The sequence below is a fragment of the Candidatus Bathyanammoxibius amoris genome (assembly GCA_024451685.1).
Lineage (GTDB): Bacteria > Planctomycetota > Brocadiia > Brocadiales > Bathyanammoxibiaceae > Bathyanammoxibius > Bathyanammoxibius amoris.
This window is the reverse complement of sequence record JAMXCW010000002.1, coordinates 172,133-229,803: the sequence shown is the minus strand read 5'-3', so window position 1 is coordinate 229,803 and position 57,671 is coordinate 172,133. Positions and strand designations below refer to the sequence as shown.

At 52.6% G+C, this 57,671-nt stretch carries 53 protein-coding genes (2 of these 53 running past the window's edge); 31 read left to right on the top strand and 22 right to left on the bottom strand.

The window, feature by feature from the left end:
• A protein-coding gene (locus NOU37_02500) for an ABC transporter permease (GenBank protein ID MCQ4574104.1) crosses the window boundary here: on the top strand, positions 1-341 show its 3' portion. The gene continues 628 nt to the left of window position 1, outside the view; 341 of the gene's 969 nt are visible here — the last part of the coding sequence; its start codon lies beyond the left edge, outside the window; the stop codon is at positions 339-341.
• Positions 342-696: 355 nt separating this feature from the next.
• Here NOU37_02500 and NOU37_02495 read toward each other — a convergent pair whose 3' ends face one another.
• From NOU37_02495 to ligA, 3 genes are read right to left on the bottom strand one after another with little or no spacing between them, the layout of a single operon-like run.
• The gene (locus tag NOU37_02495; protein ID MCQ4574103.1) at positions 697-2,007 is read right to left on the bottom strand and encodes a TldD/PmbA family protein; all 1,311 of its coding nucleotides are present in this window, start codon (positions 2,005-2,007) and stop codon (positions 697-699) included.
• A gap of 4 nt (positions 2,008-2,011) precedes the next feature.
• Positions 2,012-3,379 (bottom strand): TldD/PmbA family protein, encoded by a 1,368-nt coding sequence (locus NOU37_02490; protein ID MCQ4574102.1) that lies wholly within the window; start codon positions 3,377-3,379, stop codon positions 2,012-2,014.
• A 45-nt stretch (positions 3,380-3,424) separates the two neighbouring features.
• On the bottom strand, positions 3,425-5,452 hold the full coding sequence (ligA, locus tag NOU37_02485) for an NAD-dependent DNA ligase LigA (GenBank protein MCQ4574101.1): 2,028 nt from the start codon (positions 5,450-5,452) through the stop codon (positions 3,425-3,427).
• A 196-nt stretch (positions 5,453-5,648) separates the two neighbouring features.
• On the opposite strand from ligA, the gene NOU37_02480 reads away from it, so the two are divergent.
• From NOU37_02480 to NOU37_02470, 3 genes are all read left to right on the top strand, one after another.
• Positions 5,649-6,365 (top strand): hypothetical protein, encoded by a 717-nt coding sequence (locus NOU37_02480; GenBank protein MCQ4574100.1) that lies wholly within the window; start codon positions 5,649-5,651, stop codon positions 6,363-6,365.
• A 14-nt stretch (positions 6,366-6,379) separates the two neighbouring features.
• Positions 6,380-6,616, top strand: a complete 237-nt coding sequence (locus NOU37_02475; GenBank protein ID MCQ4574099.1) for a small basic protein — start codon at positions 6,380-6,382, stop codon at positions 6,614-6,616.
• A gap of 97 nt (positions 6,617-6,713) precedes the next feature.
• Positions 6,714-7,460, top strand: a complete 747-nt coding sequence (locus tag NOU37_02470; GenBank protein MCQ4574098.1) for a DUF1571 domain-containing protein — start codon at positions 6,714-6,716, stop codon at positions 7,458-7,460.
• Here NOU37_02470 and selB read toward each other — a convergent pair.
• From selB to NOU37_02455, 3 genes are read right to left on the bottom strand one after another with little or no spacing between them, the layout of a single operon-like run.
• Positions 7,457-9,373, bottom strand: a complete 1,917-nt coding sequence (selB, locus tag NOU37_02465) for a selenocysteine-specific translation elongation factor (protein ID MCQ4574097.1) — start codon at positions 9,371-9,373, stop codon at positions 7,457-7,459. The two genes, NOU37_02470 and selB, sit on opposite strands and share 4 nt — an antisense overlap.
• A complete protein-coding gene (selA, locus tag NOU37_02460) occupies positions 9,373-10,785 on the bottom strand; it encodes an L-seryl-tRNA(Sec) selenium transferase (GenBank protein ID MCQ4574096.1) in 1,413 nt (470 codons plus the stop codon). Before selA ends, selB begins: the two co-directional genes overlap by 1 nt.
• Before the next feature lie 9 nt (positions 10,786-10,794).
• Positions 10,795-11,421 (bottom strand): hypothetical protein, encoded by a 627-nt coding sequence (locus NOU37_02455; GenBank protein MCQ4574095.1) that lies wholly within the window; start codon positions 11,419-11,421, stop codon positions 10,795-10,797.
• Between the two features lie 329 nt (positions 11,422-11,750).
• Here NOU37_02455 and NOU37_02450 point away from each other — a divergent pair, with 329 nt between their 5' ends.
• Complete coding sequence (locus tag NOU37_02450) at positions 11,751-13,220, top strand: thioredoxin family protein (GenBank protein MCQ4574094.1); 1,470 nt, start codon at positions 11,751-11,753, stop codon at positions 13,218-13,220.
• An 11-nt stretch (positions 13,221-13,231) separates the two neighbouring features.
• A complete protein-coding gene (trxA, locus tag NOU37_02445; protein MCQ4574093.1) occupies positions 13,232-13,555 on the top strand; it encodes a thioredoxin in 324 nt (107 codons plus the stop codon).
• 101 nt (positions 13,556-13,656) lie between these two features.
• Here the strand turns inward: trxA and NOU37_02440 are convergent, their stop codons facing one another.
• The 9 genes from NOU37_02440 to NOU37_02400 all read right to left on the bottom strand — a co-directional run bounded on the left by NOU37_02440 (position 13,657) and on the right by NOU37_02400 (position 24,747).
• Positions 13,657-14,037 (bottom strand): YHS domain-containing protein, encoded by a 381-nt coding sequence (locus NOU37_02440; GenBank protein MCQ4574092.1) that lies wholly within the window; start codon positions 14,035-14,037, stop codon positions 13,657-13,659.
• A gap of 29 nt (positions 14,038-14,066) precedes the next feature.
• Positions 14,067-17,282 (bottom strand): CusA/CzcA family heavy metal efflux RND transporter, encoded by a 3,216-nt coding sequence (locus NOU37_02435; protein MCQ4574091.1) that lies wholly within the window; start codon positions 17,280-17,282, stop codon positions 14,067-14,069.
• A gap of 18 nt (positions 17,283-17,300) precedes the next feature.
• A complete protein-coding gene (locus tag NOU37_02430) occupies positions 17,301-19,103 on the bottom strand; it encodes an efflux RND transporter periplasmic adaptor subunit (GenBank protein MCQ4574090.1) in 1,803 nt (600 codons plus the stop codon).
• Between the two features lie 143 nt (positions 19,104-19,246).
• The gene (locus NOU37_02425; GenBank protein MCQ4574089.1) at positions 19,247-20,545 is read right to left on the bottom strand and encodes a TolC family protein; all 1,299 of its coding nucleotides are present in this window, start codon (positions 20,543-20,545) and stop codon (positions 19,247-19,249) included.
• 167 nt (positions 20,546-20,712) lie between these two features.
• The gene (locus NOU37_02420) at positions 20,713-21,177 is read right to left on the bottom strand and encodes a hypothetical protein (GenBank protein MCQ4574088.1); all 465 of its coding nucleotides are present in this window, start codon (positions 21,175-21,177) and stop codon (positions 20,713-20,715) included.
• Positions 21,178-21,252: 75 nt separating this feature from the next.
• On the bottom strand, positions 21,253-23,472 hold the full coding sequence (locus NOU37_02415) for a heavy metal translocating P-type ATPase (GenBank protein MCQ4574087.1): 2,220 nt from the start codon (positions 23,470-23,472) through the stop codon (positions 21,253-21,255).
• The gene (locus NOU37_02410; GenBank protein MCQ4574086.1) at positions 23,469-23,702 is read right to left on the bottom strand and encodes a heavy-metal-associated domain-containing protein; all 234 of its coding nucleotides are present in this window, start codon (positions 23,700-23,702) and stop codon (positions 23,469-23,471) included. Before NOU37_02410 ends, NOU37_02415 begins: the two co-directional genes overlap by 4 nt.
• 12 nt (positions 23,703-23,714) lie before the next feature.
• Positions 23,715-24,011 carry a metal-sensitive transcriptional regulator gene (locus NOU37_02405; GenBank protein MCQ4574085.1) on the bottom strand — a complete coding sequence of 99 codons (297 nt, stop codon included), beginning with the start codon at positions 24,009-24,011 and terminating at the stop codon, positions 23,715-23,717.
• 169 nt (positions 24,012-24,180) lie between these two features.
• A complete protein-coding gene (locus NOU37_02400; GenBank protein ID MCQ4574084.1) occupies positions 24,181-24,747 on the bottom strand; it encodes a ubiquinol-cytochrome c reductase iron-sulfur subunit in 567 nt (188 codons plus the stop codon).
• A gap of 241 nt (positions 24,748-24,988) precedes the next feature.
• On the opposite strand from NOU37_02400, the gene NOU37_02395 reads away from it, so the two are divergent.
• The 3 genes from NOU37_02395 (at position 24,989) to lspA (ending at position 28,784) form a co-directional block, all read left to right on the top strand.
• Positions 24,989-27,526 (top strand): heavy metal translocating P-type ATPase, encoded by a 2,538-nt coding sequence (locus tag NOU37_02395; GenBank protein ID MCQ4574083.1) that lies wholly within the window; start codon positions 24,989-24,991, stop codon positions 27,524-27,526.
• Positions 27,527-27,904: 378 nt separating this feature from the next.
• Complete coding sequence (locus tag NOU37_02390) at positions 27,905-28,288, top strand: TraR/DksA C4-type zinc finger protein (GenBank protein ID MCQ4574082.1); 384 nt, start codon at positions 27,905-27,907, stop codon at positions 28,286-28,288.
• Positions 28,278-28,784: a signal peptidase II gene (gene lspA / locus NOU37_02385; GenBank protein ID MCQ4574081.1), complete on the top strand. Its 507-nt coding sequence runs from the start codon at positions 28,278-28,280 to the stop codon at positions 28,782-28,784. Before NOU37_02390 ends, lspA begins: the two co-directional genes overlap by 11 nt.
• Here lspA and ilvE read toward each other — a convergent pair.
• From ilvE to NOU37_02365, 4 genes are all read right to left on the bottom strand, one after another.
• Entirely contained in the window at positions 28,726-29,634 is a 909-nt protein-coding gene (gene ilvE, locus NOU37_02380) for a branched-chain-amino-acid transaminase (GenBank protein MCQ4574080.1), read from the bottom strand. The genes lspA and ilvE overlap by 59 nt on opposite strands.
• Positions 29,635-30,369, bottom strand: a complete 735-nt coding sequence (locus NOU37_02375; GenBank protein ID MCQ4574079.1) for an ABC transporter ATP-binding protein — start codon at positions 30,367-30,369, stop codon at positions 29,635-29,637.
• Positions 30,370-31,833, bottom strand: coding sequence for a lysine--tRNA ligase (gene lysS / locus NOU37_02370; protein ID MCQ4574078.1), 1,464 nt, complete (start codon positions 31,831-31,833; stop codon positions 30,370-30,372).
• A 266-nt stretch (positions 31,834-32,099) separates the two neighbouring features.
• On the bottom strand, positions 32,100-32,387 hold the full coding sequence (locus tag NOU37_02365) for a zinc ribbon domain-containing protein (protein MCQ4574077.1): 288 nt from the start codon (positions 32,385-32,387) through the stop codon (positions 32,100-32,102).
• Positions 32,388-32,633: 246 nt separating this feature from the next.
• On the opposite strand from NOU37_02365, the gene NOU37_02360 reads away from it, so the two are divergent.
• Both NOU37_02360 and NOU37_02355 read left to right on the top strand, forming a co-directional pair.
• Positions 32,634-33,383 carry an FxLYD domain-containing protein gene (locus NOU37_02360; protein MCQ4574076.1) on the top strand — a complete coding sequence of 250 codons (750 nt, stop codon included), beginning with the start codon at positions 32,634-32,636 and terminating at the stop codon, positions 33,381-33,383.
• Positions 33,384-33,480: 97 nt separating this feature from the next.
• Positions 33,481-34,008, top strand: coding sequence for an FxLYD domain-containing protein (locus NOU37_02355; protein MCQ4574075.1), 528 nt, complete (start codon positions 33,481-33,483; stop codon positions 34,006-34,008).
• Positions 34,009-34,032: 24 nt separating this feature from the next.
• On the opposite strand, the gene NOU37_02350 is transcribed toward NOU37_02355, so the two are convergent.
• Both NOU37_02350 and NOU37_02345 read right to left on the bottom strand, forming a co-directional pair.
• Positions 34,033-34,701, bottom strand: coding sequence for a phosphopantothenoylcysteine decarboxylase (locus tag NOU37_02350; protein ID MCQ4574074.1), 669 nt, complete (start codon positions 34,699-34,701; stop codon positions 34,033-34,035).
• A gap of 242 nt (positions 34,702-34,943) precedes the next feature.
• Positions 34,944-35,474 (bottom strand): DUF2148 domain-containing protein, encoded by a 531-nt coding sequence (locus tag NOU37_02345; protein ID MCQ4574073.1) that lies wholly within the window; start codon positions 35,472-35,474, stop codon positions 34,944-34,946.
• Positions 35,475-35,676: 202 nt separating this feature from the next.
• Here NOU37_02345 and NOU37_02340 point away from each other — a divergent pair, with 202 nt between their 5' ends.
• From NOU37_02340 to NOU37_02250, 19 genes are all read left to right on the top strand, one after another.
• On the top strand, positions 35,677-37,080 hold the full coding sequence (locus NOU37_02340; GenBank protein ID MCQ4574072.1) for a nicotinate phosphoribosyltransferase: 1,404 nt from the start codon (positions 35,677-35,679) through the stop codon (positions 37,078-37,080).
• A 4-nt stretch (positions 37,081-37,084) separates the two neighbouring features.
• Positions 37,085-38,704, top strand: a complete 1,620-nt coding sequence (locus NOU37_02335) for an NAD+ synthase (protein MCQ4574071.1) — start codon at positions 37,085-37,087, stop codon at positions 38,702-38,704.
• Between the two features lie 295 nt (positions 38,705-38,999).
• Complete coding sequence (locus NOU37_02330) at positions 39,000-39,740, top strand: MBL fold metallo-hydrolase (protein MCQ4574070.1); 741 nt, start codon at positions 39,000-39,002, stop codon at positions 39,738-39,740.
• A 1-nt stretch (position 39,741) separates the two neighbouring features.
• The gene (gene amrS, locus NOU37_02325; GenBank protein MCQ4574069.1) at positions 39,742-40,779 is read left to right on the top strand and encodes an AmmeMemoRadiSam system radical SAM enzyme; all 1,038 of its coding nucleotides are present in this window, start codon (positions 39,742-39,744) and stop codon (positions 40,777-40,779) included.
• A gap of 79 nt (positions 40,780-40,858) precedes the next feature.
• Positions 40,859-41,662 (top strand): SAM-dependent chlorinase/fluorinase, encoded by an 804-nt coding sequence (locus NOU37_02320; protein ID MCQ4574068.1) that lies wholly within the window; start codon positions 40,859-40,861, stop codon positions 41,660-41,662.
• A 275-nt stretch (positions 41,663-41,937) separates the two neighbouring features.
• On the top strand, positions 41,938-42,279 hold the full coding sequence (locus NOU37_02315) for a hypothetical protein (GenBank protein MCQ4574067.1): 342 nt from the start codon (positions 41,938-41,940) through the stop codon (positions 42,277-42,279).
• Positions 42,280-42,312: 33 nt separating this feature from the next.
• Positions 42,313-43,686: an adenosylmethionine--8-amino-7-oxononanoate transaminase gene (bioA, locus tag NOU37_02310; protein ID MCQ4574066.1), complete on the top strand. Its 1,374-nt coding sequence runs from the start codon at positions 42,313-42,315 to the stop codon at positions 43,684-43,686.
• Positions 43,687-43,880: 194 nt separating this feature from the next.
• Positions 43,881-44,564, top strand: coding sequence for a response regulator (locus NOU37_02305; GenBank protein MCQ4574065.1), 684 nt, complete (start codon positions 43,881-43,883; stop codon positions 44,562-44,564).
• Positions 44,565-44,566: 2 nt separating this feature from the next.
• The gene (locus NOU37_02300; GenBank protein ID MCQ4574064.1) at positions 44,567-45,640 is read left to right on the top strand and encodes an ATP-binding protein; all 1,074 of its coding nucleotides are present in this window, start codon (positions 44,567-44,569) and stop codon (positions 45,638-45,640) included.
• 264 nt (positions 45,641-45,904) lie between these two features.
• Positions 45,905-47,329, top strand: a complete 1,425-nt coding sequence (locus tag NOU37_02295) for an OprO/OprP family phosphate-selective porin (GenBank protein MCQ4574063.1) — start codon at positions 45,905-45,907, stop codon at positions 47,327-47,329.
• Positions 47,330-47,514: 185 nt separating this feature from the next.
• Positions 47,515-48,546, top strand: coding sequence for a PstS family phosphate ABC transporter substrate-binding protein (locus tag NOU37_02290; GenBank protein ID MCQ4574062.1), 1,032 nt, complete (start codon positions 47,515-47,517; stop codon positions 48,544-48,546).
• A gap of 2 nt (positions 48,547-48,548) precedes the next feature.
• Positions 48,549-49,496 carry a phosphate ABC transporter permease subunit PstC gene (gene pstC, locus NOU37_02285; protein MCQ4574061.1) on the top strand — a complete coding sequence of 316 codons (948 nt, stop codon included), beginning with the start codon at positions 48,549-48,551 and terminating at the stop codon, positions 49,494-49,496.
• Entirely contained in the window at positions 49,496-50,401 is a 906-nt protein-coding gene (gene pstA, locus NOU37_02280; protein ID MCQ4574060.1) for a phosphate ABC transporter permease PstA, read from the top strand. The genes pstC and pstA overlap by 1 nt, the downstream gene beginning before the upstream one ends.
• Positions 50,402-50,582: 181 nt before the next feature.
• A complete protein-coding gene (pstB, locus tag NOU37_02275) occupies positions 50,583-51,353 on the top strand; it encodes a phosphate ABC transporter ATP-binding protein PstB (GenBank protein ID MCQ4574059.1) in 771 nt (256 codons plus the stop codon).
• A gap of 8 nt (positions 51,354-51,361) precedes the next feature.
• Positions 51,362-52,060: a phosphate signaling complex protein PhoU gene (phoU, locus tag NOU37_02270; GenBank protein ID MCQ4574058.1), complete on the top strand. Its 699-nt coding sequence runs from the start codon at positions 51,362-51,364 to the stop codon at positions 52,058-52,060.
• Between the two features lie 56 nt (positions 52,061-52,116).
• A complete protein-coding gene (bioD, locus tag NOU37_02265) occupies positions 52,117-52,830 on the top strand; it encodes a dethiobiotin synthase (protein ID MCQ4574057.1) in 714 nt (237 codons plus the stop codon).
• 152 nt (positions 52,831-52,982) lie between these two features.
• A complete protein-coding gene (locus NOU37_02260; protein MCQ4574056.1) occupies positions 52,983-54,080 on the top strand; it encodes a 2-hydroxyacyl-CoA dehydratase family protein in 1,098 nt (365 codons plus the stop codon).
• A 79-nt stretch (positions 54,081-54,159) separates the two neighbouring features.
• Positions 54,160-55,416, top strand: coding sequence for a 2-hydroxyacyl-CoA dehydratase family protein (locus NOU37_02255; GenBank protein MCQ4574055.1), 1,257 nt, complete (start codon positions 54,160-54,162; stop codon positions 55,414-55,416).
• Between the two features lie 71 nt (positions 55,417-55,487).
• On the top strand, positions 55,488-56,288 hold the full coding sequence (locus NOU37_02250; protein MCQ4574054.1) for an acyl-CoA dehydratase activase: 801 nt from the start codon (positions 55,488-55,490) through the stop codon (positions 56,286-56,288).
• Positions 56,289-56,352: 64 nt separating this feature from the next.
• On the opposite strand, the gene NOU37_02245 is transcribed toward NOU37_02250, so the two are convergent.
• Positions 56,353-56,922 (bottom strand): flavin reductase family protein, encoded by a 570-nt coding sequence (locus tag NOU37_02245; GenBank protein MCQ4574053.1) that lies wholly within the window; start codon positions 56,920-56,922, stop codon positions 56,353-56,355.
• 219 nt (positions 56,923-57,141) lie between these two features.
• Here NOU37_02245 and NOU37_02240 point away from each other — a divergent pair, with 219 nt between their 5' ends.
• Positions 57,142-57,671, top strand: partial view of a DUF2194 domain-containing protein gene (locus tag NOU37_02240; GenBank protein MCQ4574052.1) — the 5' portion only. 379 nt of this gene lie beyond the right edge of the window; 530 of the gene's 909 nt are visible here — the first part of the coding sequence; the start codon lies at positions 57,142-57,144; its stop codon lies off the right edge, out of view.

Below are 57,671 nucleotides of genomic sequence, written 5' to 3'. Positions count from 1 at the left end.
GGCTCTCGGGGGTTAACGTCGCGTACACAAAGTTCTGGGTCTACGTGATAAGCGGTATGTGCGCGGGCGTCTGCGGGTTGATACTCGCCGCAAGACTCGGCTCAGGCGACCCCAAGCTGGGGTATATGTACGAACTCATATCAATCGCGGCCGTGGTGCTTGGCGGCACCAGTTTATTCGGCGGCAGGGGTTCGGTGATAGGCACCATTTACGGCGCCCTATTTATGGGCGTGCTTGAGAACGGACTTTTACTCAAGGGCGTCTCCACGTTCTACCAGTGGGTCATAAAGGGCATCGTCATCCTGATAGCAGTCATAATGGACGAGCTGAAACGGCGGTAAATATTTGTTTGTCGTGGTCGAGCCTTCGGCCTGGAGGGCCTCAGGCCGAAGGCTTGCTCGACTATTATTGGTAGACGTAGGCAATGATATTTACGGTCGTTGAAGCAGAGTAAACTCTGCCGCCACAATAATATTTCTGTAGCTGCCTGATTTATCAGGCAATTTATACGCGCCCCATAAATGGGGCAGCTACAATCGAATTGTAGGGGCGACTCCCTGTGGTCGCCCTTTGTTTTTTTCGTGGCAGCAAGCTGCCACGCTACATTATGATGTACAGGCAGAATGATGTACAGGCGGAGTAAACTCTGCCGCTACAGTGTTGGCGGGGTAATCTTTGCCGCTACTATATGGGGAATCAGCCCTCCTGGCCTATGATGCGGAGGTCCTTGAAGTAGAACGGGGGGATGAGGTCGGAGCCGTGCCACTCGGCCTCGGAGCCGATGGCGATTATGTTGTTAAAGGTGTCGAAGACGTTACCGGCTATCATACAGTCCTTTACCCTGCCCACGAACTCGCCGTTTTCGATGAGGAAGCCGAGGTCGATGTTTACGGAGAATTCGCCGGCCAGCATGTTCGACTGGCCGCCGCCGAGCACCTGGTCGACCAGCACGCCGTAGCGGATGTCCTTAATCATGTCCTCCAGTTTCATGTCGCCCGTCTCGACAATCACGTTTGTGCAGCCCGGTGAGGGCTGCGACGTAAACCCGCGGCTGCCGCTGCCGGTCGTCTTTGTTGACATAATTCCGGCCGTCTGCAGGTCAAAGAGGAAGTTCTTGAGCACTCCTTTTTCAAATAACGGTGTGCGCTGGGACGGGGTGCCCTCACCGTCCAGGGGGTAGCTGCCCGTGGCAAAGTCTATAGTCGCGTCGTCATAGATTGACACCCTTTCATCCAGGAGCTTTTCTCCGAGTTTGCCTGCAAGAGGCGAGATGCCTTTTTGCACCAGCTTGCCGCTGCAGCCCATCTCGAACGTGGCAAGGAGGAGACTCATGTTTTTTGCCGCGAAGATGACCGGGTATTTCCCCGGCGGGACACGGACCTCCTTCTCTGAGAGGCGCATCTTCTCCAGGGACTTCGCCACATGGCCCATGAGACCGGTCGTTATCTTCCTTGAACCCTCACCCTCGGATATCGCGATGAGCCCCTTGTCTTTCATCAGCATGACGTTGTAGCCCGTGCCGAACGACGTTGACGCCTTGGAGACGTCCAGCCCGTTGGAGTTCAACAGCCTTCTCTTCCACACGGTAGTGCCTATGTCCACACCGCAGAGGTACTCGGGGCACACGGCCAGGGATTTCTCTATGGCCTCTTTTCCCCCGGAGATCGCGTCCTCGGTGGGGTAGTCCACCACGGCTTTATCGAATATCTTTATCTCGGAAAAGGCGCTCTGGCAGGGAAACTCAAACTGGGCCTCCTGGCCGAACTTAGCAGACCGGACGGCCTTGCCCACAAGACGCTCCGGGTCTCCTAGGTCCGTGGTGGTGGTGAAGCCTATCCTTCCTTCCTTTATCACCCGCAGGCCGATACCTTTTACGGAGTTGCTGGTTATGTATTTCAGCTTGTTATTCTCGAAGCTGACGGATTTCGATTCGCCCTGCTCGAATATTACCTCTGCGGAGTCGGCCTTCTTTTTGGCGAGTTCCAGTACCTGTTCTTCTATCGTCATGTGATTATGTTCCACCGATTACCACGTTTCGAATCCTTATGTGCGGCCCGCCGTCGGAGACCCTGAGGGGCGACTGTCCGCCCTTGCCGCAGCCTCCCAGCCCGCCGAAGAGGGCCATGTCGTCGCCTATGGCGTCGATGTCCATAAGGGTCTGGAACACGTTCCCCGTGAGCACCACGTCGCGGAGTCTTTCCGCGAGTTTACCGTCCTTGATACGGAATGCCTCGGCGGCGCTGAAGGTGAACATCTCCGTGTTGGTCATGCCGCCCACCGAGCCTATGCAGTATATGCCGTCCGGCGTGTCTTCGAGCATCTTTTCAAACGTCCAGTTCCTCGGCTCTATGTATGTATTGGTCATCCTGACGATCGGTTCGTTCGCGTAGCTAATGGCCCTGGCGTTGCCGGTGGGTTTTTCGTCCATCTTTATGGCCGTCTCCCTGGAGTGGAGGCGGCTGGTAAGTATGCCGTCCTTTATGAGGTAGGTCTTCTGTGTCGGGGTGCCTTCGCTGTCGTATTTGTTGTAGCCGGCCTCTCCCGCCAGTGAACCATCGTCTACTATGGAGAGGTCGTCACGGCCGAAGCGCTTGCCAATCTGCATTGTCTCCTTCAACTTCTCGTTTTCGTAGATAAAATCTCCCTCGCTAAGGTGGCCGAATGCTTCATGCGCAAAGACCCCGGAGAGTCTGGGGTCTGCGATGACGGTATATATACCCGCTTCCACCGGTTTTGCCGCCAGTTGTTCAATAGCCTTGCGGGCCACCTCTTCGCACTTTTCCTCAAGACCCAGGACGTTCCGGTATCCCCTGAGATCGCCGACCGATTCCCACGCGCGCTGAACGTTCATCCCGTCTTTGGCCATGGCGAGCACCATGGCCCCGCAGAAGATTGTCTCCTGTACTATTAGACTGCCTTCCGAATTGCCGAAGCAGGTTGTGCCGTGACCGTCCGCATAGCGGACGCTAGTGGTTTGAATGTCTTTGTGTGAGAGTATGATGTCATTATATTTCTTGCAGAGGTCGTGTTTGTCGTCGAGTGATACGTCTTTCGGGTCTAACTCGACCTGTGGTCTCACGTGGTCTGTGGTTGGAGGTACGGGCACCAGAGACTCGTCTCCACCACCCAGGAGTCTGGCCTGCTCCACGGCGGAGTGGACGTAATCCGTGAGATTCTCTATATCGTTAAATGCGGTGAAGCCCCACCCGCCGTTGACCAGCGCCCTGACGGAACCGCCGATAACGTTGCCCTCCGATATAGTCTCCAACTCCTTGCCGACATAGTTTATGCCGGTGGCGTATCCTTCCTGGAGCCGTATCTCAATGTAATCGTAATCGGCCTTCGCCGATTTTAGTGCACTTTTTATCGCTTGTTCCATAGTTACGCCTCGTCCGGTATGGGTAACATCTTGTGCGCACAGGGTTTAGGTGGGGGGCGCGAGTTTCTCAAGCTCCGCCTCACTGAGCACTTTTATGCCCAGTTCTCTGGCATTATCGAGCTTCGAACCGGGTGACTCCCCCGCTACAACGAAATCCGTCTTCTTGCTTACGCTGGAGGAGACACGGCCTCCCATACGTTTTATCAAATCTTCCGCCTCGCTGCGAGTGTATTTTTCCAGTGTGCCGGTGATGACGACTGTCATGCCGGCAATCTTAGACTCCTCCGCCCGCCTCTTTTTCTTGCGCCTTTTTGTGTTTACCCCGGCATCTTTTAGTTTTTTTATTATAGCTCCGGTGTGGTGGTCAGAGAAGAATTTGACTATACTCGCGGCCATAACGGGTCCTATCTCTTGTATTTCTTCCAGTGCCTCGGGTCTTGCATGAGCCAGTTCGTCTATGGAACCAAAGTGTTCGGCCAGCACCTCTGCGGAGTGTGTTCCAACGTGCTGTATGCCCAGAGCGCATATCAGCCGGTCGAGGTCTCCGGTCTTACTCTTTCCTATCGCCTCTATCAGGTTTTGGGAGGACTTTTCGGCCATCCTCTCAAGGCCTGTCAGGTCGCTGAGTTTAAGGTGGTATATGTTTGCGTAATCTTTTAATAGCCCCCTGTCTACCAGTTGGTCTATTATCGCGGGGCCGAGACCCTCGATGTCCATTGCGCCACGACTTGCAAAGTATCTTATACGTCTCTTGGCCTGTGCGGGGCAGAGCGGGTTATGGCATCGCAGATAGACCCCTTCACCTTCCTTGCTTGCCTCTCCGCCGCATTCGGGGCAGGTCCCCGGTGGTTTAAAGACCCGTTCCCTGCCGGTGCGCTTTTCCTTTATGACCTTTACCACCTGCGGAATGATCTCTCCGGCCTTCTGCACGGCTACGTAGTCGTTTATCCGGATGTCCTTTCTTTCCATCTCCTCGAAGTTGTGCAGGGTAGCCCGGCTCACGGTCGTGCCCGCCAGATGGACGGGTTCCAGATGGGCCACGGGTGTGATTACCCCTGTCTTTCCTACCTGGAGGGCCACGTCCTTTATCCGTGTTATGGCCTGTTCCGGGGGATATTTGTACGCTACCATCCACCTCGGCGCCTTACTGGTCGCCCCCAGCTTCTTCCACTGGTCGAAAGAATTTACCTTTATGACTATTCCGTCTGCCTCGTACGGCAGTTCCGCTTTCCTCGTTCTCCACTCCTCGCAGTACCTGTAGACGTCATCAAGGTCATTGCAGGTCCTGTTGTACGGGCTTACCGGCAGACCGAGTTTTTTGAAGGTCTTCAGGCAGTCCATCTGGGAGTTGATTGTGGTGCCTTCGTGGTATCCGATACTGTGGGCGATGAATTTGAGGCGCCTCTTTGCGGTGAGCTTCGGGTTGAGGAGTTTAAGGGAACCTGCTGCGGCATTTCGTGGATTCGCGAACTGGGGCTCTCCATTCTCTTCTCTCTCCTCGTTCAGGGCCTGAAGGTCCTTATTTTCAAGATGAACCTCACCCCGCACCTCTAAGGAGGGAATGTGCTCTCCGGGAGACTCCAGTCTTAGAGGTATGTTCCTTATGGTTTTGAGATTTGTGGTTACGTCGTCTCCTTTGTAGCCATCTCCCCTGGTAGCACCCCGCACAAAGACACCCTTTTCATACATAAGGGTCACAGCCACGCCGTCTATCTTGAGCTCTGTGACGTAACTTATTTTGCGTGCCTCGTCCTCGCCCAGGAGCCGGTGGAGGCGTACTGTAAATTCTTTAAGTTCTTCACTGGTACACACGTTGCCTATACTGAGCATCGGCACCCGGTGTTCGATAGTGGCAAATCCTTCCAGTGGTTCTCCACCCACCCTTTGGGTAGGTGAATCGGGGGTGATGAATTGTGGATGGGCCTTCTCCTGCCTCTGGAGTTCCCTCACCAGCTGGTCGTATTCGTAGTCTGTTATCTCGGGCTGGGTCTCTACGTAGTACTTACGGTCGTGATAACGTATCTGGCGACGTAACTCTTCTATCTTTCCCCGGATATGTTTTTCCTTGACCATAGTGCTAAAAACAGGGGGGCATTTTCGCAGGACTTAGAATATCGATAGAGTATATCATTTTTCGGGGTACTGTCAATAAAGGCTTGACTTTGATGTGTATTTTGCTATAAATCACGGTTAAGCCTAGTCTTGGGAACAAGGGTGGTGCTTTTCTAAGTTGAGGGGCGTAGGGTACTTATACATAAGGAGCTTGTGAATGGCGAAGGGCAAGCCAGGTAAGACCTTTTTCGAGGTATATGGCTCACAATCACACAAGGGCAGTGAGGTACCGGTCAGCGGCAAGGCCGGCAAGGAAAAGATAATCGAAGACTTCCCTGTTTTTGAAGGCGAAGACCTTATTGTTATTTCCGACATAGCCGAAATACCTCCTGCGATGGGGGGAGGTTCCGGCAAGGGCAAGGTGGTTGCGATAATCATAGGCGCCGCATGTGGTGTGGGTCTGGCGATTGGAATGTTCTTTTTGGGTCACAGTCTGGGGAGTGGAGCCAAGCCCCCCAGTGATGAGATAACGGTAAAGGCCCCCGGGAAGACTACGGCTCCGAAGGTAATACAGGAGTCTGGCGGTCCGGAAAGGCCAAAGATCGTTAAGAAGCAGGAAAAACAGGTTGCGAAAGCACCTGTGCCAGTCGTTGCGCCACCACCTGCGACTACGGACACATGGACTCTCCGGATAATCTCATATTCCGACGTGCAGAAGAACCTCGAAAGGGCTGCTGCCGTGGCGGATTTCTTGCAGAATGCTACCGGTTACGATGCCTTTGTGGCCAGGTTGGGTAACAAGTTGGTGGTATGCCTTGGTGAGTTTGGCTCAAAGAGAAGCCCCGACCTGTTGGAACTGCAGAAACAGGTAAGGGCGTTTGAGTATGAGAACAGGAAGCAGTTTATAACCAGTTATCCGGTTCGTTTAAAATAGAAGAAGGGCAAGACGTGAGTATTGACAAAAGTCTGGTAATAAGAGGCAGGTTGGGCAGGACTCGCAACGTGTTAAGAAGGGCCGAGCGTGTCAAGATGCTGGAGACCGAAGGCAGGTGGAACGAAGAAGAATCTGTATTTGGTCTGCCCAAGGTCAAGTCTATGCGTATAAAGAAGAGAAGTAAACCCGCGGCAGAAAAGGAACAGCCTAAAGAGGAGGAAGCGGCTCCTGAGACTGAGGGCGCTAAATAGGCGGGTTTTTTTGAGGAGGTGGTGGTTGCAAATGTATTTGTGTAAATTTTTTGGGGTTGTTAGAGCTGTTTTTGTGGTAGCAGGATTGTCCTTTGCCATGGTTAGTCTTTCTCCTTGCGTTAGTTCGTGGGCGGAGGCCAACAAACCTCAGGAGCAGGAAGACCTGACTTGGCAGGTGGAACAGGTCATGCAGATATTAGATAAGGCCCGGGAGAGTTACGCCAAACTCAAGGACTATACAGCCCTTATACATAAAGAGGAATACAAGGACGGGGAGCGGGTAAAGGACGAGGAGACGATAATAAAGTTCCAGAAACCGTTTAAGGTATATTTGAAATGGCTCTCCGGCAAGAATAAAGGCACGCAGCTCCTGTTCGTTGAGGGGAAGTACGACGACAAGCTGATAATCCGCAAGGGCGGTGGTTTTCTCAAAAAAGTCTTTGGCACTATGGAGATGGACCCCAACGGTTTTTGGCTAAGAAAGTTTACCAAACACTCTATATGGGAAGTGGGCTTTGCCGGGGTTATTGATACGTCATATAACGCGTTTAAGAACGCGCAAAAACAGGGCTTTGTCTCCGCAGCCCAGGTCACCATGTCCGAAATTGAAGGCCGGCCTGCTTACAAGCTGGTGCTGGTAGTGAACGAAGAAGGCGAAGAGAACGGCTTCTACTGCCGCAGTTCTATACAATACTACGACACCCAGAGCAACCTCCCCATTAAGGCGACGTTCTGGTTGTGGGAGGATGATACCGCGGAGATACTCACCTTTAGTGACGTAAAGTTGAACGTGAAGTTGCCGCCATTCCACTTCGACAAGGATAACGAGGAGTATAAGTTTTAGGTGTTGTAGAGTACCCTTTTGTCTCCCACTCGCTTTGTGAGACGTATGCTGTCGAAGTGTTCTAAGAGCGGTACCATGTATTTGCGCGAGGTGCCGACAAGGTCTCTGAATTCCGCCACCGTTATTGCCCCTCTTTCCCGGATTGACTTTTCCAGACTTTTTTTCAGCTCATCGATGACTTTGGAGTGAAAATAGAGCCCCGGTTTCACCTCAATCAGCGTGCCTTCTTCTACCAGTATATTGAGAAGTGACCGGAACCTGTCCCTCTCAGAGGGGTTTTTGGGGGATATCTTTTCCAGGGACGGTGGGGCAAACTTATCTTTCAAAAAGGAGTCCTCTATCGACTTCATGGTCTTCTTGTCCGGTTCGGACAGCTCGACCCGGTGGCCGGTGATGGCAAACCTTTGCCCTGAGGAGGTAATGGCGCCTTCCTTTTGCAAATCCGCCAGGACCCGTGATATCAACTGGCCGGGCATGTCTTTTGGCATCCTTGTTCGCAACGCGGCATCTTCAGCCCCCCTTTTCATCGGATTCGCCCGGTGGTATTCTTCCAGGCGTTTGAGGATTTCAGCCCGGGTGGCCGACAATGTTTGTTTGTGTATGCTGAAAGCCCTCGAATTCTCTTTCATGTTCACGAGGATGCCCTTCTCTGTAAGCTCATTGATTATCTCTCTTGTCCTGGGGAGAAATATGTTGAGGAGCCTCGAAATCTCTTCATCAGAGAGAAGATAGCGGCCGGGTTCAAGAAAGGTTTTTTCTATGATCTCTTTTTCCGTTCCCTCATGCAGGAGCCGCAACGGCGCCAGTGTCTCCTCTTTTAAACGCCGTAGTTTTCTGGTGTGCGTGCTCCTCAATACTTCTCCGCCGCCGATGGTACGGCAGGGGGAATAGGAGCGTATCACGTAGTGTTCGCCTCTTTCAGCTACAACCGGTTCCTCAAGCCTGTATTGCACGAAGGCGTTTTCTCCGGGTTTCAGCACCTCTTTGTCCAGTAACACGGCCCTGCCCATCACCTCGCTGGTGGCGATGTGAAACCTGATCCTTTCCCCGTTTCCGAGGGGCTTGCGTGCGGTAGTAAGGTAATTGAGGTAACCGTCCACCATCCGTACGGGTTCCAGATAGCCGGGAACGGAAAGCTGGTACCCCCTGTGTATCTCGGACGTCTTGACCCCTGAGAGGTTGAGCGCGGCACGTTGACCGCGGTGCGCAAAACCGGTCTTCTCTTCGTGGACCTCGATACCCCTTACCCGCGCAGTCTCTTTTGTGGGCAGGATTTCCACCTCATCGCCTACCCGCACCTCTCCGCTGGAGACCGTACCCGTTACCACGCAGCCAAAACCCTGGATGGTGAAGGCCCTGTCGACGGGGATACGAAAGACGCCGTGGAGTTGTTCCTCCTGCAGGCTGAGGATAAGTTCTTTGAGGGTTTCCCTGAGTTCGGGTATCCCTTCACCTGTGACGGACGATACGACTCTCATCGGCGCGTCCCGGAGGAAGGTCTTACTTACTAGAGCTTTTACGTCTCCTTTGACCAGTTCAAGCCAGTCTTTATCCACCAGGTCTTTTTTTGTGATCACGAGCACCCCGTGTTTTATGCCCAGGAGTTCCAGTATCTCAAGGTGTTCAACCGTTTGCGGCATCACGCCGTCGTCCGCGGCAATCACCAGCACGACCAGGTTGATACCGGTCGCCCCTGCCAGCATGTTCTTTACGAAACGTTCGTGACCGGGCACGTCCACGATACCGGCCCGGAGGTCTTTATCTATATCCATGTAGGCGAAACCCAGGTCTATGGTTATACCGCGGGCCTTTTCCTCCGGCAGGCGGTCGGTGTCGATGCCCGTAAGGGCGATAATGAGGGCGGTCTTTCCGTGGTCAATGTGCCCTGCCGTACCGATAACTACTTTCTTCACTATGCAACTCCACCAAAAATTCTCAGGATGGCGTTAAGGATTTCTTCCACGTCGGCCCTGTCGGTTACGGTGCGGAGGTCCAGGAGCAGTCTGTCGTGTTCTATGCGTCCGAAGATAGACGGGTCATTTTGCCTGAGCCTGTCGGAGAGTTCTTGCGTGCTGGGTTTTTCTGTGTTTATGAAGATAAGTTTTGTAGGGATTTCTTCCCCGGGCAGTGAGCCGCCACCGACGGCCGAGGTACCGTCTTCCAGGGTGGCGTTTATCCTGCCGTCACTCCTCTTGGAAAGCTCCTTTATAAATCGTTTAGACTCTTTTTCTATTTCTTTAAGCGGCCTGGTGAGCATTTTGAGTATGGGTACGCGCCGCGCGGCCTCAGGTCTATCCGTGTAGAGTTTTAGTGTGGCTTCAAGAGCGGCTACGGTCAGTTTGTCGACCCTCAAGGCCCTTGCGAGCGGGTTTCTCTTCATCAGGTCAACGGACCTCTTCTTTCCCACGATGAGCCCGCCCTGGGGCCCGCCCAGCAGCTTGTCGGTGCTGAAGGTGACTATATCCACGCCAGAGCTTACAGCCTCCACCACCGTCGGCTCGTAAGGGAGTCCATACGTCTCCAGGTCAAATAACGCGCCGCTGCCCAGGTCATACACCACCAGTATCTCAAATTCCCGGCCCAGCCGTACAAGCTCCTCTATCTTTACGGAAGTGGTGAAACCCACGATACGGAAGTTGCTTGAGTGGACATTGAGGAGGAGGGCGGTGTCGGGCGTTATTGCCCCTCTGTAGTCGGATATGTATGTCCTGTTTGTGGTGCCCACTTCGACCATTTTTGCCCCGCTCTTGGCCATCACCTCCGGCATGCGGAAGGACCCGCCAATCTCTACCTGTTGAGAGCGCGATATGACGGCCTCTCTGTCCCTGGCAAGTGTATCCAGGGCGAGGAGCACGGCGGCGGCGTTGTTGTTTACCACCATCGCGGCCTCCGCGCCGGTGAGAGCGGTTACAAGGGCCTCGATATGGTCTCCCCTGGAGGCCCTTTTGCCGGTCGAGACGTCCACCTCCAGGGAACTGTAGCCCTTTGCTATCTCCTGTAGGTCTTTAAGGGCCTCATCGGCCAGAGGGGAGCGCCCCAGACCGGTGTGCACCAGGACGCCGGAGGCGTTGATGACACGTCTTATAGGCAGCTTTCCCCTCTCAATCAGCCTGCCCTTTACCAGGGGGAGTATGGATGCGGGGGATAATAATAGGTCTGTATCCGTATTCTCCGAACCGGCGATAGACTCCCTCAGCCCGTCCAGCACCTCTCTAATGGTGGAGACGACCAGCGGCCTCGGGTAACCGGCGCAGAATTCGGATATTTCCGGCATCTCCAGCAGCGCGCTTACAGAGGGTATGTTTCTCAATTCTTTCTTGCTCATCTTATTATTTTATTGTGAGAAGTGGTACAGTATAAGTCCCGCACCGATAATTAACAGCACGGAGCCGATAATTGTTTTCTCGTGGTGTTCCAGCCTATCTAATCTTAACCGTTGTACCCCCTTGTATGCAAGACCGGTTAAGAGAAGCATGCCTATGGCGTTGGCCGCTGCCAGCGCCATACCCATGAGGGCGAGTGACGACAAGCTGAAGTTGCCCACAACCAGAAACATCGGCAGGAGTTCCACGCATGGCGATAGGGTTACCATGGTGAAGAGTGAAACGGCGGCCGCCCTGTCGGACAGGGCGGGGTCGATGGGTCCGTGGTTATGCGTGTGTTTCTTGCTTATACTTATATAGACGAGGCCCATCGCTATCAGAATAACGCCCGTTATTACGTCTGTGGCCTCAGCGTACCGGGCTACCTGGAAGCCCAGAAATGCCACCATCACACCCATGGCGGTGGTCGCCAGTGAGTGGCCAAGGCTGCTTACGGCGGTTACGCCCAGTGTCCTGGTCAGCGACCAACCCTGACTCTTACCCACCAGGGCAAACGGTATCCAGTGATGGGGGAGTACCGCATGAATCAGGGCTATGGTAAAGACAGCGATAAAGACGCTTATGTCTGGTTGCTCCATTTGTTTTTTGTATTATAGTGATTGCGATGAGCAGGGGCGACCCGCCGGGACGCCCATACTGCCGAGAATCTCAGATAGTACTCGAACGACCTTGGCTGTCCCTCATCTTAGCGCAACAATATTAACAGTTCTCGTCCAACCTTTCAATTAATAAGGAGTTAGGGCTTTGGTCATAAATTGTGGATTATGGGTGCGCAGGTCGGGTATACTATATCCTTTAAGAAGTCTGGGAATAGTGGAATACAGCGGGCCTTTCGTGAAATGATATAAATAAGGCCTTGGGAAAAGGCAGCTTGAATGACAATTTTAGAAAAATTTCTGAAGCCTTTATGATGAGTATAGGCCCAAAAAAGGCCATAAGGAGAAACCTCGCCATGAGGTTGATAGCGGCCTCTATTTTCATCCTGAGCACGTTATATTTTGTGGTATATGACCTGCCCGGCGCGGGCACTTACGTGTCCGATGGATCTGTAGCGATGGCGGCGGAAGAAGAAGTAGTAGGAGTAGTAGGGGGTGAAACCCCTCCCCCGCGGCCAGAGCGGCAGGAGAAGTTTACCGGCGTAATGGAGAAGTACGGTCTTGCATTGGCCATCGTCTTTGCGTTCTGGTGGGGATTGCTGGCCAATGTGGGTTCACCCTGTGTCTTTCCGCTTGTGCCGATAACCGTGGCCTATTTCGCCACCCAGGGTGAGACAAGGGGCAAACGTTATACCGTGCTTCTGGCCTGTGTGTACGTACTGGGTATAGCTACGCTGTTCGCGCCCCTCGGGGTGGCATCTGCCATGGCCGGCAAGAATATCGGCGCCCTTATGGGCAATCCTTTCTTCATCGGACCGTTTGTGGCCTTTCTGGTGGCCATGTCCCTGAGTATGTTCGGGCTTTATGAGATAAAACTCCCCGGTTTTATAACGAACCGCGTGTCCGGTGCCGGGCAGAAGACGGGCATTGCGAGTACGTTTGTTATGGGGCTTGTACTGGGTTTCATTGCCGCCCCCTGTGTGGGTCCGTTCCTTGCCTCCATTCTGGGATTTGTCGCCACCACGGGCAGCATACCCATCGGGCTTATTACCCTGTTCAGCTTTGCCCTCGGTCTGGGTATGCCGTATCTGTTTCTGGCCATCTTCGCCAAGTCCCTGGCGGGGCTGCCCGGGGCGGGGGAGTGGATGATAAGGGTGAAGCAATTTGCAGGGATGATAGTGCTGCTGGTTGCCGTCTGGTTCATGTCTAAGGTAGTTCCCGTGGGTATTGCCATGGTCCTGGGCGGAATGATCCTTGTGGGTATGGGCGTCTTTTTAAACATCTTGACCTGGAAGCAGGTAACAGTCTGGAACATAGCTGGCAGGGTGATCGGCATACTGCTGGCACTTGGGGGGGCTTATGCTCTTTACCTGGGAGTACTGGGGGTGGGCGGTGTGCTAAGAGAGGCCCCTGAACTTGGGCCTGTGAAAGGCATAAAGTGGGTAACGTCTTTTGATGAAGGCTTGAATCTGGCCAGGAAAGAGGGTAAACCGGCCTTTGTAGACTTCTATGCCGAGTGGTGCACGGACTGCAAGGTGATGGACGCGCAGACCTGGTCGAACAAGGAGGTGATAGAAGAGGCCAAGAGGTTTGTGGCCATAAAGCTGGATTGTTCTGAGGACGACAGTCCTTACAATAAACTCAGGATAGAGAGGTTCAAGTCCTTTGCCATGCCCTTTATGGCCTTTTTTGACTCGAAGGGGAATTATCTTGAGGATTATTCGATTGAGGGTTATACTGGCCCCAAAATATTTCTTGAGAGAGCTAGAGCGATAAGATAGGAGGGCCAAATATGGCAGGGGTATCATCCATCAATGATGACAGTTTCAAGAAAGAGGTGCTTGAGTGCGGCACCCCCGTCCTTGTGGACTTCTGGGCCACCTGGTGTGCGCCCTGCAAGCAGATGTCAGAAATCCTGGAGGGGCTTGTCGATGACTACAAGGGCAAGGTGAAGATAGTAAAGCTTAACGTGGACGAGGGCACGGGCACCGCCTCGCAGTACGGCGTAACCGCCATTCCCACCCTGGTCGTGTTTAAGGATGGTAAGGAGGCCGAGCGCATGGTGGGCGTGGTGGCAAAGGACAAGCTGGAAGAGAAACTCAACGTGGTTGTTTGACAGCGTTCCACGTTGCCGGTTCAGGGCTACAGGCACAACGTCCTGGATAAAATGTTGATAGAAAAGGGCAGTCGCAAAGCGACTGCCCTTTCCATATCGAACTAGTGGTGGTGTTCCCCCTCGTGGTGTTGTCCTTCTCCTTTCTGCCCTGCGGACTCTGACCCGCAATCGCATTTATCCGCCGTTTTCTGGCAATGGCCGCATTTGCATACGGGCATTGCTCCTGCAGTGCATAGGCAAGCGTATATTCCGGGGTCTTTTTCAAATTTTGCCTTGCACACCTCCGAGCAGACGTAGTAGGTGTTGCCTTCAAACTCAACGGCGATGGCAGACGACTTGTCTATTTCCATACCGCATGCCGGGTCTGTAACCTTCTCCTCGGCGGCCTGTACGGTTGCGCCTTCTTGTGCTACGTAAACGCTCACAAAAGAAACTGTCAATACGAAAAACAATAACAGCACGACTCTCAAGCATAACTTCATCTGTCTTTCTCCTTTCAATTTACCTCAGGTTACTTCATCTCACCCGGATTCCCCGGGGACCCGGAGCCTCCGGTCACAGTACTTGCTAACTTCTTCTTTTTCCCGAACCAGCCTCTCTTCTTACCCTTCTTCGGCCTTTTGCGCGGCAGTAGTTTAAACTCCATCCACATGTGGTAAAGTACGGGTATGACCAGCAGGACTACGACATCCGAGGTGATTATCCCGCCTATCATGGGTACGGCCAGGGGCCTCATTATCTCTGAACCCGTGCCGGTGGCCCACAGCATGGGAAGCAGGGCAAAGAACGTGGTAGACACGGTCAGGAGCTTGGGTCTCAGCCTGAGTGAGGCGCCCTCCATTATCGCCTCGGTAACATCTTTTTTCTCCTTTATGTTTTCTGAGCCCTTCCTTTCCAGCGCCTCCCTGAGGAAGACCACCATTACAACGCCCGTTTCCACTGATATACCGAAGAGGGCTATGAAGCCCACCCAGACGGCAACGCTGAAATTATAGCCCATGAAAAAAAGCAGGAGCATCCCGCCGGTCAGGGCCGCGGGCACGGCAAGCATTATGATTAACGTGTCGGCGAAGGAGTTGAAGGTTATATACAAAAGCATGAACATGATGAGGATGACTATGGGCATTATGAACATGAGCGTCTTTTTTGCCCTCATCTGGTGTTCGTACTGTCCGCTCCACACCACAAAATAACCGGGCGGGAAGTCTACCTTCTCATAGACGTCCTTTTTTGCCTCCTCTACCAGGCCGACCACGTCCCTGCCCCGGGCATTAAAGAGCACGTAGACGCTCAGGAGCCCGTCTTCGCTCTTTATCTTAGTTGGTCCCGGCGTTACGCGTATGTCGGCTATCTGGTAGAGTGGTATCTGCGCCCCGCGGACGGTGTCCACCAGTATTCTCTTTATGGAGTCAACGTCGGTCCTCAACTCCCTTCCGTACCGTATCCTTACGGGAAAGCGTTCGCGCCCTTCCACCGTCCAGGTGACGGTTTTCCCGCCCATGGCAACTTCTATGACGTCATGGACGTCTCCCAGGTTTATGCCGTATCTGGCCGCCTCGGCACGGTCAATGTCTATCTCCAGATAATTTTCGCCCACTATTTTTTCGGGGTAGATGTCCGCGGCGCCGGGGACTGTTCTTAAGATGTCTCCCACCTGGTCCGCCAGGTCCTCCAGCACGTACAGGTCGCTGCCGAATATTTTGGCCCCTACCTGCGTCCTGATGCCTGTTGCCAGCATATCTACGCGGTTTATGATGGGCTGTGTCCAGATGTTGCTCCAGCCGGGGATCCTTACCACGGTATCCAGTTCCTGGATGATCTTTTCCTTGGTCATACCCTTCCGCCACTCCTTCTTGGGCTTCAGGGTGATTATGGTCTCAATCATCTCAAGTGGTGCGGGGTCGGTCGGGGTCTCCGCCCTGCCGGCCTTCCCAAGCACCATGTCCACCTCAGGGATGGTACGTATCAAGGCATTTCGCTTCTTCAGGTCTTCGGCTACCCTTGTGATAGAGGCGCTGGGGAGGGACACGGGCATGTCCAGTATGGAACCCTCGTCCAGCGGGGGCATGAACTCCCTGCCTATCAGGGTAGAGAGAAATACGGCGGCCCCGATGAGGGCGACGGTCAGGCCTATTGTGACCCATTTGAATCTGAGTGCCTTCCTTAAGACAGGGTTGTATATGGCCATAAAAAAGCGTACTACCGGGTTCTCCCTCTCGTTGAGGAGTCTTCCCTTTATCATGAGGGTTCCCAGGACAGGCACCAGGGTTATGGATATTATGGCCGTGCCTATCATGGCCATAACGAAGGTAAAGGCCAGGGGATGAAAGAGCCTTCCCTCGATGCCTCTGAGGGCGAATATCGGGGCGAAAGACAGGAGCATTATCATCACAGAGAAGAAGATGGGCGTGCCCACCAACTTGGAGGACTCCAGCACAGTATCCCTTATATCGCCCCTTACCTTTTTCTTGCCGAATTTAAGCGTAAGATTCCTGAAGGCGTTTTCCGTTATAACGATGCTTGCATCCACCAGCACGCCTATGGAAATGGCGATACCCGAGAGGGACATGATGTTTGCGGTTACGTGCAGGGGGTACATAAGCGTGAAGGATATCAGTATGGCAAGGGGCAGTGTCAGGACAATGATGATAGTGCTTGGGAAGTGCATCAGGAAGATACCGATGCAGATAAGGGCAATTATGGCCTCGTGTATGAGTGTGTGCTCCAGGGTGCCAATGGACCTGTGTATAAGGTCTGTCCTGTCATAGGCTGGGACGATTTCTACCCCTGGTGGTAGGCCCGGCTTCAACTCCTTTATCTTCTCCTTTACCCTTTTAATGACTGAAAGTGCATCCTCACCGTACCTCATTATCACCACGCCGCCTGTGACCTCGCTGCCGTTCTTCTCCAAGACATTCCTGCGGAAGGCGGGGCCAACCTGTACGTTAGCGATGTTTTTCACGAATATCGGTATGTTGTCCCTTGAGCCGACGACTATGTTTTCTATATCCTCCAGCGTTTCTATCCAGCCCAGTCCCCTGACCAGGTACTCCATATCGTTTTGTTCAATTACCTTCGCCCCCACCGTCCTGTTACTGGCCATCACGTTCTTAAAGACCTCACTGAGACGGATGTTGTAGGCGACGAGCTTGTTAGGGTCTACGTCTATCTGGTATTCCTTAACGAAGCCGCCCACGCTGGCCACCTCCGCGACACCGGGGACGGAGTTAAGCTGATAACGGACGTACCAGTCCTGAATGGCCCTCAGTTCCCCAAGGTCGTAGCCCTCCCCTTCCACGGTGTACCAGAATATCTGCCCCAGTGCCGTTTCGTCCGGGGCGAGGTAGGGCACGACACCGGGCGGCAGAAAACTCGTGGCCAGGCTAAGCCTCTCCAGGATGCGTTCCCTGGCGAAGTAATAGTCCACGCCATCCTCGAATATGATGTTTACCACGGAGAACCCGAAGTCCGAGGTAGACCGCACGGTCTTCACCCCGGCCAGACCCTGGAGCTGGACGCTCAGGGGATAGGTTATCTGGTCCTCCACGTCCTGGGGGCTCCTGCCGGGCCAGTCGGTGAACACTATCTGAAAGTTCTCGCTCAGGTCCGGTATGGCGTCCATAGGGGTATTGCGGAGACAGTATATCCCTACCACCACTACGATGGCGTAGAAGAACAGGACGAGCATCCTGTTCCTTATGCAGAATTTTATGATGGCGTTAATCATAGAGGATATGCTTTTATACTAATGCCTGTGGAGTTCTTGGCCTTCGCCGAGAATCTCTTTTGTTAAGTACTCTTCCGGATTCTTCTTGAACAGACGCTTACAGTGGTTACAACAGAAGTAGTACTCTTTATCGCGGTAGGTGAATTTGGTACCTCGTGACTTGTCCAGCCTTATGCCGCACACCAGGTCGACCGTGTTACCTATGTTGAATGCCCAGGTCTTATTGATGAAGGAATCGGGGTCATCCTCAAACTTTTTTCTGCAATCTTCCGTGCAGAAGTAGAACAATTTGCCGTCAGACTCTGTGCTTAACTCTTCAAATCCCTCCAGAGTCATACCGCAGACAGGGTCTACCGGGGTTGTACCTCGCGGGACGGGTCTAGTTTCTTTTGATACCTCTGCCGGGGCCTTTGTAATCTTCTTGTCCTCTTTTTCTTTCTTCAGTTTTTCTGGTTTTTTTGGTGCCCTGGTGCGCGGTGCCACGCCGTGGGCATGCGGCGGTGGTGCCACTTTTTCAGGGCCGCCGGTTGCGCCGAAGTACTGCGTGCCCACACCGGGCCCTAACTGTGACTCGGCGTCAATAAGGAATGCCCCCCGGGTAACCACCTTCTCGCCTTCTGTAAGTCCTTCCAAAACCTCGACATAACCCTCAGCCTTAAAACCTGTCACTATCTCCCTTGGCTCAAACAGGTCCTTTTTCCTCTCCACGTAGACAAGCTTTCTGAGCCCCGTATCCAGTACCGCTGAACGCTGTATGGACAGTACCCCTGCGGGCCTTTTTGCGAGTTCCTTCAAGTCGACCAACGGTACTTTTATGGTGACGTTAACAAACATGGCGGGCTTCAGTTTCCGCTCAGGGTTTGGAACGTCTACCCTTACCTTTAACGACCGGGTGGTCTCATTCAGAAATGGGTCTATGAAGATGATCGTGCCGGTAAATGTCTGGCCGGGGAAGGCGGCCGTGGTTATCTCAACCTTCTGGCCCAGCTTGACAAGCGACATTTCATACTCATACACGTCCGCCATCATCCACAGCTCTGTGAGGTCGGATATCGTGTACATCTGCGTGCCTTCTTTCACGTACTGTCCTTTAAGGATGTCCTTCTTGATGACCGTACCCGTTATGGGGGCGTAGATGGTCATATGGTCCTGCACCTCTCCGGTCTCAGCCAGTTGCTGTATCTGTTTCCCGGTAATCCCCCACAGGAGCAACCTGTCGCGGCTTGCGTCAAACAGGTAGTCTGTGCTCCTTACTATCTCATCAAGGGAGCTGCTTTTCATCTTTTCCCGGGTCTCAAGGGCCAGCAGGTATTCCTGCTGGGCGGATACGAGTTCGGGGCTGTATATCCAGACAAGCGGTTCACCCTCTTTCACTTCAAGCCCGGTGAAATCTACAAAGAGTTTGTCCACCCGGCCTCCCACCCACGCGGTAACGTACGCGAGCCGCCTTTCGTCATAGGTCATGTTGCCCACCGTGTATATCGTCTTGACCAGGTTGCGGTAAGTTACGGGTTCAACCTTGACCCCGGCCAGGCGTATCTGCCGTGGGCTGAGCTGTACCATCGGCACCTCGGGTAGTCCCTCTTCTTCGGTCCCTCTACCGGCCTTGGTCCTCTTCGATAAGGGCATGCCGCAGATGGGGCACTTCCCCGGCTTGTCCGAAACCACCTGTGGATGCATGGCGCAGAAGTACTCGTACTCTACCACCCCTTCCGACTCGGCCCAGAGCAGTCTTGAAGCGGCGTCCGTGTTTATGCCGGTGGCGCTTGTATCGAGGAAGGCCAGACCGGTGACGGCCACCATAACGGCCAGCGGCATCATTAATCTTCTAAGACCTCTGAAAAACCCCACATAACTGTCATTCTGAGGGAGTGAAAACGACCGAAGAATCCGGCATATGGTATTTGTGGACTTTTGCAGAGTTGTCTTTCCATCAAATATTTTCATTTTTCTTTTGTAGTCCATTAGAATCCGTCCTGTGTCAGCGGGATACCTACGGCCCGCTCCAGTTCCGCCAGGTTTATCTCAAAGTCTGCCAGTGCGCGGTAGTATACAAGCTCCGCGTCAAGCAGCGTCCTCTCACTGTCCATTAACGTGAGGAAGTCTAACTTCCCCGTCTTGTACTCGGTAATGGCGGCCTTGAGCGACTGTTCCGCAAGGGGTATTACGTTCTCTGAGTATATCTTGGCGGTAGACTGTGCGTTGATGGCCTTTACCCAGAGGTCTTTTACCTCGTACAACACGTCATTTTGTACGGCCTGGTAGTCGGCCTCGGCGGCCTGGACGTTCTCTTTGGTCTCCCTTACCTTTGCCCTGTGTTTGCCCCATATCCACGGGATATTCATACCGACCTGCGACCTCCAGCTGTCTGCGATCGTATCAGACTGCATGTAATGGATGGCGAATTCCGGGTCGGGGAAATAGAGGTCCTTTTTGGCCAGCTTATGGGTGGATTTATTCCTCTTTACTGCGAAATCATATTTCTTGAGTTCAGGTCTGTTCTTAATGGCCAGTGCCTGTGTGTCCTCGAGGGTGACGGCCAGTTTGTGTTGTGTATAGTCCTCCGGCCTCCCAAGCGGCGCCTCGGGGTCCCGGTTTAAGAGGGTGTTTATCCTGGTCTCCATGGACAGCTTTTCTTCTTCCAGGACCATGAGGTTGTTTATAACCTTTGCAAGCTCTACCTGTGCCGCCAGGACGTCCCTCTGCGGGGTCTTGCCCACACGGTATCGTGTTTCCGCCGTCCTTGCCAGGTTCTTTAACAGGTCTTTGTCTTCCCTGCTTATGTCTATGGCCTTATGGACGTAGTGAAGGTTGTAGTATGCCGACTTTGCCATTGCCGTTATGGTCGTTATCGTCTCCTCCCAGTTACTTTTGGACATCTCAGAGCTTTGAGACGCTATCTCTCCCCTGAGACGTAGCTTTCCCGGGAAGGGTATCTTTTGAGAGACACCGCCCATGCGCCGGTATCTATTCCAGCCCGGCCCCTCCACTTGTATAGGGGACTTTGCGTTTCTTATCTGGAAGCCGGCCCTGGGGTCGTCGAGAGACCTGGCGGCGTCGATGGCCTCCTGAGACGCCTCCCAGCGGTTGAGGGACGCCCTTATGTCGGGGTTATTGTCCACGGCCTCTTCCACCACCCAGCGCAGCGTCAGCGGGGGCTCCTGGGATTCCAGGTATTCCTCCTCCTGAGCAGTGGTGTAGCCGGGCATAAAGAGGAAGCAGAGGAACACCAGTGAAAAAAATGTGTGTTTAGGGTTTCTCATTTTTATCTCCTGAGAAATAACAATACGCTCCTCTCTATCTGAAGGGGCAGGGGACCGCGGTCAGAACTGAACCGAGGCCCCCTGCCACTACTTACCCCTCCAGAAACTAACTAAATTGTCTTCTTGCAGATAGGACAAACAGCCCTTACTATGTATGCCCCGGCCGTCTAGGCCTTACTGCATCTTGGACATGCCAGTGCCTCTGCATCGCACTTCTTGCAGACATGCTCAGCACCCTTACCCTTGCAGTCGATGCATACCATCTCCCTCTTCAGAGGGGTAATACCAATACCCTTCTTCAGGACGATCTTTTCCTTGCAGGTAGGACACACTGCCTCGGTAGTCTCTCTTTCCACTGATGCCGCAACCTTCTTGTGCATAGGACAAGTGAGTTTTTCGGCACTGCGCTTCTCGCAGACGTGCCCAGCGCTTTTGCCCTTGCAGTCGGGACAGCTCATGGTCTTTTCATGCGGAATGGCGCCCATGCCCTTCATGTGCATGTCCTTTTCCGCGCAGTTGGGGCATACTGCCTTAATGGATTCCTGGGCCAGGGCCGTGCCGCTATAATCCGTTGACACAACGCCCAGTGCCAGGATACCCAACAGGCATCCCATAATTATGCTGAACTTCATCTTTTTACCCTCCTTAAATACTGAAGTGTTACGTCGAATCAGTACAACAGGTGAAAACTGGTTTTTTGGTCATTTTCACCTCCTTCCGAAAACGTTCACGTCAGACTTATTCAGATTACAACATTTCAATGGACTCTTTGTTGACGCACCGGGGGTCATCCCAAACGACGGTTGGTACCCCCTGAGCCTGAGTGAATTAAACACGACAAGTACAGAGCTGAAGGCCATGAGCCCTGCCGCTATCATGGGGTTCAGAAATCCCGTGGCGGCAAGTGGTATGGCCACAATGTTATATGAGAAGGCCCAGAAGAGGTTTTGTTTTATTATCCTCATCGTCTGCCGGCTCAGGGCCACGGCCTCGGCGGCCTTCTTTATGTCTCCCTTTACCAGTGTGACCTGCGACGTCTCTATAGCCACGTCTGCCCCCGTACCGATGGCAAAGCTGACGTCCGCGGCAGCCAGCGCGGGGGCGTCGTTTATGCCGTCGCCTACCATGCCGACCTTTTTCCCCTTATCCTTTTCCCGGCGTAGTTCGGCCACCTTCTCTTCCGGTTTCAACCCCGCCTTGAACCTCTGAATCCCGACCTGCTTCGCTATCTCACGGGCGGTGGCTTCATTGTCACCCGTCAACATAACGGGTTCTATGCCGAAAGATTTTATCGCCGCGATGGCATCGCCCGTCTTTTCCCGCGGGACGTCCTGAAGCGCGAAGACGGAGACTACGCGCCCGTCAGTTGCTACGTAGACGGGTGTCTTACCGCCCTTTTTCATTTCTGAGACCTTGTTATTAACGGAAGTGGTATCTATATCCCTGTTTCTCAACATCCTTTCGTTGCCGATAATAATTCTTGTGCCGTTCAGGTCGGCGGTTATCCCTTCCCCGCTGACGGCCTCGAAGTCTGTCACGGTCTTGATAGTGGCGTTTCTCTTCGTGGCGTACTCTATCATGGCCCGCGCGAGGGGATGTTCCGAGGGCGTCTCGGCGGAGGCGATGATAGAGAGCAGCTCGTCTTCGGGCATGTCCGAGGCGTTATAAAAGTCTGTGACACCGGTCTCGCCACGGGTTATTGTGCCTGTTTTACCGAATATCAAGGTGTTCAGCCCCGAGGCATCTTCCAGGCTCTGGGCGTTTCTTATCAGTATGCCCATCTCCGCGGCGCGCCCTATCCCTGCCGCAACCGCAGTAGGGGCGGCAAGCCCAAGCGCACACGGGCAGGCTATCAGTAAGACGGCTGTGGACGCGCTGAGTGCCAACGGAAGCGGATGGCCAAGATAGAGCCAGACCAGTGTGGTTGCTCCGGCTACGGCCAATACGAGGGGCACAAAGACTCCGGCTATCCTGTCAACGAGTGACTCTGTCGGCACCTTTGACGCCTGGGCCTCCCTCGCAAGCCGGACTATGCGGGCGAGCGTGGTGTCTTCACCCAGCTTGTCCACCTTAAAGACGATGTTGCCGTTATTGTTAATCGTCCCTGCCTGTACCTCATCACCCTTTACTTTCTCAACGGGGATGCTTTCTCCCGTGAGCATAGACTCATTTACAGTGGTCTGTCCTTCTGTCACTACGCCGTCAGCGGGGATCCTGTCGCCCGGTTTTATGATTACCCTGTCTCCCAGCCTAAGCTCACCAGCCTCTACCACTACCTCTTTGCCGTCTCTCATGCAGGCGGCCGTCGGCGGCGCTACTGAGGCCAGTTCCTCCAGGGCCCTGGTGGTCTTTGCCCGGGCATTTGCCTCAAGATAACGGCCAAGGAGCACCAGGGTTATTATCATGGCTGCGCTCTTGAAATATAAGTCCCCGCCACCGCTCATAAGCCCTAATGCGCTGTATGTGTAGGCGGTACCGCTGCCCATGGCTATCAGGGTGTCCATGTTGGCCCTTAAAAACCGGAGCTGGCGAATGGCCCCTGTGAAGAATTCGGAGCCCGCACCAAATACCACCACGGTGGTTAAAACGAGCTGGACGTAATCGGAGTTCGGGAACTCCAGCATGAACAGGGCTATAACAAGGACCGGAACGGTTAAGATGACGGAGAGAATAAGCCGCCTTGCCGGGGTAAATAATTCCGGGAGCTCTTTCTTTGCTTCATCTTTTGTACTGTAACCTGATGCCGTTATAGCCGCCTCGAGCGCCTCCCGTGCTGCGCTTCCGGTTACAGTGGCCTGCTCCGTGGCGAAGTTTACCTGTGCTTCCTCCACGCCGGGTACTTCCAGCAGGGCCTTTTCTATCTTGCCTGCACAAGAAGCGCACCTCATTCCTGCTATCGACAGGTCTGTCTTTTGTTTATTTGTCATCCTGCATTTTCTTTCTTTATATTGTAGCCCAGCACCTCAATTGCCGCCTCGAGTGCCTCCCGTGTTGCGCTTCCGGTTACAGTGGCCTGCTCCGTGGCGAAGTTTACCTGTGCTTCCTCCACGCCGGGTACTTCCAGCAGGGCCTTTTCTATCTTGCCTGCGCAGGATACACATTTCATCCCTGTTATTGAGAGGCTTATTTTTGGGTCATTTCCAGATATTGTGTACATTTTGTCAGGTTCCTATTTCCCAAAGTTTCTCAGGACTTCTATAATCTCCTCAATCTTTTCCTGTTTGTCCTCTTCTACTCCGGAGCGTATGGCCTCTGCTACACAATGCTCGACGTGTCTCTTGAGGATGCGTTCCTGGACACGCGCGACTGCGGAGGAGATGGACTGAAGCTGGGTAATTATGTCCACACAGTACCTGCGGTCGTCTATCATCTTCTGGATGCCGCGCACCTGGCCTTCAATCCTCTTCAGGCGTATTATTTCCTCCGAATGCCCTGTCCCACGTTTTGTAAGAGTTGCTTTTGGCATGATACGTCCTCAACTTGTCTAAAGGTTCTGTGATATTCGTGCCATAGAGATTAATCAGGGTGTCGACACCAACACTTCCCCCGGTGGTTGGCCAGCCTTGGCGGAATACCGAGCGCCAGACCCGGGTGGGTATGTACAGCTCTATCCTTCGCCCTCTTAAGTTCTTCGCTCATACACTTAGACCCTTATCATGTATCATGAACGGGCCTTTCTCCCTTTTACCCGGGGTGTCTTCTCTAACGGTCTTGTTGACGACTATCTGCCCGTCCGTTGCAAAACTAAGACCAAACCTCCACAGGGGTCTGGGGGCAGGACCCGCCACTACGTCTCCCTCAATATTGTAGTTGCTCCCGTGGCAGGGACACTTGAAGAGCTGTTCGTCCTCTACCCAGGTTGGAATGCAACCCAGATGACGGCATATAGCCGAAAAGGCATAAATACCTCCCGCCTTGTTCCTTACTATCCATACCGTCTGTTCCTTCATCCACCTGGTACTGACCTTGCCCGGTTGATATTCATCGGGGAAGCCTGCCTTAAACTTGCTTGAAGGGCCAAAGAGGACCTTTGGCTTTAGAAAGTCCACCATCGTTAAAAGGGCGGCAAGCCCGGCGAAGGTGAGGAGTCCTACAAATCCAATGATAAGCAGCATCCACCTCCTTGAAAGCGCTCCAAGTACGCCCTGGACTACCTTCTTCTCCGTATCCGATACCCTGCTCTCCCTTTGCCAGATACTCATTTTCTCATCCCCTCTTCAAAACTACTTCTTCCTCTTGAGCTTAAAAGCATAAATCATGGCTGCATAAGGGCTCTGAAGTACGGCTATATGGCCCTTCATCACCCCGAAAGGTATACCCTCCCCCCAAGCCGTTGGAAGTATACCATACCCCCCTACCCTATGCAAGGGGAATTTCTGTTGCCGCAAAATATTTTTTTAGAGTCCTCCGCGGGTCTCGTTAGAGTCTTTCTGAGGTTCTGATATGTTCGGTAGAGTGGGGCGACTAAACGCCTGGCAAAGAAGGGCGGCAAACTTTTGTCAGGCAGCCTTGCAAAAGGCCTCTTTTATTAAGCAACGGATAATATTGTTGATTTTATGGAGGATAGGGGAGAGAATCCAGGTGACAGATTCGTTGTCAGCCCAAACTAAACGTCTGCATTTTATGTCATCAGCACCGGTAATTGGTAAAAACATGAAAACAATTATTTTGCCAGTACAGGGGATGCATTGCGCGACTTGTGCGGGGACTATTGAAGACGCCTTAAAGAAACTGCCCGGCATCAAAGAGGTAATGGTGAATTTTGCTACGGAAAATATGTCTTTGAAGTACGATGCGAAGGTGTTGAGTTTGGATGCAGTTCGAAAGGCCGTAAAGGGTTTGGGTTATAAGCTGGCTGACCTGGAAGCCCAACCGCCGGGTAAAGAAGTCAGGCTTCATGACCATCATGCGATGTTTAAAGAAAAAGAAATGGCGGCACTGAAGATAAAACTCATAGTCGGTGCCTCACTTTCTTCTGTTATTTTCATCTTTAGCTTTCCCGAGTGGTTTGTTTTTATTAAATGGATGCCGGAAGAGGCGCGTTTATGGACATTGTTTGCCCTGGCGCTACCGGTTCAGTTTTGGGTTGGTTTGCAGTTTTACAGGAGCACCTGGTATGCTTTGAAAAATTTACGGCCCAATATGGATACGCTGATTGTAATTGGCACGCTTTCCGCGTTTATTTACAGCTTTGTAGTTATCCTGATGACTGCTCTACATATTGATATGTTTGTGAAATTAGGAGCGGCTCACGTATATTTTGATACGGCGGCAATAATCATTACTTTAATAATTCTAGGCAAGTATTTGGAGGCAAAGGCCAAAGGTAAGGCATCGGAAGCCATTAAGAAGTTAGCCAAACTTTCAGCAAAAAAGGCTCTGGTTGTCAGAGATGGCAAAGAAGTAGAAATTCCTGTTAATGAAGTTGCGGTTGGCGATGTTATTGTCGTGAAACCTGGTTGGAAGGTGCCAGTTGACGGTATAATTATTGAAGGGAGTTCTACTATTGATGAATCCATGGTTACGGGCGAGTCAATGCCGGTTGATAAGAAGTCCGGTGATGAGGTAATCGGCGCGACAGTTAACAAGACCGGGGCATTTAAGTTTCGCGCTGTCAAGGTCGGAAAAGACACGTTTTTGGCTCAGGTCATTAAGTTAGTAGAAGAAGCTCAGGGTTCCAAGGCGCCTATCCAACGACTGGCAGACAGGGTTTCTCAATATTTTGTGCCGGCAGTCATTTTGATTGCCGTTGTCACTTTTTTGGTTTGGTTGTTTTTTGGGCCGGAGCCGGCATTTACCTTTGCTTTAGTTAATTTTGTCGCTGTTTTAATTATTGCCTGTCCCTGCGCGTTAGGTCTGGCAACGCCTACGGCAATTATGATAGGCACTGGAAAAGGTGCAGAGAAGGGAATACTTATTCGGAATGCTCAGGCCCTGGAGCTTTTACATAAGATAAAAGTCCTGGTTTTGGATAAGACCGGGACTTTGACTAAAGGTGAGCCGGCTGTAACTGACATTAAAGAATTTAGTGGTGCCGGCAAACAAGAGATTATAAGGATTGCAGCAAGTTTAGAGAAATATTCAGAGCATCCAATTGCGGAAGCCATTCTACGTTTTGCGGCCTCATCGGGCAAAAACTCTTCTCGTCCTCTGGATGAGGCAAGTAAAGAAGAATTCCAAAAAGAAAAACTGACATTGTTGGAAGTTGAGAATTTTTCCGCTGTGCCCGGCTACGGACTTACGGGAGAAATTTCACTGGGAGAAGGCATGCATAAGGCACTTTTGGGCAACAGAAAATTGATGACAAGCGAAAATATCAGCTTAAGCAAGGGTGAGTTGCAAACAATAAGTGCCTTAGAAGGCCAGGGAAAAACTGTGATGGTTTTGGCCTTGGGTGGCAAGCCTTTAGGTGTTATAGCCGTAGCTGATGTGCTTAAAGAAGATTCTCATAAGGCGATAGAGTCTATTACAAACATGGGAATCACACCGATCATGATAACCGGCGACAATCAAAAAACAGCCGAGGCAATCGGCGAAGAAGTCGGTATAGAAAGGGTAATAGCTGGAGTCTTACCAGAACAGAAAGCCGAAGAAATTAAGAAGTTACAGGCAAAAGGCAGTGTTTTAGTTGGAATGGTGGGTGATGGCATAAACGATGCGCCGGCGTTGGCACAAGCGGATGTTGGTATTGCCATGGGCACCGGAACAGACGTTGCTAAGGAAGCAGGTGAGATTATTTTGGTGTCCGGTAATTTATCAATATTAGTGGATGCAATTAGACTTTCTAAATCAACTTTAAGGATTATCAAGCAAAATCTTTTCTGGGCATTCTTCTATAATTCAGCATTAATCCCTATCGCCGGCGGTGTTTTATACCCATTCTTTGGGATTTTACTTAATCCGATTTTTGCGGCTGCAGCTATGTCGTTTTCGTCAATTACGGTTGTACTTAACTCCTTGCGGCTTAAAAGGTTTCGGTGAGTATTCAGTTGATATACGTGAATTAATAAGGGCGAGGCAAGAATATCACCCACTTTTTATTTTTGAGAATGTAGTAAGTAGTATGGGCTGTCGGATGGAGATCCTCCTGAAGGCATGAATAACAGCCGTAACCGACATCGTCGAGGCCGTGCCTTCTCACTGACCTTACCCCCCCTGCAGGGTGTGGTACTAGATACCCCCCTGGGGTATGCAAGGAAATTTTTCTTGACTTGAAATATTAGCGCATGGTAGTTGCAGTCCCTGTGGAAGGGGCCGGAGAGGCTTTCTTCTTGACTTCCTCGGTGGATTTTCTTAGCATTGGCTTAGGAATGTCATTGGAGTTTGGTACGGTTTTTTTTGCAGGAGAGACATAGAGAGATGAAGGCTAGAGAGCTGGCTACTATCAAGAAGGTGCTGCTTTCTGTGAGGGAAAAGCTGGCTGGAAACGTGAATTCAATGGAAGGCGAAGCGCTGAAAAAGTCCAGGCAGGATGCGGCCGGCGACCTCTCTAACGTGCCTTTCCATATGGCTGACCTGGGTACTGACAACTACGAACGTGATATTATGATCCACCTCATCCAGAACGGTGAGGAGGAGCTGAAGTCCATAGATGACGCCCTGGAGAAGATTGAGGACAAGACCTTCGGTATTTGTGAGACCTGTGACAAGAAGATATCTAAGGCCCGTCTCACGGCATTACCTTATGCCAAGCTGTGTCTAGAATGTCAGAGGAAGGAAGAGCTGGAGGCTGGTGCCGAATAGATTTGCAGGCCCCTGTGGGCGTCTTTCCGTTGTGGTCCTTTTGGGCGTTGTCCTGGATCAGGCAACGAAATGGGCCGCCTTTAAATATCTCGCCGATCCCCGCTACCCCGGTAATTTTTTCGAACTCACTTCTTTTCTAAACCTTGTCCTCAGTTATAACGAGGGCGGTGTCTTTGGGGTCTTTAAGGGGGGCGGTATATTTTTTATAGCCCTGTCCGTCGTGGCCGTATTCGTAATCCTCTGGATGTACGTTAAGTCTGCAGGCCTTGATTATGTTACCACGATTGCCATGGGGGGTATACTTGCGGGTGCGACGGGTAATTTAATAGACAGGATGTGCTACGGCTATGTCAGGGATTTTATAGACCTTCACGTCGGCGCAAGACATTGGCCTACGTTTAATGTCGCTGACGTGCTGATATGTCTTGGCGTGGCCGTTATGATCTTGAATACCCTGGCTCGAGGGTCTCAAAGACCTCGGAAACCTCTGGATTAGTCAGGAGTTCCCTGTATTTTCTGAGCATTTCGCGTGTGATACGGCCGGGTTTTCCGTCTCCTACTATGCGGGCGTCTACCTTGACTACCGGCACGATCTGCGCGGCTGTCCCGGTGAGGAAACACTCCTCGGCCAGATAGAGGTCGTATCTGGTGAGGAAATCTTCTCTTACCTTTATACCAGCTTCTTTTGCCAGTCCGATAACCGTATCCCTGGTTATGCCTTTCAGTATTCCGGAGTTGGGATGAGGCGTATAAAGCTCGTTGCCTTTAACCATGAAGATGTTTTGGCCGGTACATTCCGCCACAAAGCCGTCCTTGTTAAGCATGAGGGCCTCTGTCGCGCCGGCGTTAATGCCTTCTGTCTTTGCCAGGATGTTATTCATGTAGTTAAGGCATTTTATTCTGGGGTTTAGAGCCTCCGGGTGGTTGCGGACCGTAGCCACGGCGACGATGTCAATCCCCTCGTTATATAGCTTCGGTGGGTACAGTTGGAGGGTGTCCGTGATGATTATTACCTGCGGGTTGCGGCACTTTCCGGGTTCCAGCCCAAGCTTTCCTTCACCCCGTGTGACTATCAGCCTGACGTAAGAGTCTTTCATGTTATTGGCCCTGAGGGTGGCGAATATTCCCTCTTTAAGTTCGTCAATGGTCATGGGTATTTCGAGGAATATAGCCCTGGCCGAATCAAAGAGCCTCTCGAGGTGCTGGGTCAGCTTGAATACCCTTCCGTGGTAGGCTCGTAACCCTTCAAAGATGCCGTCACCATAAAGAAGGCCATGGTCGAAGACAGACACCTTTGCCTCTTCCTGTGGCATGAGCTTACCGTTTATATATACTTTAAGGGACATTTAACCCTCTCCTTTCTGAGGGGCCGTTGTTGACTGATCTACTATCCTGCCGTCTACGAGCCTTATTCGCCTTTTTCCCAGTCTGGCGAAGTTTTCATCGTGCGTTACTATAATAAAGGTCTGGTCGTTCTGGGCGTTTAGCCGCAGGATGAGATCCTGGATGTCTTTCGAGTTCTTCATGTCCAGATTCCCTGTCGGTTCATCGCAGAACAGGACCTCAGGCTCATTTACCAGGGCCCTCGCGAAGGCGGCCCTTTGTCTCTCGCCTCCCGAAAGCTGGTCTGGACGGTGAGATGCCCGGTCCTTCATTCCGACCAGGTCCAGGAACTCCGCTGCCATTTCCCTGTTCGTCTTGTTGTCGGTTTGTGGCAACGCGGTTCGCCCAATAAGCCGTGGCATCATAACGTTCTCAAGGGCCGTAAAGTCTGGCAGCAGATGATAGAACTGGAACACGAAACCGAAGTGCCTGTTCCGCCTCTCGGCCTGCTGTTTGGCGCTGAGCCTGCTCAGATTCTCTCCCCTGTAAATCACCTGGCCGGACGTCGGTGTATCCAGCAACCCGAAGATATGCAGCAACGTGCTCTTACCCGCTCCCGAAGGCCCAAGTATTATGAGGATATCACCCTTACATATCTCAAGGCTGACTTTGTCAAGGACCCTTAGAGTACTTTTGCCCACTTTGTAGTCTTTGGTTATGTCCTGTGAATAGATAAGGGCTTCTTTGCGTCTTTCCATCTACTGTGTCGTTTCCTCTGACGTTGGTCTTGTGGTCGCGCGAAGCAGCGGGAAGAGTATCACGTCGCGTATCGACGTGCTGCCCGTCAGAATCATCACAAGCCTGTCGATGCCTATCCCGAGCCCGCCGGCCGGGGGCATGCCGTATTTGAGCGCCAGTATAAAGTCCTCGTCAAGTTTTCCCCAGTCCTGCTTCCCGCCGATTTGTTCTATGAACCTTTTTTCCTGTTCCAGCGGCTCGTTGAGTTCCGTATAGGAGTTGGCGATTTCCATTGAAGCGACATAAAGCTCGAAACGCTGGGCGAACCGCTTGTCGTCTTCACATAGCTTCGTCAGGGGGCACAGACTGGCCGGATAGTCTATAACGAACGTGGGGTTGCTGAGTTTCGGTACGACTTCTTCTTCAAAGATGTCGTCGGCGACGATGTCTCGGGGCGCGTTACCGGTCTCAAGCCCGATGTCTCCGGCTTTTTGTCTGAGTGCGGCCTCATCGTCAAAATCCACTCCGGCGTATTCCTTTAGCAACTCTCTATATTTTGCCCTTCTCCAGGGTGTGGTTATGTTTACGGCCTTGTTATCCCCGAACGCGAGTTCGTGGCCGCAGTCCAGCTCTGAGGCGAGAGCGGAAACCAGCTCTTCCGTCAGCTCCATCATGCCATTGTAATCGCCGTATGCCTCGTACGCCTCCAGCATAGTGAACTCGGGGTTGTGGCGTGTTGAGATTCCCTCGTTACGGAAGTTACGGTTTATCTCATATACGCGCTCCATACCACCGACCAGCAGTCTCTTTAGATACAGTTCCGGGGCGATACGCAGGTACAGGTCCATATCGAGCGTATTATGGTGTGTTACAAAGGGCCTGGCTACCGCGCCTCCGGGGATAGGCTGCATCATAGGTGTTTCCACCTCTACGTAGCCCCTGTCCTCAAAAAAGTTCCTTATCCTTTTGATTATCTTTATCCTGTCGAGAGACTTCTTCATAGACTCTTCGTTGGCGATGAGGTCCAGATAGCGCTGTCTGTACCTGATCTCAACGTCTTTTAGCCCGTGCCACTTCTCGGGCGGCGGCAGTAATGCCTTGGAGAGCACCGTTAGGTCTTCCACCATGATGGTTATCTCACCCGTTTTTGTTTTAAATACCGTGCCTTCGACGGCGATAATGTCGCCAAGGTCAAGGAGTTTGAAGGTCCCGAACAGGTCTTCGCCTACGTTGTTTTGTTTGATGTAGATCTGGACCTTTCCCGTCCAGTCCCTTATGTCAGCGAAGGCCGCCTTACCGTGTGGCCTGAGGCTGGATATTCGGCCTGCGGCCCTGGCGTTGGCTTCTCCCTCGCCCGTGTTATTGTAGCCCGCTACAATGGATTCCAGGCTTTTAAGCCCGTTGCAGCTCTTACCGTAAGGGTCTATGCCCTTCTCTCTTAACTTTCTTAGCTTCTCTAGGCGATCTTGTTCAAACTTCTCCATGATAGGTCTTGGGCCGTATATGTGCAATAACGGCCAGCTAATTTTATCAAGAAAATAAAGCCTGTCAAGGGTTTACGTAAATCCCCGGATTCCCGGTAAAGTGGTAGTTCTGAGTAACTCGCCCCGGGATGGTGTGTTATTTGCTTCGACTGAGGCGTGAACTGTGGCAATTCATGACAAAATCCGGGTGTTTCCCTGGGCTACCGGGCTACACCCGGTATGTTAATTAGGCGAGGGTTTATAGCGGCAGGGAATACCCGCGGCGGTTAAGGGGTGCTTGAATCTTTATTTGGGCATTTCCCTTTTTTAGCGGTGTCGTTTCCCTTCTTCGTGGAGCCCCCTTTTTCGGCCTTGGCCTTCTGCTTGTATTCTTTGCTGCGGTAGTCGGTCTGATAAAACCCGCTGCCCTTGAATAGTATTGCACTACCGGCACCGATAAGCCTGTTGGCCGTGTTGCCGCACTCAGGGCACTTCTTTCTGTTGCCAGCCTTTATGGACTCGAAACGTTCAAAAACATGGCCGCAGTCCTTACATTCATACTCATAGGTGGGCATGCATTTCCCTCCGTAAACAAGAAGACAACACAAACTTAATCCGCTATTATATGGCAAAAAAACGGGATATGTCTACACAAAATATGGTCCTGGCGTAATATTTGTCCTGTTCAGTCGGATTGTTCCAAGAGAGTGGAATGTTTACTATTGGGTGTGTTATATGCTAATATATGCGCCAGATCATAATGGGGGTTCAGATGTTATTACATGCCGTCGAAGGGGGCCTAGGGGGCTGAAGGCCGGATAATGCACCTGGTATATATGGCTATAAAACGGTTGGGCGAGACACTCAGGGTTCTTGTGTTGGGGTTGTGTATTTCGGCGTTCCCGTCTACCACTTCATTTCTTGAAACCGTCGGCGCTGAAGAACCTTCTGCCACTGAGCAGTCTACCACGGAGCAGCCCGTCGAGGAGCCCACTTTGGAGGAATTGGAGCCACAGCCCCTCGAGGAGCCCACTTTGGAGGAATTGGAGCCGCAGCCCCTGGATGAGCTGTTTGCCATAAAACTCCTGGAGAAAATAATAGAGCTTGAGGACGCGCTCTGGTTCATGGCAGGAGAGGTAGGTGAGATGAAGAATGAGCTTGCGGAAAAAGTGAGTGAAATGGAAGAAAGGATTGCAAAACTTGAGGCGGCACCACCGGGACCCATGCACGTGCCGGGTGAACCTCCCGCACCCCCCACGCCCGCGCAGACGCGTTTCGAGGAGGGCGACGTATATCTGGGACACGGGTTTAAGATCAAGGGTCTCATATATGAAACTACCCCGGATGGCACTGTTTTTAAGGGCGAGATGGTTAACAACAGTTCTGCGGGAAAAGATATCGTTGAGTTTGAGATAGTAGTCTTCGACGGCGACGGCAAGATGTTAGGCACAAAGGCCTTTAAGCTCCATGATGTCGAGATTGGCGAGGCCAGGCCTTTTGAGACACTGATAAAAGGGCCGAAGGCCCACTGGGTCAAGAAGTATGACATGCGTTACCTGAGGGGTTCTTAAAGATGTCGTGTTATTCAAACAAACTGAAAGGCGGCAGGTAACAATGTGTGCGGGACATGGAGGTAAAAGCGGTACCGGTTGGAGATTTAACCTGCCCATGGCGGCGTTGTTTCTGTTTATGCTTCTGGGTTCGCGTGATGGTTTATTGATGGCTGATGACTCTCAGGCCAGGATTATGGAGAAGATAATTGCCCTGGAGGAGACCTTGCAGGAGCTTATGTCGCAGATAAAGGACGTTGACAGGCGGGTAACGGCCCTGGAGAAGGGTCTGCCGGCGCGGCGCGGGGGACCAAAGGCGGCGAAGCCCAGAAAGATACCGTCTACGAAGAAGTCGAAAAAGCTGATAGATATAGGGCAGGGGTTTTATGTAACTAATTTAGAGTACAAAGGCATAGTCGAAAACACCATCTTCACCGGGAAACTGGAAAACAGCGGCACAAAGAATTACCAGTTCGTGCTTATCAAGATGGTGGTCTATGGTGAAAAGGGAAGACCGTTGGGAGACAACGTGCTGAACATTACCGATGTGCCGACGGGTACGACCAAGCCGTTCAAGATTACCATCTACGGCGTTAATGCCAGAGACGTCGCCGATTTTGACATAAAGTTTGTCAAGGGCTTCTGACGTCCCCGGGAAGGCTTGGACGTCTCAGCGAAGCCTGTCCTCCGTAAGTCTCACCAGTTTGGCGGCTATTTCCTTCTTCGTATGAGCGGTCTCCACCGCCTCGCCCGTTTTGGAGACGATGTAGGCCACGTGCCGGTCTCCCTTAATCTCAGTAAGGTCGTTGGCAATGACAAGGTCCGCGCCCGAGCTTGATATCAGTTCCCTGGCCTTTTCGACCAATAACTCTTTCCGGCCCCGGCCCGCCTCAAGCTTAAAGCCCGCCAGTATAGCGCCCGGCCAGGTCTCCCTGATAAGGCCGATTACTTTCGGCGTCTTAACCAGTCTTATCTCCCATGCCTCTTCTTCCCGTGTTGAGACCTTTCCCGTTCTCGTGTTCTCAGGGGCAAAGTCGGAGACGGCCATGGCATGGAATATCGCATCGTATGCCTCTTGCCCCAAATCCTTCACGGCCCTTATCAGTTCGTCAACCGTCTCCACCTCTATAAGGCGCACTCCTTTTCCTTCGTCAGAGTCGGGCCGCATACTGCCGGAACCATAGAGAAAGGTTACCTCGGCGCCCCGCGAGACGAGTTCACGCGCAATCTCCACGCCCAGCCTGCCTGACGACCTGGAGCTAATGAAGCGCACGTCGTCCAGCGGCACCCTGGTGGGCCCGGAAGTCACCAATACCTTTTTGCCTGAAAGTGTGTTCATAGTCTTAGTCCAAAACTTTGTAGGATACTATGTTCTTGTTCATTACGTTTGGTTTCTTTCCCTCATAATTAGTGTGCCTCTTTTTGTTTCTGACGTGTTGCTTTTTATCCCCCTCCCTTGATGGGAGGGGGTAGGGGGAGGGTGATTATTCACCCCCACCCCACCCTCCCCCGTCAAGGGGGAGGGTGAGACAATAAACTCCCCCCGTCAAGGGGGAGGGGAATACGGACAGGCCATAAATACTACGCCTTCCTGTCGAAGAAGATGTTCTTGCCGGTGACTGACATGGGTATGCCCATGACCATGTCCCAGTCGCAGAAGCCGTACTTTCTGGCCGCCACGCCGGCGCGGTACATAATCCGGTTGTCTATGTTAAGTATACTGAGGGTCTTTACGACCGAGCCCACTGCTATGCCCAGGTCCTGATGTCTCCATGCGCACTGCGGGCCCTTAAACTCTTCGACTTCTTTTGCCTTGAGCTCGTCGCAGGTCGGGAAGCCGCAGGCGCCGCAGTTGAGCCCAAGCTGCGTGGCGTCCTTCAGGCCGATAAGGAGCATGGCCGCCGAATCGCGCACGTTGCCGCCGTCCCTTTCAAAGCCCTTGTTGCCCTTCTTAACACCGTAATCCACCATGGCGTCGGCAAGCCGCTTGAGCTCATCACCCTCCACGATAGCTATCTTTACAAAATCTTCACCCCTTGATTTGGGTGCCGTGCGCGCCGCTACGGCCGCGAGTTCCGCCGCCACCCTCAGACCACGAATCTCTTCCACCATTTATTTCCTCCAGAGATAGATTTGCCGTACAGCACCTGGTTCCCCTCCCTGATACTGCCAGAACTACTGCTACAGAGTACAAAACCTGCAATATTACTGCTTATTTAGGACGCGGCGGTCAAGAACTTTTTCATATTTACAAAATGCCCTTATTTGTCTATAGTTTGTTTGCACTAAATATTCCAGTCTGGACACTGCGCCTGTGAGAGAACCAAAATCCCTATTTATTACAGATGACAACATCGGTCTCGCTACGGACCTGTACCAGCTTACCATGGCGGCCGGGTATTTTCAAAATGATGTAAACACCCGGGCCACGTTTGAGCTGTTTGTGAGGAAGATGCCGGAAAACCGTTCGTTTCTGGTTGCGGCGGGGCTTGAACAGGCCCTTCATTATTTAAAGACGCTGAGGTTTTCTGAGGGTTCCATAGACTATCTGAGACGGCATCCGTCGTTTAAGGGGGTGGGGAAGAAATTTTTTGATTATCTGGGGGATTTCCGTTTCAGCGGAGACGTGTACGCCATGCCTGAAGGCACGGTGGCCTTTGCGGAGGAGCCGCTATTAAGGGTGACCGCGCCGATGATAGAGGCCCAGGTGGTGGAGACGTATCTACTGGCGACGATAAATTACCAGACCCTGGTGGCGTCCAAGGCGGCCCGCGTGGTGCTTGCGGCCAGGGGCGGGGAGGTGACCGACTTTGGCAGCCGCAGGGCGCACGGCCCGCAGGCAGGGGTGCTTGCGGCCAGGGCTTGTTTTATCGGCGGGTGTACCTCCACGTCCAACGTGCTTGCCGGGCGCGAACTGGGGATACCCGTCCTTGGCACCATGGCGCACTCATGGGTCATGGCCTTTGATACCGAGGAAGAGGCGTTCCGCCGCTTCTACAAGGTCTTTCCTGAGAATACAGCGCTGCTTATAGATACCTACGACACCGTCAGGGGTGCACACCTTGCAAAACGGGTAGTCACAAAGGACCGGCTCCTGTCCGTCAGGCTTGACAGCGGCGACCTGCTGGAATTGAGCAAGAAGGTCAGAAAGATACTGGATGACGACGGCCTTACTCACGTAAAAATCATGGCAAGTGGCGACCTTAACGAGTATCTTATAGACAAACTCCTCAAGGGGGGCGCGCCGATAGACATCTTCGGGGTCGGCACGGAGATGGTGACCTCCAGGGACCAGCCCGCCCTTGGCGGCATATACAAACTTGTGGAGCAGGAACGGGATGGTAAGATGACACCAAGGATGAAGTTCAGCGAGGACAAGGTCTTTTATCCCTCAAGGAAACAGGTCTGCCGGTTATCTGACAGGAACGGTGTTTACACGCACGACGTACTTTGTCTGGAAAATGAGACATGCGGGGGAGTTCCCCTCCTGGAGCGTGTCGTTGAGAAGGGGGAGATTACAGTAGACCTGCCCGGTATAAAAGAGATCCAGGACAGGGCCAGAGAGTCTATATCCCGTCTGCCTGAGGGGCTTAAGGACGTCAGGAGCTCTCAAGCTTATACCGTAAGAAAGAGTGAGCGGCTCGAGGAGCTCAGAAGACATACGGAAGAGGGCCTTAAAGAGGCCAATAAATCCCAGGCGATTACGATAAAGAAATGAAACAATGAAGATTGCACTGGCACAAATTAACCCTACCGTGGCGGCGTTCGATAAGAATGTTGAACTCATCACGACGGCCATAGAAAAGGCCAAACGTCTTGAGGCGGACCTGGTCGTATTCCCGGAGATGGCCGTTATGGGCTCACCGGCGAAAGACCTCCTTGAAAACCCGAAGCTGATACAAGAGAATCTTGAGGCCCTTGAGATGGTGGCCTCAAAGACCTCGGGCATAGCCGCCGTAGTCGGTTTTGTTGACAGAGATAAGAACAAGGGCTCAAAGACCATCTACAATGCCGCGGCGTTTATAGAATACGGCCGGATAACGTCCGTACACCACAAATCCGTGCTAACCTCCTATGACATTTATGATGAGGACAGGTACTTTGAGCAAGGCCCGGCCCTCTCTACGATACATTTTAACGGTAGGAACATCGGCATTACTATCGGGGATGAGTTACTTGGAGACCCGGCCCCGGTAAAGAGGTTGATAAGTCAGGGCGCGAGGCTGATTATAAACATAGCTGCCACTCCGTATTCGATGGACGATTATGCGGCCAGAGTGAAGGTCCTTTCCGGGTGTGCGGCATCCTGCAACGTCGACCTTGTGTACGTGAACAAGGTGGGCGGAAACGACACGCTGGTCTATGACGGTCGCAGTTGCGTGTTAGACCACTGGGGCAGGCTGGTGGCCAGGGCCAGGGATTTTGAAGAGGATCTGGTGGTGGTAGACCTTAAAGGGCCGCTGAAGGAGCTGCCGGCGGAACAGGTCGAACCCATAGAGGCCGTCTATAAGGCCCTGGTGCTGGGTCTGAGGGATTATGCGGGAAAGTGCGGGTTCAAGACGGTGATTGTCGGCCTTAGCGGCGGCATCGATTCGGGGGTAGTGGTGCCTCTGGCGGTTGCGGCCCTTGGCAGTGAGAACGTAACAGCCGTGACAATGCCTTCACCGTTTTCCTCAAAAGAGGGTGTCGAGGATTCAAAAAAACTTGCAGAGAACCTGGGCATAACCCTGAGTGAGATACCCATCAAGGGTTTGTATGACAAGTACCTGGAGGACTTGTTTGACGCGTTTATGGGCACTTCACCCGGCCTGGCGGAGGAGAATATCCAGGCCAGGATAAGGGGCAACATACTCATGGCTTTATCCAACAAATTCGGCCACCTATTGGTGGCTACCGGTAACAAGAGTGAGCTTGCCTGCGGCTATTGCACCCTTTATGGTGACCTCTCCGGCGGGTTTGCGGTAATAGCAGACGTACCCAAGACCATGGTCTACGAGCTTGCAGACTATATCAACCGTGACAGAGAAATTATCCCAAGGGGTATCATTACAAGGGCTCCATCTGCCGAGCTCAGGCCCAACCAGATCGACCAGGACAGCCTGCCGGAGTATGACACGCTGGACGGCATTTTGAAGGCGTACGTGGAAGAGTTGAAGACTGTGGATGAAATCGTGTCTATGGGTTATGATGAGCCAACGGTCAGGCATGTCATTGAAATGATTGATAAAAACGAGTATAAGAGGGAGCAGGCCCCCCCTGCCCTGAGGATAACGTCCAAGGCTTTCGGGCATGGCAGGAGAATGCCCATAGCCCAGGGTTATAGATACAATAAGGAAAAATAAGGTACGGAAAGAAGGCTTAATAACGGTACGGGATACGTCTTGACGCGCCGGGTTTGCGGACAACCATAAAAGGTTGCCCCTGCAATCTTAACGTTCCCCGTTCACGTGAAGACGAGGAATATGACTAACTGTGTGTTTTGTGGCAGGCTGGCTGCCGAAAGGTTATGCGTCACACTCGGCGACTGGCTTTGCGCTTACTGCTGTGGACAAAACAGGGTAGTGAAAGTGGCCTGCTGGCCGCACTGCCCTTTCTTTATAAGAAGACGCACGAAAACGGAGAAAGAGATTAACTGAGATGAAAAAACTATTCTGGCTGGTATTATTTACTGGTTTAATTTTTTGGTGTGGCGTAGTTCACGCGTCGGGCGAGGTTACTATAAAGTGGTTTGGACATTCATGCTTTCTGATAGAGTCGTCCCAGGGCACGAAGTTGCTTACAGACCCTATGGGTGAGGAGACGGGCTACGACCTGCCCGACGTCATGCCCGACGTAATAACCATCAGCCACGAGCACTTTGACCATAATTACGTGCGTCCTTATACAAACAATCCCGTTATACTGAGAGGCGAAGACTTTCATGGACGCGGCTGGCAGACGATAAAGGAGACCGTAAAAGACATAGAAATCTACAACGTTGGTACGTATCATGATGACGTCCAGGGCAGAAGAGACGGGAAGAACTCCGTCTTTGTGTTTAACGTCGACGGGCTGAAGATAGTTCATCTTGGCGACCTTGGCCACCTGCTCAGTAAGGAGCAGATAGAGGCCATAGGGAAGCCGGACGTACTGTTTATACCCACGGGCGGCGCGTACACAATAGAATACCTGGAGGCGGCGTCGGTTATAGACCAGCTGAAACCGAGCGTAGTAATACCCATGCATTTCAAGACGCCCGACTGCAAATTTACCCTGTTCGGGGTTAAGCGGTTTCTTAAAGACAAGGAAAACGTCCGGGTTCTCGGGGGGGATACCATGACGGTAAGCAAAGACACACTCCCCGACGAAACCGAGATCGTAGTCCCAACTTATAAGTAAGATGTTCAAACACGAAGCCCTGTTTTATGAGCCGGCCGGAGGGGACAACAGGCTGCAGTGTTTTCTCTGTCCGCATCGCTGTGTAATTGCGCCCGGAAGGCTGGGGCTTTGCGGGGCAAGGCAAAATGTCGACGGCAAGCTGTATTCACTCATATACGGACGTGTTTCCTCTGTATGTGCTGACCCAATCGAGAAAAAGCCCCTGTATCACTTCTACCCCGGCAGCGCCGCCTACTCCATAGGCTCGCTGGGCTGCAACATGCGATGCGGTGACTGTCAGAACTGGCAGATTGCCCACGCGGTGGCGGATAAGTCCGCCGAGAGAACAGAAACACTCTCACCCGAACAGCTCGTTAACAATGCCAAGAAGAGCGGTAGCCAGGGTATCGCATGGACTTATAACGAGCCCGTTATATGGATGGAATACGCCATTGACGGCGCAAAGCTGGCAAAGGCAGAGGGACTTTATACGGTCTTTGTTACAAACGGCTACGTGGAGGCCGGGGCGCTGGACGCTATAGGCCCTTATCTTGACGCGTTCCGCGTTGACTTTAAGGGAAGATTCGACGGCAGCCGCTTCTATAAAGAGGTGGCAAAGATAAAAGACCCGGGGCCCATTCTTGATGCCACAATACGCGCAAAGAATAAGTGGGACATGCACGTGGAGGTAATAACAAACGTAGTTCCCGGCTATAACGACAGCCCGGAGGAGCTAAAGGAGATTGCCGGGACCATCAAAGAAAACCTGGGAGCGGATACGCCCTGGCATGTCACCCGGTTCCATCCCTATTTGGATTTATCACACCTGCCGTCTACGCCCGTGGAGAAGCTGGAGGAGGCCTGGGACATAGGACGGAATGCGGGACTGAACTACGTATACATAGGGAACGTGGCAGACCACCCGGGCGAGAATACGTATTGCGCAAACTGCGCACAACTACTCATAGAACGGCTCGGGTACTACGTGAACATAGTGGGACTTGAGGACAAGAAGTGCCGTTTCTGTGACCATCCATTTCCGATGGTGGGAAGTATCTAAGAACGGGGGGTAGGGCACGGCTATGCCGTGCTCCTTGCAAGGGACCACCCCATCCCTGTAGGGGGAAGTTTCTGGGAAAATGTCTAAAGGTAAAGCGATAGCCCTGCTCACGGACTTCGGCCTCGACGACGGCTACGTCGGCACGATGAAGGCCGTCATCGCCGGTATCAACCCCGGGGCACTTGTAATAGACCTCTGCCACGGCGTCCGGCCGCAAGACGTCATGGGGGGTGCGTTCTTGCTAAGTTCTTCCTACAAATTCTTTCCGGACGGCACTATCTTCGTGGCCGTCGTGGACCCCGGCGTAGGGGGGGAGAGAAAGATTGTGTGCGTTCAGACGCACAGATACATCTTCCTCGCACCCGATAACGGTATCCTCGGACCAATTGTGGCCCGGGAAAAGGTGCTGTCACTGGTGGAGGTTTCTAACCCGGAGTTTTTTCTGCCTGAAATAAGTGACACGTTTCACGGCAGGGACGTCTTTGCACCCGTTGCCGCGCACCTGTCGCTGGGCGTTAAACCTGAGGAGTTGGGGGGCAGCCTGAAAGGATTGTTGAAGAAGGTGAACCTTCCTGCACCCGAGACCTCTCCAGACGGCACCCTGGTCGGAGAGGTGATCCACGTGGACCATTTCGGAAACCTGATTACCAACATTGACCATGGTCTGGTTAGAAGGTCTGAATCGCACGTCTCGTCTGTAACTGTTGGCGGCAAGAAAATCGGTAAATTAAGCACCACATATCAGGACGGCCGTCCGGGCGAGCCGCTCGCGCTCTTTGGCAGCTCCGGACATCTCGAGGTGGCCGTAAACTGCGGCAGCGCAAGCGAATCACTAAATTGCTCCAGGGGGGACAAAGTGAGTGTGGCGTTTGATGGGGACTAGGTGCTGCGTATACGGCTGATTATTTCACAGAAGCAGGGTGCGTCTCGACGCACCAGAGAGGCTGGTAAGGCAGGTCTTCTTGACCTGCCTCTGGCACGACCCCGTGCTACCCGATACGGATTGTCCCTACATCAAAAAGCAGTTTTCTGTGTAGCGTGGTAGCTTGCTGCCACGTTCAATAGGTTGAGTTAACTCTGTCTGTCGAGTTGGAGTCTCAACGTGCGAGCAAGCTCGCACGCTACATCTTTTTGAAAATGTCGTAGGATAGAAGAAAAATGAAATGGGAGTTTGATTTAATGGATGTAATCAGCTGCATCAGTTTAGCTATAGCAATTATTTGTGCGTACCTTGCTTACCGGTCAACAAATGCTTCAGAACGTTCCGCGCAAGCTGCAGAGAAATCTGCCACCAGTGCAAAGGATACTGCTGAAGCGGCAAAAGAGGCGGCGTTAACATCCAGAGGGCAATATATATTAAATCGTACTGAGGATGCCCATAAGGTATACAAGGCTAAAGGGTCAAAGGGCGTTGATGAATACCTCGAGACTCTACCCGACTTGAATGAAGAAGAGAAAGAAAATATCAAAAGAAATGCCATGAGGAGCAGGGTAAACTAGGTTACGTGTCGACGTAACCACTATTGAGCGTTTATGAAAAAGACTTGTCTAAAAGAAACCCATCAACTGGAAGAATGGAATAAGGCATATCTCTGGCACCCGTTTACCCAGATGAAGGACCTCCTGGCGGCGGAAGGGCCCATCATAATAAAAGAAGCGGAGGGTGTGACCCTGAGGGACGTTCACGGAAACGAGTACATAGACGGCGTATCCTCAATGTGGTGCAACATCCACGGCCACCGCAACAGGCACATAGATAAAGCCGTGAAGTCGCAACTGGATAAAATGGCGCACTCCACCCTGTTGGGCCTGTCCAACGTGCCCGCGGTGAGACTGGCAAAGAGGCTGGTAGAGATAACGCCCGGAGGGCTGAACAAGGTGTTTTATTCAGACAACGGATCTACCGCCGTAGAGGTGGCGCTGAAGATGTCGTTCCAATACCGGCAGCAGACGGGTTCACCACTGAAACAGAGGTTTATCGCCCTGGATTACAGTTACCACGGCGATACGCTGGGGGCCGTAAGTGCAGGCGGGATACAATCATTTCACGAGCTTTATAAACCGCTGCTCTTCGACGTCACATTTGCCCCCGCGCCCTACTGCTACAGGTGTCCCCTGCACAGGGATTCCAGTGAGACGTGCAGGCTGGCCTGCCTGGAGAAGCTAGAAGAGATAATGAAGGAAAACAGCCGTGAGACCACCGCATTAATCATGGAACCGCTCGTGCAGGGGGCGGGCGGGATGATAGTACATCCCCCCGGTTTTTTAAAAGGTGTCAGGGAGTTGTGCGACAGATATGACGTCTTGCTGATTGCTGACGAGGTAATGACCGGCTTCGGCAGGACGGGCAGGATGTTCGCCTGCGAGCACGAAGACGTGTCACCGGACATTATGTGCCTTTCCAAAGGCATTAACGGGGGTTACATGCCGCTCGCCGCCACCCTCGCGACGGACAGGATATTTGAGGCGTTCCTGGGGGACAGCGGCAGGACGTTCTACCACGGCCACACGTACACGGGACACCCGCTGGGGTGTGCCGCCGCCCTTGCCAGTCTTGAGTTGTTCGAGGATGAGGATGTACTCGAAAAACTTCAGCCGAAGATAAAACTTCTTACAGAGTGTTTGAACGGGTTCAATGAATTAGAGTCCGTCGGTGACGTCCGCCAGCTGGGCCTTATCGCCGGGATTGAGCTGGTGAAAGACAAGAGGACGAAGAAAATGTATCCGCCGGAGGAAGAAGTGGGGCAGAGGGTGATACTGGAGGCAAGGAAGAGAGGGGCGTTTTTAAGACCTCTGGACGACATAATTGTAATCATGCCGCCGTTATCCATAACCACGGATAAGTTGACGGAACTGACGGGTATAGTATATGAGTCTATTGAGGCGGCCACGGCACGTACGCGCTAAGGAGTGATTGACTCTTCCTGGTTTGATTTAATAACTGCAGGGACGTCCGCCTGCCTCCAAACATGGCAGATTTTCGACCAGAGGCGGACGACGCACACCCTGCCTCAACAGAGTCGATATAAATCAAGTTTCTAAAAAAGACCGGAAATATCATTGACAAGACCCCGTACAGGGTTAAAAATCTATTCAGCAAAATGCCAAAGAAATACATTCTCATAATAGAAGACGAGAAGGACCTGGTGGAGCTGATACAGTACAACCTTGAAAAAGAGGGTTTCAAGGTGGTGTACGCCTATGACGGAGAGGGGGGGCTCCAGATTGCCAGGAGCAGGCATCCATCGCTCGTGCTCCTCGACCTGATGTTGCCCAGGCTCGACGGCCTTGAGGTTTGCAGGAGACTCAAGCAAGACCCCAAGACGGCCGACATACCAATCATAATCCTGTCGGTCAAGGATTCTGAGGCCGATGTCGTAGCGGGTCTTGAGCTGGGCGTGGACGATTACGTCACAAAACCCTTCAGCCCCAGAATCCTCACGTCCAGGGTGAAGGCGGTGTTGAGGAGGCCGGAGAGAGATGCAAGGTCCAAAAAATTTATAAAGGTAGACGGTCTTGTCATCGATACGGCGCGGCATGAGGTTTCATTGAACGGGAAAAGCATACCGCTCACCGTAACAGAGTTCAAACTCCTCCACTACCTGGCCGAGAGGCCGGGGAGGGTGTTTACCAGGGACGACCTGATGAGTGGTGTCCTGGGTGAGCACTCTGTGGTGGTAGACAGGACCATTGACGTACACGTTGCCTCCCTCCGCAAGAAACTGGGCAAGTATGCCCCGTATATAGTGACGGTGCGTGGTGTAGGCTATAGGTTCAAGGATTAGATATGGCAGCAAAATTGCAGGAAAATTTTCCGGAACTGGTCCGTGAAAGGGACAGGCTTACCGCCACCCTCTCGAGCATGACGGAAGGGGTACTTGCGGTAGACAGGAAGGGGAAGGCGTTCCTCATTAACAGGGCCGCCTGTAAGATGTTCGGTCTTAACCGCAAAAAGACCATGGGCAGGTATATCCGTGAGGTCTTCGATAATGAAAAGTTAAATACACTTATAAAGGAGACGCTGATAAGCGGCAATGTCCATAAGTTTGAGAGCACAGACCTTATTCCAGGCAAGAGGATATTCCGCCTGCACGTAATACCCATAAGGGAGTCTAATACTGAACTGGGGGTTGCCATAATAGCCCACGACATTACCGAGCTGAAGAAACTCGAGAAGATGCGGGTGGACTTTGTGGCAAACGTTTCCCACGAGCTTAAGACGCCGCTGGCCTCCATAAAGGGGTTCGTGGAGACACTAAAGGACGGCGCGCTTGAAGAGCCGGAGAACGCCCGAAAATTCCTCTCTATTATTGAAAGGCACACCAACCGCTTAAACAACCTGGTTGGCGACCTCCTCAGCCTCTCAAAGATAGAATCGGGGCAGATTCCACTGGAACTGAAAAAGACAAAGCTCCGGCCGTTTATAAACAAGATCATCGGGACCTTTGACGACCATATCCTCGAAAAGAAACATACCGTTACGGTGGACATACCGGAAGGTCTGACTTCTATATATGCCGATGTGACCCTGCTGGACCAGGCCCTGGCAAATCTTCTGGATAACGCCATAAAGTATACACCGTCTCGCGGGGAAATAACCATCTCAGCGAACGAAAAGAACGGGCAGGTGGAACTATCCGTTTCTGATACCGGGATTGGTATACCGGAGGCAAAACTTGCCCGTATTTTTGAACGTTTTTATCGGGTAGACAAGGCACGCTCCAGGGAAGTGGGCGGTACGGGTCTCGGGCTTGCCATCGTAAAACACATCGCGCTGGCTCACGGGGGAACAGTCTTTGCCGGGAGCAAGCCGGGCCACGGCAGCACCTTTACCATTACCTTCCCAAAGTCAGGCAGTTGAATCCCGTACCTTTCCCCTGGACCTTCGCGAAAATCACACCAATATTCATGTAGCGTTCTGAATTCCTGAGATGAAGCCTTATTACAGGCATGTCGATTATTCAGGGTTTTTCGGGGGTGTTAATACATTAACCAAATCTTAATGCGGTCTTAATTCAGCTTTAACAACCTGCTGGTAGAATTTCTACAGGTAAAGCGGCGGGTTGGATATGACCTTTCGGAGAGTGGCTTGTCTTCGCCGTTCTGGAAATGGAGGTAAAAGAAAATGAGGCGATTATTTCTGATAGTATTATTTATTGTGCCTGCCCTGGCGGGTACGGCACTTGCGGCCCAGGACCCCGACATACAGCAGTTGATTGAACGCATGCAGGCCCTTGAGGAAACGGTCAAGGACCAGAGACAGGAAATTAAGGTGCAGAGGGGCGAGATAGAGGCGCTGAAGACCGGCCGGGGGCTTATTAGGAAGGGTTCAAGATATGAACCCGTCGCATACAGGTCCAATAATACCGCGGACCCTGAATACGGGGTTTCAGGGGAAGAACTACAAGACGCGGTAAAAAGCTATCTGGAGACCGAGCAGGGCCGGGAGCTCATAACCGATGCCTCCCCGGCGAAAATCAAGGCGGGGTACAAGATTGGCAAGGGCTTTTATCTCGAGACGCTTGACGAAAAGTTCAAGCTGCAGATAAAAAACAGGATTCAGATCCGCTACACCTATCAGGACAGCGACGACTTAAGAGACACCAACTCATTCCGTATCCCCCGTAGCAGGATCACGTTCGCAGGCCACGCCTTTACAAAGGACCTGACCTACAAGGTCCAGTGGGGCCTTCCAGCGTTTGAAGGTAGAGGAAGACTCAAGGACGTTTACGTAAATTACAGGATAGAAGACTTTCTCCGGTTGCGCGGGGGGCAATTTAAGGTGCCGTTTAACCGCCAGAAGCTGAATTCTTCAGCCAAGCTGCAATTTGTGGTCAGGGCCCTTGCGAATAATGAGTTTGAGCTGGGCAGGGATATAGGTGTCATGGCGCACGCCACGCCCATGAACGGTCTGTTTGAGTATGACCTGGCGATGTTGCAGGGCGCCGGTATAAATCAGGTGAGAAACAGCAACAACGAGTTTATGTATGCGGCCAGGGTGGCGGTAAATCCGCTGGGGAAGTTTGACGCATATTCGGAGCCTGATCTTGTATACGAAGAGGACCCAAAGCTTGCGTTAGGTGGCGCGTTTGTCTGGAATAACGGCAGGAGGATGTTCGTCAGAGGTGCAATCAGGGACTTTAACAGGAACATTACCCTGCGCCAGTACACGGCCGACCTCAGATTCAAGTGGCGTGGATTCTCGTTGTTAGGGGAATTTTACTGGAGGAACGTAGGCGCGCACGCCGGCGGGACGCTTTTCCAACAGGGCAGCAATGTGGGCTACGGCTATACGTCTCAGGCAGGGTATTTCGTGCCGCTTCCGTACGTCCGGAAACACCTGGAGGCCGCTGGGCGCTACAGTTTCATTGAGCCTGATACCAATACGAGTGGTGACCGTGAGCGTGAGGTGGGCGGCGGTGTGGGGTGGTACTTCAAGGGCAACAATAACAAATTGCAGGCGGACATAATGCGTATAACCAGGGAACGGGCGTCGAGTAGCGACCTGCATGACATGGAGGTCAGACTGCAGTACCAGGTGATATTCTGAGGAATTGACTTAGGGACATATCCGCGCCGGAACGGCGGGCCGGCGTCATCATCAGGCCACTGGTTGTTAACGGAACCTTAATATTACTTTAATAGAAACTTAACTTTACTCCCCCGGCGTTTCCATTATTAATATCAGGTGGAAGATGATTAAGAGAGAAGAAAAATACAAAAGTGAGGGAAGAGATGAAAACAAAGAATGAAAGAAATAGCGCCCATTCAGCGCTTGCATTCCTTATTGTAACGGTTTTCTGCATATCCTTACCCCTTAAAGCGGTTCTGGCCGACGACTTAAAGGGCCGTATAAGGATCGACGGCTCAAGCACCGTCTATCCGATAACCGAGGCGGTTGCCGAGGAGTTCCAGGTGAAACACCCCAGGGTGAGGATAACGATAGGCGTCTCCGGCACCGGCGGGGGCTTTAAAAAGTTCAGCAGGGGAGAGGTGGACATTACCAACGCCTCCCGTCCCATAAAACCCAGTGAAGTGAAGATGATTGGGGAGAAAGGAATTGAATATATCGAACTGCCTGTTGCCTATGACGGGCTTGCGGTGATGGTAAACCCAAAAAATACGTGGTGTGATTCCCTGACGGTAGAGGAGTTGAAGAAGATATGGGAGCCAGAGGCGGAAGAGAAGATAATGAAATGGAACCAGATACGCCCGGAATGGCCGGATAAGAAACTACGTCTGTTCGGGCCGGGCGTAGATTCAGGGACGTTTGATTACTTTACTGAGATCATCTGTGGAGAGTCCGGTGCGAGCAGGGGCGATTTCACGCCCAGTGAAGACGACAACATACTTGTCCAGGGCATTGCCAATGATGAGGGGGCGCTGGGGTATTTTGGCCTTGCGTACTATGAGGCCAATAAGGATATGCTGAAGCTGATAGGCGTTGATGACGGGGACGCATCCAACGGAGACGGGCCTGTTAAGGCGTCTTTGGAGACCGTGGAAAACAATACTTATCAGCCGCTGTCTCGGCCGCTGTTTATCTACGTAAGCAAGGAGGCGGCCGGGCGCCCGGAGACGGTGGAGTTCATTGATTTTTATATGAACAGCGGCGGCCCCCTGGTCGAGGAGGTGGGTTTTATACCGCTTTCAGACAGGGCCTACCTGCTGGTGGACGAACGTTTTAAGAGGGGTGAGACCGGTTCTATTTTTGCCGGCAAAAAGGACACGGCCGGTGTAAGCGTTGAAGACCTGCTCAGCAAATAACAGTGACTACAGGTAACCCAAAAAAGCCGGAGCCCCGTATAGTTGAACACGACTTACGGGGACGGAGAAAAGGCTCTCGCGTAAAAGAGGTGGCCGTCCATGCGGTGTTCATGGCCTGCGGTATCCTGTCTATATTCACCACATTTGCCATATTAGGAATATTGATGTACGAGACGGTTGAGTTCTTCCGCGAGGTCTCGTTTATGCAATTCTTCGGCGATACGAAGTGGACGCCGCTCTTCGCGAGCAAGCATTTCGGCATATGGCCGCTCTTTGTCGGGACGTTACTGGTGACCGTAATCGCGATGATTGTAGCCCTGCCTGTTGGGTTGTTATGCGCGGTCTATCTGAGCGAATACGCCCCCACCGGTGTAAGGAAGGTGGTAAAGCCCATGCTTGAGATACTTGCGGGTATCCCCACCGTGGTGTACGGCTACTTTGCCCTGTTGTTTGTCACGCCCCTCTTGCAGAAAATCATACCGGGCATGGCTGGTTTCAATGCCCTGAGCCCCGGGATAGTCATGGGGATTATGATACTCCCCATAATCTCCTCGCTCAGCGAGGACGCGATGTACGCCGTGCCCCAGAGCCTCAGGGAGGGGGCGTACGCGCTGGGGGGCACAAAACTTCAGGTATCGTTACGGACCGTGGTGCCGGCGGCCTTCTCCGGTATCACCGCCTCGTTTATATTGGGCGTATCAAGGGCGTTAGGCGAGACCATGATTGTTGCCATCGCCGCGGGCCTGCAGCCCCGCCTTACGATTAATCCCATCGAGCCTGTCGAGACGATGACCGCCTACATCGTTCAGGTGAGTCTGGGGGACACCCCCCACGGGACCATAGGATACAAGACCATCTTCGTCGTGGGCATGATGCTTTTTCTGAGTACCTTTGTTCTTAACGTTATAAGCCAGTGGCTGCGTGAGAGGTACAGAGAGGTGTATAGCTGATGGCGCCGCAAACACTGGTAAAGGGGCGTCCGCTGAGGCAAGCCCGTCTGGGCGCGAGGGGGCCCAAACGCCGATGGGGCAACGTTGTCTTTCAGGCGGTGGCCATCGCTGCGCTGGTTATAACCATCTCGGTGCTGATACTCCTGCTGGTGGACATATTTATGGATGGAGTGCAACGCCTGAACTGGACCTTCCTTTCGCACTATCCGTCGCGCAAGCCGGAGATGGCGGGCATCCTCCCGGCCCTGGTGGGGAGCGTCTATCTGGTATTCCTGACGGGTGTTATCGCATTTCCTTTAGGTGTGGGTGCGGCGATATATCTTGAGGAGTACGCCGGCAACAACTGGCTCAACAAGGTAATCGAGGTAAACATCGCCAACCTTGCCGGTGTGCCGTCCATCATTTACGGCCTTTTAGGCCTGGAGATATTTGTCCGTTTTATGCATATGGGGCAAAGCCTTCTTGCGGGCGCGTGCACACTTGCGCTCCTGGTGTTACCAATGATAATCATAACCAGCCGTGAGGCCATACGGACCATTCCCATATCCATCCGTGAGGCGTCGTTTGCGGTGGGTGCCACGCGCTGGGAGACCATTAGGCACCATGTCCTGCCGCTGGCATTTCCGGGGATATTAACGGGCACGATTCTAGCGCTCTCCAGGGCGATTGGCGAGGCCGCGCCCCTGATTGCCATTGGTGTACTGGCCTATGTGGCGTTCCTGCCGGACGGGCCTCTTTCTCCCTTCTCCGCACTGCCGATACAGATATTTAACTGGGTCTCACGCCCGCAGAAGGCCTTCGCCATAAACGCCGCGGCGGGCAGCATCGTCCTGCTTGTCGTCCTGCTGTTCATGAACGGAGTGGCCATCTGGCTGCGTAATAAATACCAGAAGAAGCTATTCTAATGAAACCAGGCGCTAAGAACCTTTTTTGGAATACCCTTGAAATACTGCCGAAGGTGCCTTTAAAGGGAGGTTCAACGGGATAATGACACCGGTTCAAAACGCAACGGCCCTTGCAAAAGGAATTAATAACAATAGAATAGTCAGGGACAAAACCCCTTCAGGACAAAAGGGAATTATTGCCATGCCGAAAGAGCTGAACAACAGGGAGGTTGAAGCGGTAGACCTCAACGTTTATTACGGCACCGCGATTGCCGTAAAAAAGGTAACGTTGCCCTTCTATAAGAACAAGATAACCGCCATAATCGGGCCTTCCGGCTGCGGCAAGTCCACCCTCATAAAGTCCATAAACCGCGTAAATGAAATAAGCAGCAAAATGAAGGTTGAGGGCAGGATCCTGTTCAAAGGAAAAAACGTGTACGACAGGGACGTAGACGTGGTAGAATTGCGCCGGCTCATAGGCATGGTGTTCCAGAAACCCAATCCGTTTCCCAAGTCTATCTACGACAACGTTGCCTTTGGTCTGAGGCTTCATAATAAATATAGTAAGAAGACGTTAAATGAGCTGGTTGAAAAGAGCTTGAGGCGGGCCGCCCTCTGGGATGAGGTGAAAGACCGCCTTCGCGAGAGTGCCCTGGCGCTCTCAGGCGGCCAGCAACAGAGGTTGTGCATCGCAAGGGCCCTCGCGGTGGGCCCGGAGGTTATCCTCATGGACGAACCGTGCTCGGCTCTGGACCCGATCGCTACGGCAAAGATTGAAGAACTTGTATTGGAGCTGAAGAAAAAATATACTGTCATAATGGTTACTCACAACATGCAACAGGCTGCAAGGATTTCGGATTACGCGGGCTTTATGCTCATGGGGGAGCTGGTAGAATTCGGAGACAGTTCCCAGCTCTTTACCGTGCCGAAAGAAAAACTCACTGAAGATTATATAACTGGCAGATTTGGTTAGAGGTGGCGATGGAAAGGCATTTCGACGAAGAACTCGCGAGTTTGAAGGAAAAAGTCCTCAAGATGGGTTCGGTGACCCAGAAGATGATTAACTACGCGGCAAAGGGTTTGGCGGAGAGGGACGAATCCACGGCAAAAGACGTCTTCAGGATGGAAGACGAGATAAACCGCCTCCACATAGGGATAGATGAAACCGCCATGAAGCTTCTGGCCCTTCACCAGCCCATGGCAACAGACCTCAGGCTTCTTGCTACGGTTATAAAGATAAACAGCGAACTCGAGAGGATTGCGGACCTGACGGTAAACATGTGCGAGAGCACCCACTTTGTCCTGGCAAAATCTGAACTTAAAGCACACGTAGACATACCCATCATGGCAGATATGGCCGAGTGGATGGTCTGTGAGAGCATAAAGTCATTCGTCAACAAGGACGTAGCCCTTGCGCAGAGGGTCCTTGACGAGGACGACAAGGTGGACGAATTGAAGGACAAGATATTTATGGAACTCCTTAAATACATGATTAAAGACCCGGGCACCATCGACAGGGCCATCTCGCTTATCCTTATATCCAGGAACCTTGAGCGCATTGGCGACCATGCGACAAACATCGCCGAAGACGTTATCTATATGGTACAGGGCCGCGACGTAAGGCATAAGACCCTGGAGATGGAGAAGACTAAATACAAGGAAGCAGAGTCCGATAGTTAGCCGGTTAGAGGGCTCGCAGTGGCTTTTATTCCACCTCAAATTTTTCCCCAAATACCTTGAAACAAAACGTCCTTAAGGGAAAAGGTATCTTTGTTACGGGTACGGATACCGGTGTGGGAAAGACACTGGTGGCGGCGGGTATAGCATGCCTCCTGCATGGCTCTGGCCTAAAGGTGGGTGTGATGAAACCTGTTGCCACGGGCGGCAGCCGGAAGTCCGACATGCTGGTCTCGGACGATGCAATAATGATGAAGGAGGCCGCCCACTCGAGAGATGAATATTCACTGATTAACCCCATATGCCTCCCCTCGATGATGGCGCCCGTCGTGGCCTCCAGGGTGGACAGGCTGCAGGTCGACTGGAAGACCATCTGGTCGGCGTTCAAAACACTTAGTAAAAAATATAATCATCTCGTGGTGGAAGGAATAGGAGGGCTGCTCGTTCCCATAACGGACGACCTGTATGTGGCTGACATGGCACGCAAGATGAAGCTGCCCCTGATAATCGTTTCCAGACCCACCCTTGGGACCATAAACCATACCTTGCTTACGATAGAGGTCGCCAGGTCGCGAGGATTGAAGATAAAGGGCGTTATATTCAACAACACAAAGATAGGCGGTGGTACACTGCTGGAAGAGACCAATAAGATAGAGATAGAAAAGCTCTCAGGCGTACCGGTCATCGCCAGTATCCCATACATACACAGCCCCACCTCAGGGGGCATTGCCACCTATCTGCACGACAATATCAGCCTGCAAGACATCCTCTGACAGCAGGCTGTTAACCGTTACAGTATCACGCAATATCCGTCCGTGATAACGGGTTTCCTTAGAAGTTTATCGGTCTCAGCTACATCGTCGGCCAGAGCCATCTCCCAGAATGTTTGACTGTCAGGCTAAGGCTGTGATAGTATAGGCACCCCATGGAAATGCTTTCGGATATTGCGTTAGATGAAGAACGGCGTTCTTCACAGGATATAGAGGGTGCGGTAGGATATCTCTCCGTCTACGTGCCGGAGGAGATAATCATCGCGGCGGGCGGCAGGGTGCCTTTCCGCATCTACGGCACCGGCAAACCCGCCAAACTGGCCAACGCGTACCTCCCCAAGACCTTTGACCCCCACGTGCTCGACAGCCTTGAGGGGGCCCTGGACGGGAGCTATAAATTTCTTGATGGTGTGGTTGTGGCCAATGTGAGCGATGCCCACCGCCGGCTTTATGACGCGTGGAGGCTGGGGGTGGACTCGATGGAGGTTTTTTTCCTCGACGTCCCCAAAGGCGCCGACGCGCTCAGGCTGAAGGCGTTTCGGCTGGCCCTCTCCACCCTGGTAAGGGATATGGAACGGGCGTTTGCCGTAAAAATCTCGGAGGAGAACCTGCGCAGCGCTATCAGGCTGTGTAATGAGACCCGGCTCCTCTTCAGGAGGCTGAGTGACATGAGAAAAGAGAGTGCACCACCGTTCTCCGCCAAAAGGTTCTTTGAGGTGGTCAGGTGGAGCCAGACCCACGACAAGCACGTGGTTAACGATGCACTCAGAGGATACCTGGAAGAGCTTAAAGGCGCGAAGGGGAGCGTAGCAGACGGCCCCAGGATAATGCTGACGGGGAGCTTCATGAGTTCGCCTGAACTTAGCTCACTTATGGAGAGACTGGGCGCAAGGGTGGTGTGTGAGGACCTCTGTACGGGGATGCAGTATTTCTCAACCCTGGTGGACGAGGATTCTCGCCGGCAACCCCTCGACGCCCTTGCAGAGAGGTATCTGACCATACCCACGGCAAGGATGGTGGACACGGAGTCCAGATGGGACTACCTGTTGCGGACGGCTGAGGACTTCCGGGTAGATGGGGTCGTGTATTTTACCCTGAAATTTGACGACATATACCTCTTTGAATATCCCCACATCAGGGACAAATTTCAGAAGGCGGGCTACCCGGTCTTGTTCATTGAAGCCGAGAATTTCTGGACCAGTCTCGGCCAGATAGAGACCCGTGTGCAGGCGTTTATAGAAATGCTTAGTTGAGATGCTGTTTTTATGGTGTCAAAGGGCTTAAGCCCCGCGGCACCCATAAACCGTGTGCGAAGGGACTAGGGTATATGTAATGGCGGTAGTAGAGACCGATAGACAGAAGCAGCGTCAGTATTTCAGCCTCCAGTTCCAGAAGCGAATGAGGAGGTCGCGCAGCTATTCTCCCCTGAAAAGCTCTCGGGCCAGGGAGCGGGCGATGTTCAAACTGCTGATGGAGAGCTTCAGGGACACCTCAACCGTCATATGGAAGAGCACGTTTGTGCCGTCCGAGATCATATATGCCCTCGGCGCCATCCCGTTGTTTATAGAGAGCTTCAGCGCCACCGCCTCGGCCGTGGGCATCTGCCCGGAGATACTCGACGCCTCCGAGAATCATGGGCTGTCCAGGGATTCATGCACGTTTCTCAGGGGGGTAATGGGGGCGTCGTTCAAGGATATACTGCCGCGGCCCGATGCGCTGGTATCAACCGCGTACTACTGCGACGGCGACCCCAAGATATTCGACATATTCGCCGAGGAATATAAGAAGCCGCACTTTTATCTGCATGTTCCGTATATGGTTGATGAGGAGTGGTCTCGTGACATGCTGGCGGAGCAGCTTGAAGAGATGACCGCGGAGCTTGCCCGCGTAACGGATAAGAAGTTTGACCGGGATAAGATGTCGGAGGTAATAGAGAACTCTAACGAGGCATGCCGTTATTTCAGGCGGGCCATGGAACTGAGGAAGCACACGCCCAGCCCCATGCTGGGCTGCGAGGCCATAGACCATATCGGCTCCATATCACAGCTCTGGGGTTCAAGGGAACTGGTGAGGATATCAAGGCTGTTATGCGAGGAGTTGGAGGAACGTATTGACAGGGGTGTAGCGGCAGTGGAAGACGAGCAGCTAAGACTCCTGTGGTGTCACCTGAGACCGTACTATAATGACGAGGTGTTTAACTATCTTGAACTTGACCACAGGGCGGTGGTGGCCTTCGAAAGCGTAAACCTGATAACGTGGGACGAGATGGACCCGCAGAAGCCCTTCCGGTCACTGGCCGAGAAGCTGCTTGCGAACCCGGCCATAGGCCCGTGCGAGCGGATGACCCACTGGGTTGCCAGGATGGTGAGGGACTACGAGATAGACGGGGTCATATGGATGGCCCCGTGGGGCTGCAGGCACTTTAACAGCCTCTCGCAACTGGTAAAGGAGGGCCTCCGCAGGGAGGTAGACGTCCCGTTTTTTATATTGGACCTTGAGTGCGTAGACAAGAGGAACTATTCCAGGGAGCAGGTGCGGACCCGTCTCGACGCCTTTATCGAGATACTGACGGAGAAGAAAGGCAAATAAGGGGAGAGAAGAAGATTTTGAAACGAACCTTTAGGTATGTCTAGTCTTACAGGAGAAAGAAATATTTAGGAATGATTACGGCAGGGATTGACATAGGCTCGGTTTCTACCGAGGTAGTGGTTATGGGGGAAAACGACGGTGAGATACTGGGTTTCTCCATTATGGAGTCCCAGGTCGATGTGGAGAAGACGGCGCGGGAGGCCCTGGACATGGCCCTGGAACAGGCGCACCTCAGGCTCGAGGACATAGACTCCATAATAGCGACCGGCTACGGGCGGAACAACGTGCCTTTTGCCCATAAATCCGTTACGGAGATTACCTGTCACGCGCTCGGCGCCCACCACCTCTTTCCCCGTACAAGGACTATAATAGACATTGGCGGTCAGGACTCGAAGGCCATTGCCATAGTGGGTAAAGGTAACGGAGATGCCCGTGTAGTGGACTTTATCATGAACGACAAGTGCGCGGCCGGTACGGGCAGGTTTCTTGAGGTTATGGCAGGGGTGCTGGACGTTGACATACAGGACCTGGGGGCGCTATCGCGGAAGTCGTCGCGGGAGGTCTCTATAAGCAGCATGTGTACCGTATTCGCCGAGTCCGAGGTTATCAGCCTGATACATCAGAAACTCCCCAAGGAGGACATAATAAGCGGCCTCCACACGGCCATTACCCGTAAGGTCTTGAGCTTGGTGCAGAGGGTGCCCATAGAGGAGGAGATTACGCTGACCGGCGGCGTGATGAAAAACGCGGGTGTGTGCGAGAAACTTAGAGAGGAGTTCTCGCCCAGGAGCGTTAACCTGCCGGACGAACCCCAGATAGTCGGCGCCCTGGGCGCGGCCATAATGGCCAGGCGGCGCGTCAATTCGAGCTAGTGAGCCGGCCGTGCATAAAAAGACGCGGCAGCCGCATGACCGAAAAATTGCTTGCCAGTACGTGTCACTTAATCTCCCGGCCGATGGAAAATGCCTTGCCTATCAGTTCGCCGATTCCGTAGTAGTAACGTGATTCAGGGGTAAAGATGACCGGGCAGAGCTTTTTAAGGTCCGGTAACCCGTTTTCATCCAGTATATCCTCGTCGGCCTTGACGTCCATGACCTCCCCGATAAACTGGGTGTGGAGGCCGACCTCAACGACGTTCGTGACACTGCACTCCAGTATAAGCGGAAATTCCCCGACGTAGGGCGCGTTCACTATTTCGCTTTTTACGGGGGTCAGGCCGGTTGCCGCAAACTTGTCCGCCGTCTTGCCCGAAACTATGCCGAAATAGTCCGCCTCTCTGGCAAACCTTTCTGACGGCACGCTGACCGTGTATGCCTTCCGTTCCATGATATTGCCGTAGGTGTAAGTGGCCTTGCGCAGCGAAACGGTTACGGATGGCGGCTTGGAGCTGCAGATACCGCCCCAGGCGATGGTCGCGACGTTTGGCCTGCCCTCCCGATCATAAGACCCAACGCACCACACGGGTGTTGGATGGATAAGCGCCTTTGAGCCTAACGATCTCTTCATGAACCCCCCCCCTTTGTGTTTGAGAAAAAACCTTCTGGAAATGTTGAAGCCGGGTACGATGATAATGGGTTATGCTTTGAAAAATGCCCGGAATACGGCTAATATAACGGTTAATACGGGAAAGGTGTTCTCCGCCTGGTTATCGTGACAGGACGTTGCCGTTCAAAGCAAAGCCTTTCCCTAAGATAAACCCGGTTGCCAGGAAGATAATTATACCAAATGTCTGCCAAGAAATTCCTGCGAATATTTCTACTAATTATTGTCGTTTGCCTGCCTGTATGTATGACGGCAGGCGCGGGCGGGAAGTATTACAGGGTACTGTTTGATGCCGGCCACGCACAGAGTTCCGGCAGGCATGCCGACTGGATAATTGACGACGACATGTCGGTGCCGAAACCCACGGACCCCTCTTCGCCCGGGGACTGGTCGGGCGGGATATCCTCGTGGGCCTATGAACTTTATAAGACCGGCAGGTACGGGGTGGAGAGCACGAAAGAGCCGCTAAGCTACGGTAACCCGGAAAACCCGCAAGACCTCTCGGGGTACGACGTGCTGATATTGTGCGAGCCCAACAGTGACCTCGCCGTATCCGAGCGGGCCGCCGTCATCTCGTTTGTGAAAAACGGGGGCGGGCTATTTCTCATTGCGGACCACTTCAATTCCGACAGGAACAACGACGGTATAGACTCTACCGGCATCTTTAATAAGCTTCAGTCGCACACCGGGATACACTTCCAGACCGGGAATGA

Bases quoted from the DNA above. Each gene is read 5' to 3' on its own strand.
- NOU37_02495 (MCQ4574103.1), bottom strand. From the start codon at position 2,007: ATGACGATAGAAGAACAGGTACTGGAACTCGCCAAAAAGAAGGCCGAC.
- NOU37_02490 (MCQ4574102.1), bottom strand. From the start codon at position 3,379: ATGGAACAAGCGATAAAAAGTGCACTAAAATCGGCGAAGGCCGATTAC.
- ligA (MCQ4574101.1), bottom strand. From the start codon at position 5,452: ATGGTCAAGGAAAAACATATCCGGGGAAAGATAGAAGAGTTACGTCGC.
- NOU37_02480 (MCQ4574100.1), top strand. From the start codon at position 5,649: ATGGCGAAGGGCAAGCCAGGTAAGACCTTTTTCGAGGTATATGGCTCA.
- NOU37_02470 (MCQ4574098.1), top strand. From the start codon at position 6,714: ATGGTTAGTCTTTCTCCTTGCGTTAGTTCGTGGGCGGAGGCCAACAAA.
- selA (MCQ4574096.1), bottom strand. From the start codon at position 10,785: ATGAGCAAGAAAGAATTGAGAAACATACCCTCTGTAAGCGCGCTGCTG.
- NOU37_02455 (MCQ4574095.1), bottom strand. From the start codon at position 11,421: ATGGAGCAACCAGACATAAGCGTCTTTATCGCTGTCTTTACCATAGCC.
- NOU37_02450 (MCQ4574094.1), top strand. From the start codon at position 11,751: ATGATGAGTATAGGCCCAAAAAAGGCCATAAGGAGAAACCTCGCCATG.
- trxA (MCQ4574093.1), top strand. From the start codon at position 13,232: ATGGCAGGGGTATCATCCATCAATGATGACAGTTTCAAGAAAGAGGTG.
- NOU37_02440 (MCQ4574092.1), bottom strand. From the start codon at position 14,037: ATGAAGTTATGCTTGAGAGTCGTGCTGTTATTGTTTTTCGTATTGACA.
- NOU37_02435 (MCQ4574091.1), bottom strand. From the start codon at position 17,282: ATGATTAACGCCATCATAAAATTCTGCATAAGGAACAGGATGCTCGTC.
- NOU37_02430 (MCQ4574090.1), bottom strand. From the start codon at position 19,103: ATGATGCCGCTGGCCGTTATGGTGGCCGTCACCGGTCTGGCCTTCCTC.
- NOU37_02425 (MCQ4574089.1), bottom strand. From the start codon at position 20,545: ATGAGAAACCCTAAACACACATTTTTTTCACTGGTGTTCCTCTGCTTC.
- NOU37_02420 (MCQ4574088.1), bottom strand. From the start codon at position 21,177: ATGAAGTTCAGCATAATTATGGGATGCCTGTTGGGTATCCTGGCACTG.
- NOU37_02415 (MCQ4574087.1), bottom strand. From the start codon at position 23,472: ATGACAAATAAACAAAAGACAGACCTGTCGATAGCAGGAATGAGGTGC.
- NOU37_02410 (MCQ4574086.1), bottom strand. From the start codon at position 23,702: ATGTACACAATATCTGGAAATGACCCAAAAATAAGCCTCTCAATAACA.
- NOU37_02405 (MCQ4574085.1), bottom strand. From the start codon at position 24,011: ATGCCAAAAGCAACTCTTACAAAACGTGGGACAGGGCATTCGGAGGAA.
- NOU37_02400 (MCQ4574084.1), bottom strand. From the start codon at position 24,747: ATGAGTATCTGGCAAAGGGAGAGCAGGGTATCGGATACGGAGAAGAAG.
- NOU37_02395 (MCQ4574083.1), top strand. From the start codon at position 24,989: ATGTTCGGTAGAGTGGGGCGACTAAACGCCTGGCAAAGAAGGGCGGCA.
- NOU37_02390 (MCQ4574082.1), top strand. From the start codon at position 27,905: ATGAAGGCTAGAGAGCTGGCTACTATCAAGAAGGTGCTGCTTTCTGTG.
- ilvE (MCQ4574080.1), bottom strand. From the start codon at position 29,634: ATGTCCCTTAAAGTATATATAAACGGTAAGCTCATGCCACAGGAAGAG.
- NOU37_02375 (MCQ4574079.1), bottom strand. From the start codon at position 30,369: ATGGAAAGACGCAAAGAAGCCCTTATCTATTCACAGGACATAACCAAA.
- lysS (MCQ4574078.1), bottom strand. From the start codon at position 31,833: ATGGAGAAGTTTGAACAAGATCGCCTAGAGAAGCTAAGAAAGTTAAGA.
- NOU37_02365 (MCQ4574077.1), bottom strand. From the start codon at position 32,387: ATGCCCACCTATGAGTATGAATGTAAGGACTGCGGCCATGTTTTTGAA.
- NOU37_02360 (MCQ4574076.1), top strand. From the start codon at position 32,634: ATGCACCTGGTATATATGGCTATAAAACGGTTGGGCGAGACACTCAGG.
- NOU37_02355 (MCQ4574075.1), top strand. From the start codon at position 33,481: ATGGCGGCGTTGTTTCTGTTTATGCTTCTGGGTTCGCGTGATGGTTTA.
- NOU37_02350 (MCQ4574074.1), bottom strand. From the start codon at position 34,701: ATGAACACACTTTCAGGCAAAAAGGTATTGGTGACTTCCGGGCCCACC.
- NOU37_02345 (MCQ4574073.1), bottom strand. From the start codon at position 35,474: ATGGTGGAAGAGATTCGTGGTCTGAGGGTGGCGGCGGAACTCGCGGCC.
- NOU37_02335 (MCQ4574071.1), top strand. From the start codon at position 37,085: ATGAAGATTGCACTGGCACAAATTAACCCTACCGTGGCGGCGTTCGAT.
- NOU37_02330 (MCQ4574070.1), top strand. From the start codon at position 39,000: ATGAAAAAACTATTCTGGCTGGTATTATTTACTGGTTTAATTTTTTGG.
- amrS (MCQ4574069.1), top strand. From the start codon at position 39,742: ATGTTCAAACACGAAGCCCTGTTTTATGAGCCGGCCGGAGGGGACAAC.
- NOU37_02320 (MCQ4574068.1), top strand. From the start codon at position 40,859: ATGTCTAAAGGTAAAGCGATAGCCCTGCTCACGGACTTCGGCCTCGAC.
- NOU37_02315 (MCQ4574067.1), top strand. From the start codon at position 41,938: ATGAAATGGGAGTTTGATTTAATGGATGTAATCAGCTGCATCAGTTTA.
- bioA (MCQ4574066.1), top strand. From the start codon at position 42,313: ATGAAAAAGACTTGTCTAAAAGAAACCCATCAACTGGAAGAATGGAAT.
- NOU37_02305 (MCQ4574065.1), top strand. From the start codon at position 43,881: ATGCCAAAGAAATACATTCTCATAATAGAAGACGAGAAGGACCTGGTG.
- NOU37_02300 (MCQ4574064.1), top strand. From the start codon at position 44,567: ATGGCAGCAAAATTGCAGGAAAATTTTCCGGAACTGGTCCGTGAAAGG.
- NOU37_02295 (MCQ4574063.1), top strand. From the start codon at position 45,905: ATGAGGCGATTATTTCTGATAGTATTATTTATTGTGCCTGCCCTGGCG.
- NOU37_02290 (MCQ4574062.1), top strand. From the start codon at position 47,515: ATGAAAACAAAGAATGAAAGAAATAGCGCCCATTCAGCGCTTGCATTC.
- pstA (MCQ4574060.1), top strand. From the start codon at position 49,496: ATGGCGCCGCAAACACTGGTAAAGGGGCGTCCGCTGAGGCAAGCCCGT.
- pstB (MCQ4574059.1), top strand. From the start codon at position 50,583: ATGCCGAAAGAGCTGAACAACAGGGAGGTTGAAGCGGTAGACCTCAAC.
- phoU (MCQ4574058.1), top strand. From the start codon at position 51,362: ATGGAAAGGCATTTCGACGAAGAACTCGCGAGTTTGAAGGAAAAAGTC.
- NOU37_02260 (MCQ4574056.1), top strand. From the start codon at position 52,983: ATGGAAATGCTTTCGGATATTGCGTTAGATGAAGAACGGCGTTCTTCA.
- NOU37_02255 (MCQ4574055.1), top strand. From the start codon at position 54,160: ATGGCGGTAGTAGAGACCGATAGACAGAAGCAGCGTCAGTATTTCAGC.
- NOU37_02250 (MCQ4574054.1), top strand. From the start codon at position 55,488: ATGATTACGGCAGGGATTGACATAGGCTCGGTTTCTACCGAGGTAGTG.
- NOU37_02245 (MCQ4574053.1), bottom strand. From the start codon at position 56,922: ATGAAGAGATCGTTAGGCTCAAAGGCGCTTATCCATCCAACACCCGTG.